Origin of the sequence: Bacillus sp. BS98 (assembly GCF_008432245.1) — a bacterium.
Taxonomy (GTDB): domain Bacteria; phylum Bacillota; class Bacilli; order Bacillales; family Bacillaceae_G; genus Bacillus_A; species Bacillus_A toyonensis.
This window is the reverse complement of record NZ_CP043830.1, coordinates 488,015-537,500: the sequence shown is the minus strand read 5'-3', so window position 1 is coordinate 537,500 and position 49,486 is coordinate 488,015. Positions and strand designations below refer to the sequence as shown.

Here is a 49,486-nt window from a genome sequence, read left to right as displayed (position 1 = left end):
CCAGTGTGGCCGATCACCCTCTCAGGTCGGCTACGCATCGTTGCCTTGGTGAGCCGTTACCTCACCAACTAGCTAATGCGACGCGGGTCCATCCATAAGTGACAGCCGAAGCCGCCTTTCAATTTCGAACCATGCAGTTCAAAATGTTATCCGGTATTAGCCCCGGTTTCCCGGAGTTATCCCAGTCTTATGGGCAGGTTACCCACGTGTTACTCACCCGTCCGCCGCTAACTTCTTGAGAGCAAGCTCTCAATCCATTCGCTCGACTTGCATGTATTAGGCACGCCGCCAGCGTTCATCCTGAGCCAGGATCAAACTCTCCAATAAAGTTAGTTTGTCTAGCATCTAAAAATAAAAATTGACGTTTCACGTTGTTTGTTTCGTTCAGTTTTCAAAGAACTACTTGGTCGCTCATTTGCGACTTCCTTATATTAACATCTTCGTTATTCGATGTCAACTAAGTTTTTCAATTTCTTTTTTGTCATTTTCTGCGTTTCCGCATCAGCGACGTTTATTAATATATCACGCAGTATATATAGGGTCAATACTTTTTATAAAAAAATTTCACATCCCGTTAAGGAGTTAAAAAACCTTTGATAACCCTTATTATTTCCGTTCGTTCTTCATTCCTCCTTATTTCATATCTTATCGCTTTAACATAATCTCTAGCGAATGAAAATTCTAAATTTTGTGTTATATTATTATTATAGGAGTGTGGTGAGAATGAGCATTAAATATTCAAACAAAATCAATAAGATTCGGACCTTTGCACTAAGTTTAGTATTTATCGGCCTCTTCATTGCATACTTAGGTGTCTTTTTCCGCGACAACATTATTATTATGACAACATTTATGATGGTTGGTTTTTTAGCTGTTATCGCTAGTACTGTCGTTTACTTTTGGATTGGTATGTTATCTACAAAGACTATACAAATCATTTGTCCAAGCTGCGATAAACCAACAAAAATGCTCGGTCGCGTCGACGCATGTATGCATTGCAATCAACCTTTAACACTTGATCGAAATCTAGAAGGAAAAGAATTTGATGAGAAATATAATAAGAAGAGCTATAAATTATAGGGATATAGGGTACAGTTCTATTTACAAAGCTAAAGAAGTTTCAACTCATTAAAAAGTCGATTTCTTAACCAAGAAATCGACTTTTTAATTTTTCCTTATTAAACTAAAGTTCCCGTTAGTTTAATAAGGAAAAAGGCTATTAGAAAAACGATGCCTTTCATATCGCTTACTGTCTTCTTCTAAAATTTATTATGTCTATTTTTTCGATATTACAGTAAACATCCCCGTCATGTTGGGTGAGTAATCTTTAAAATTATATTTTTCATAGAATGACGTTTTACCTTCTGATGCAAACAAACCAACAAACGCTTTATCCGGTGCAGTCTGATTTAAGTATTCAACTAAAGCACTCATTATTTTCTTTCCAATACCATTCTTTTGATAATCTGGATGAACCACTATATCTTGAATATAGAAATAGATAGCCCCATCACCAACAATTCTCCCCATACCCACAATTCGATTATTATCATTGACTGTGACGCAGTAAATAGAATTTTGAAGTGATGTTTCCACCACTTCAAAATTCATATAATTAGTCCACCCGACAGAGTCACATAAATACTTGTATTCTTCCAATGTTGGAATGTTATTTTTAATCTCATATGTTTTCAAAGCGCATCCCCCAAGATGTTATTTTCACTACATAAAATCTATTCGACGCAGTTTTATCTAACCCTCTTACTAACTTAACTTGCTCCCATGGCCTTTCCACTTAACACTGTAATTCCAAATAAACATAAGATACCTTTATATAATAAAAAAAGAGGCTGACGTAACCGTCAGCCTCTTTTTTTATTATATATTACGCCTTATGACACTCTGGACAAACGCCATAAATTTCTAAGCGATGACTATTAATAACGAAGCCTGTCGTTTTCGCAGCTTCCTCTTCAAGCTGTTCCAATCCTCCATAAGGAAAATCAACAATCTTACCACATTTTTCACAAATCACATGATAATGTTGACTTGTAACATAATCAAATCTACTTGAAGCGTCTCCATAAGTTAATTCCTTTACAAGTCCAACTTCTTTAAATACACGTAAGTTATTATAAACAGTTGCAACACTCATATTTGGAAACTTACCTTCTAATGCTTTATAAATGTCATCCGCTGTTGGGTGCGTCATAGATTCCACAAGGTACTCTAAAATAGCATGACGCTGTGGAGTAATGCGTACACCCGTATTTTTCAGCATTTCTAGCGCTTCTTTTAATTCTTCTTTGACCACCGTCATGCACCCCGATTCTATACGGATTATTATTTTATAATTCTTATAAAGAGTGTACTCCTTTTCTTATAAATCGTCAATATTTCTACTATAAGTATGTGGTTTATTTTTGTATATAGCCTTATTCTTATGTATCTTTCCCCAGTTTCTATACATTTACATAGAAAAAAGTGCGACATAATCGCACTTGGAATACTATCATCTGAGGAGGTATGCCCTACACTTCCACTTTATGTAAGACGATAAAATATGTATAGACACTTGCCTTACTTCTATATATTTTACCTCCACTATAGGTTTACTTTATATAAGAAAGAACGTCCTCGGTATGCCCTTTTACTTTTACCTTACGCCACTCTTTTACAAGTTCACCGTCTTTATTAATAAGAAATGTCGAGCGTTCGATTCCCATATACTCTTTCCCGAAGTTCTTTTTCAATTTCCAAACATCGTACAATTCTGCCACTTTATGATCTTCATCTACTAAAAGTGTAAATGGAAGTTCATGCTTCTCAATGAATTTCAAATGTCTATTCGCTGAGTCAGGGCTTACACCAAGGATAACCGTATCCTTCTCTTGAAATAATCCATATGCATCACGAAAATCGCATGCTTCTGTTGTACACCCTGGAGTCATATCTTTCGGATAAAAATATAGAACTACATTTTTCCCGCGAAAGTCAGCTAAGCGAACTTGTTCTCCGTTACTTCCTTCTAACGTGAATTCCGGTGCCATTTCTCCTACTGTAATCATTATTATCACTCCTTATTGTTTCTTTTACTATATCAAATGCGATCTTATTTTTCATTGTCTATTACAGACCTCATCACAAAAGCAAACGGTAATGTATATCCAATTAGTGCTTCTCCGATTGCAATCCATCTCCCTATTCCAATCGGAGCTATATCACCATATCCAACGGACAATAAAGTGACTGCACTAAAATATAAACAAATTTCAACAAGCTGAAAAGAATGAGCGGTCAACCTTTCACCATCTTCTTTCAAAACTGTAAAACCCATTTCCTCTAATACAACATAACTTAATCCAAATGCAATCAGTACTGTTGTATAAATTAAAAATAACGAGGCTAAATTATATAACGAAAAGAAACGTTTTGAATCTGAATACGAACTCCATAATAATTGGACACTTCTTAAAATAGCTACTGCTGCAGTTAATAGAATAAATCCCCATAACATGTCCTCCACCTCATTTTATATGTATGAGATGGGCGGCTGATTTATCCCTTTGAAACGAACAAGCTTCTATAATTAATTCCCCGCACCACGATATCGTTTTACCCCTTGATTCCAGAGAGTAATTGCAATAGTAAAGCAAATGACACCAACAATTGGCGTTGCAAATGCATAGCTATTCCACTCTGTTTTTCTTAAGAAGTACGCCGCTGGGTATACTCCAACAAATGCAAATGGTAAAACAAACGTTAAAATGAAACGAATTACACGGTTATAAATATTAACAGGATAGCGGCCGTAATTACCTATGTTATACATAAGCGGCATAATGGAACTTTTCGCATCCGACCAAAAACCAAGGCTCGCAAGCGTAACAAATATCCCGCCGTACACAAGCGCTCCTCCTCCTACCATCAGTAAGAATAGGAAGAAATCATACCAGTAAAAGGATAAATTTAGTTCTACTGCTGCGTATCCCATTACAATAATTCCTGTAACCGCTCCAATTAAAGATTCAAGTTCCATTCTTTCTAATATAATTTGAAATAAGCTATGAATTGGTCTCGTCAATACACGATCCATTTCACCTTTAATAATGTAACGATCATTAAAGTCCCATATGTTAAAGAATGCTGAAAAAATGGCAAACGGTACTAAAAAGAAACCATAAATAAAGATGACTTCTTCTCGGCTCCATCCTTTTAATGCTTGTGTATGCCCAAATACTACGAGAATAAAGATTAAATTAACCGCTTGTAGTGATAAATCCGAAAGTAATCCGACGATAAAATCGCCTCGATACTCTAATTTAGTTTTTATATATTGGCTTGCGTATTGCAAAAATAATTTTATATATAGCATCCTATCATCCCCCTTGTACAATTAGACGTTTTCTCGCCGTTTTCCACATGAGTACAATTGGAATAATAAGTATAATTGCCCAAATTACTTGAAATAACAAAGCTTCATATAACTCACTTCCCTGTATACCTTCAGAGAAAATCATACTCGGAATATAACTAATTGCTTGAAACGGTAAAAACACCATTGCTTTTTGGGCCCATAATGGATAAAAACTAATCGGTAATAATAAACCAGAAAATAAATCAATCACAACACGTTTTGCATACATAATTCCACTATTATTAAATAAGAAGAATGTAAGCATTCCCGTCATTAAGTTTATTTGTGTATTAATGATAAAGCTAAATATTAACGATAAGAAGAAATATAACCACGTTTGAAAATTCGTTGTAATTTGTAATGAAAATAACAAAGTAACGATGACCATACCTGGGATTGAAAAGAACGCAAAACGAAATATCCCTTCGCCAAGACCTTGCATAACTTTCATTCCTAAATAGTTATATGGACGAATTAGTTCTACCGCCACACGCCCTTCTTGAATCTCCATCGCAATTTCTCTATCGATATTATTGAAATAAAAAGCACGTGCCATCCATGCGATCGCAATATACGTAGTCATTTGCGAAATAGATAAACTTTCAATATTCTCTTTCCCGCTATAAATCGCTTGCCATAAAAAATAATACGCACCGATATTAATCGTATAAATTAAAATCCCGCTGTAATAATTTGTACGATAAGCAAGCATCATTAAAAAGCGAATGCGAATCATTTCAATATACTTACCCATGCTTAATACCTTCTTCATAAATGTTACGAATTATTTCCTCTGTAGACACTTCGTTAATTTTTAAATCTTTAATTTGAAAAGCTTGTACTACTTTAGAAATAAGCATTGAAATAATAATTTCTTCGTTCGGTATTTTTGCAACCCACGCATTTTCCTCTTTCGCTTTTGACCAAACGACTTGACTATCTGGCATAACCATCGATAACATCTGATAAGAAACTGGAGCGACAAATTGAAAATGGATTTCCTTCTCTGCTCCCCACTGTGTGCGAAGGTTATTTAAAGAACCGTCATACATAATATTTCCTTCATCCAGCATGATAACGCGCTCACATAAAGCTTCAATGTCAGTAATATCATGTGTTGTTAATAAAATTGTTGTTTTATAACGTTCATTCATCTCTTTTAAGAATTCACGTATTTTCAATTTCACAAGAACATCTAGCCCTATTGTTGGCTCATCTAAAAATAGTAACGGTGGATTATGAATTAATGCTGCCGCTAATTCACAGCGCATCCTTTGGCCAAGAGATAACTTTCGGACAGGCTTATCTAATAAAGGACCAATATCTAACGTTTCGATTACGTGCTCCATATGTTCCTTATACTGAGTGTCTGAAACACCGTACACTTTCTTCAATAAACGAAACGATTCTTGTACCGCAATATCCCACCAAAGCTGAGAGCGCTGACCAAAAACAACACCAATTGTTCTCACAAATTCTTCTCTTTGTTTATGTGGATTCATTCCGTTCACCGTGATTTGCCCTGAAGTCGGAGTCAAAATCCCTGTAAGCATTTTAATCGTCGTTGATTTACCAGCACCATTCTCACCAATATAACCAACCATTTCACCTTGCTTCACAGTAAAAGACACATCATTTACTGCTGGTACTATTTTATAATTACGATTTAATAAATCGCGAAATGCACCCTTTAATCCCGGACGACTTGAATAGGCTGTAAACTCTTTACGTAACCCTTGTACCTCAATTACCGATTTCATAATCGGACCCCCTTCCTAAATGTCACAACGAATAGTTTACCCAACTGCTCCTTCTATCACAAACAATACGTCTTTTCTAAAAACATGTTAGAATAATACATAGATTTTTGTAAGGAGATGAATTGTAGTGAATTTCACGAAATCAGAAGCATTACATAAAGAAGCTTTAGAACATATCGTTGGTGGTGTTAATAGTCCTTCTCGTTCTTTCAAAGCAGTTGGAGGCGGTTCTCCCGTTGCAATGGAACGTGGAAAAGGTGCTTATTTCTGGGATGTAGATGGAAATAAATATATCGATTATTTAGCAGCATACGGTCCTATTATTACTGGACATGCTCACCCCCATATAACAAAAGCAATTACAACAGCTGCTGAAAATGGTGTACTATACGGAACGCCAACAGCACTAGAAGTAAAATTTGCAAAAATGTTAAAAGAGGCAATGCCTGCATTAGATAAAGTCCGCTTCGTAAACTCTGGTACAGAATCCGTTATGACAACCATTCGTGTTGCCCGCGCTTACACTGGTCGCACAAAAATTATGAAATTTGCTGGTTGTTACCACGGTCATTCCGATTTAGTACTTGTAGCAGCTGGTTCTGGCCCTTCTACTCTTGGAACTCCTGATTCAGCTGGTGTGCCACAAAGTATTGCACAAGAGGTTATTACCGTTCCCTTTAATAATGTAGAAACTTTAAAAGAAGCGTTAGATAAATGGGGACATGAAGTAGCAGCTATCCTTGTAGAGCCAATCGTTGGAAACTTCGGTATTGTAGAGCCTAAACCTGGATTCCTTGAGAAAGTAAATGAGCTTGTCCATGAAGCTGGTGCATTAGTAATTTATGATGAAGTTATTACTGCTTTCCGCTTTATGTACGGTGGTGCTCAAGACTTACTTGGCGTAACACCAGACTTAACTGCACTTGGTAAAGTTATCGGCGGCGGACTTCCAATTGGCGCTTACGGTGGTAAGAAAGAAATTATGGAACAAGTTGCCCCGCTTGGACCTGCATATCAAGCTGGTACAATGGCAGGAAATCCTGCTTCTATGGCATCTGGTATCGCTTGTCTAGAAGTTCTTCAACAAGAAGGCGTATACGAGAAATTAGATGAACTTGGCGCAATGCTTGAAAAAGGAATTTTAGAGCAAGCTACAAAACATAATATCGATATTACAGTAAACCGCCTAAAGGGTGCATTAACTGTATACTTCACGACAAATACAATTGAAGATTACGATGCAGCCAAAAATACAGATGGTGAAATGTTCGGTAGATTCTTCAAACTTATGCTCCAAGAAGGTATTAATTTAGCACCATCTAAATATGAAGCATGGTTCTTAACGACAGAACATACACAAGAAGATATCGAATATACAATCGAAGCTGTTGGAAGAGCATTTGCTGCTTTAGCAGACAATAAATAATACTGTCATTACAAGGAAAAAAGAAAGGTTACCTTTCTTTTTTCCTTTTTTCTATTTCATAAATCCCGCATTAATAGTATAATTATTCATAATTATCTGTTTTATATTCTTTTAGATCGTTATTATCTCTGTGTACAAGGTGATTTATACCTTAAATAGTAAGATTATTCAATCTTTTAAAAGAGGGGGGATTGACGGATGCTCAATAAAAAAAATACATGGACACCGTCTTTATTTCGAGATTATAAAAATGCAGAACATGATGCGTGTGGAATCGTTTCCGTTATGGAAAAAAGAAAAATTCCTACAAAAGAAAATATCGACCTTTGTATACAATCACTAATCAAAATGAACCATAGAGCTGGTTTCATCAATGGCGAAGGCGATGGTATTGGAATCCATATTGATGTACCAAAAGTACTTTGGAACGAAAAATTGAAAAGTAGCGGATATAATCCAACGATTGTGGATCATCCCCACTTTATCGTTGGACATTTTTTTCTAAACAAAAAAGAAAATATTGTTGACTTAAAAAATTACATTCGTACGCAATTAAACAATGAAAACTTTACTATTATTTTCGAAAGTGATGATGTAATAAATTCCGATGCACTCGGTCCACTTGGTAAACAGGAAGAACCTTTATTTTGGCAAGTTGCCCTTATCTCTGAAAATGAAGTTAAAAGTATTGAGCAAACATTATTTGCTGTAACGATAAAAATAGAGGAAAACGAAGCGATTCACGTTGCTTCATTAAGTCGTGATCATGTTGTATATAAAGTTCTAGGTGCTGGAGATACACTTGTTGCCTATTACAACGATTTACAACACCCACTTATCGCTTCAACTATGACATTAGGACATAATCGCTATTCTACTAATACATTATCTAATTTTTTTCGTGTACAACCATTTAGCATTCTCGGACATAATGGTGAAATTAATACAATTGCCAAATTACGTGATCAAGCCGAAATGATTCATGTACCACTAACGGCAGGGGGAAGTGACTCCCAAGATTTAAACCGCACCTTAGAGACTCTTCTTGTTCAATATAACTACAGCTTATTTGAAGCGATGGATATACTATTCCCACCAATTATTAATGAAATAAAACTATACGAAACAAACTTACAAAACTTATACACTTATATAAGAGAAGCTTGGGGACATTTCGCACAAGGACCAGCTGGCATTATTTCACGCTATAAAGATGAAGCTGTATTCAGCGTCGATTCCCTTGGCCTACGACCAGTATGGAAAGTAGAAACAGAAAGCTCTTATATTTTCTCTTCTGAACCTGGAGTTGTATCACCAACCGAATATGTAGAAGAACCGAAACCACTCGCTCCTGGAGAAAAGGTCGGATTAAAATGGAATGAACAAGATGAACTTGTTCTTTATGAATACGACAAATACCAAATTGAAGTATATAATCGTTTCCAAAAACGAATCGATGTTAACAATTATCATTTAAACTTATCTATCCCTGAAGCGAAAGAAATCCAAGGATTATGTGATTCTGTTCAAGTTGAAACGAAACAGTACGTTTCTTTCGGGTGGGATCGAGAGCATATTCAGCTCCTTGAACAGATGGCAACAAAAGGAGTTGAGCCAATTCGGTCACTTGGTCATGACTCGCCACTTGCTGCACTCGATACGGATAGACGAAATATTGCTGACTTTATTAAGGAAAGTGTAGCCGTTGTTACAAATCCAGCAATCGATCGCGATCGAGAGGTCGAACACTTCTCCACACGGACGATACTTGGAGAGCGTCCAAGTTTATTAAGCGGCGCTAAACAGCCATTTGTAGTTGAGATGCTTTCACCAATTATTTTAGAAGGAAGTGTTGCACAATCTATCGCAGAGGAATTGCACACAATTACATACGAACAACTTATACAGTTGTTCGTTACACATAGTTCTATCGCTACAATTTCTGCCACCTTCAGTCCGTTAGAAACTTTACAATGCGCATTAAATCGAATTAGTTCCGAAGCGATAGCTGCCGTTAACAATGGTGCTTCCCTACTATTATTAGATGACGCAAAAGCTCATCTAAATGAACAGTTATGGATGGATCCACATTTAGTTACCGCTAAAGTACATCAAGTATTAAGTGAAAATAAATTACGCAGAAACTGTTCTCTCGTTATACGTTCTGGTGCCCTTCGTTCCTTACACGATATCGTCACACTATATGGATTAGGAGCAGACAGTATTAATCCATATTTATTGTTCGCGACCGTAAATGATGGATCAAAAACACCAATTATGAATCTGTATAATGCACTTAATAAAGGACTAGAGAAAGTCATTTCAACAATTGGAATTCATGAGTTACGTGGTTACGGCCGCCTCTATTCCTCTATCGGATTACATGAGGAAATCGCAAATATATTACAAATTACGAATTTCTTCGGTTCAAATGATTTAGCTTTTTCACTTGAATCGCTTGCTAAAGATGCGAAATCGCGGGCAAATGATTATAACAACCCTAAAATTAGAATGCGAAAATCATTTCATATATTCCCACGGATTTGGAAAGCAATTGGTGATGTTGCAAAAGGAAATTCTTATGATGATTACCGCGAAAAGTTAAGTGAATTAGAAGACAATAATCCGATTGCAATCAGACACCTTGTTCAAACGAAACAAACAAAGCATGTCGTTCCGGCTGAAGAAGTGTCTATTAGCATTCAAAATCATGATTTACCGTTTATTATTAGTTCCATGTCATTCGGTTCTCAAAATGAAATTGCCTTTCGTGCATATGCAGAAGCTGCCGATCAGCTAAATATGATTAGTTTGAACGGTGAAGGCGGCGAAATTAAAGATATGATTGGCAAATACCCAAATACACGTGGACAACAAGTTGCATCTGGCCGATTTGGAGTAAACGCTGAACTACTAAATTCATCAAATTTAATTGAAATAAAAATCGGTCAAGGCGCAAAACCTGGCGAAGGCGGACATTTACCAGGTTCTAAAGTAACCGCAAAAATTGCTGAGGCACGTAACGCTACAATTGGATCAGATTTAATTTCGCCTTCTAACAACCATGATATTTATTCGATTGAAGATTTAGCTCAAATGATTACAGAAATTAAAACGGCTAATCAACTTGCAAAAGTAGCCGTAAAAGTCCCTGTCGTTCCTAACATTGGAACAATTGCTGTCGGTATCGCTAAAGCTGGCGCTGATTTTATTAACATTAGCGGATTTGACGGCGGAACAGGGGCTGCACGTATTCATGCATTACAACATGTAGGTCTTCCAGTAGAAATCGGTGTTAAAGCTGCTCACAACGCTCTACTAGAAGCAGGTATGAGACATAAAGTAGAAATTTGGGCAGATGGTGGTATTCGAAGTGTAAATGATGCCTTAAAAATCATGCTTCTTGGAGCAAACCGTATTGGGTTTGGTACATTATCAATGATTGCCATCGGCTGTACAACTTGCCGTGGTTGTCATCTAGATACTTGCCACGTTGGAATTGCAACACAAATTGAATCTGAAGCACAAGCGAAAGAACATGGATTACGCCGCTTCGTCCCGCGCGAATTAGAAAGCGCAGTTGCTGGCCTATTAAATTTATTCACCACTTTCGGTTTAGAATTAAAACGGTTAACAGGGCAACTCGGTTATACAAATTTACAAGAAATTGTCGGGCGTTCCGATTTATTAGAACAAGTTCGAAGTCAAGATTTGTTAGAGTTATGTAATTTACTACAAACGATAGAAAATTCAACTGTTACAACAAGAGTATCTGTGGAAGAAAAACAATTTGAAACAGTGCATTCTCCTCACTCAAAAGAATTAGTAGGAGTTGGCGTAGAGCAACGAGTCATGGGCGGTTTAGAATCTTGTTATCGCGTTCGTAGTAAATTATATGAAGATACAAAGCTTGAACCACTTACATTAAAGTATACAAATGGCTCTGTTCCTGGAAATGGATTAGGCGCTTACAATAGTGAAAACTTATTTATACACGTAAATGGCGGCGCACAAGATGGCATTGGCAAAACTTCATTTGGCGGTGGCATTTATATAACGAAAGCAAAAGGTAAAAATGGAACATATTATAATGGGTCTGTCGGAAAAGGATTTGGATATGGTGCACAAAAAGGTGCATTATACGTGCAAGGTAACGCCGACGCTCGTGCTGGTATTCGCCTTTCTGGAGCAGACATGATAATTGGAGGGAGAATGACAAAACCACTCCGTGAAAAAGAGCAAGGAAATATAGGATCATACTCGAATATTAAAGGTTTCGCTTTTGAATATATGACAAATGGGCGGGCTCTTGTTTTAGGAGATCCTGGTCCATGGATCTGTGCTGGTATGACTGGTGGTGTTGTTTATTTACGTCATGATTCAAACTTAGGTTTAACAGAAAAAGCCTTAAAAAGAAGAATCGCAAAAGGTGCAAATGTTACATTACAATCAATTAGTAAAAATGGTGTGCAAGATGTAACTGAACTATTGCTAGATTATATTCGTGTATTAAATGAGCATGAGCAATATGAGGAAGTTGCTTTGTTAACCCCGTTACTAGATGATATGCAGCAGCAATTTTTTGAAATTATCCCGAAAAAGGAGCAGGCTGATCCATCTATCTCAACTGAGTGATATATACCATTTTTATTTTCAATAAAAAATTGACGAAGTATACTTCTCATAGTAATCTATAGTAACAATTTGAAACCTGCTGAAATTCAGCAGGTTTTTTTACTAAAAATTAATGTTTAAAAAGAATTAGGAAAAAATTATAAAGTGAAACTTTAATCAATGGTGGTTTTGTTTATCCCCCACTGATTATGAGCCCACACCAATCGGGCATTTACGGGCAGCCCGACTCCCACCTAACTCCTTTGCTCTAGCCGAACTTTGAGGTAGGAGTTCTACTGCCCGCAAATAGCGGGATAAATGAATCTTAATTTCTTTTTTTATATCACTAAAATATCACTTGCTAACATATTGTAATGAATGTATAGTATCATGTTGTACATTCATTATGACAAGAGAAAGGATCTTATTAAGGGTATGAAACTTGGTGCTCGCATTTTAAAAACGGGTATTGCCATCACATTAGCTTTATTTGCTTGTATTTTACTTCACTTACCGAGTCCGGTATTTGCGGGAATCTCAGCTATATTCGCTGTTCAACCGTCTGTATATCGTTCATATTTAACTGCACTTGAACAAATTCAAGCAAACGTAATTGGTGCGGTATTCGCTATCGTATTTGCTACTGCTTTTGGACATAATCCTTTTATTATTGGATTAACATGTATATTAGTAATTGCTCTTACATTACAATTACGATTAGAAAACACAATATCAATTGCTTTAGTAACAGTTATCGCCATTATGGAGTATCAAGGCGAAGATTTCTTTAGTTTTGCCTTACTTCGCTTTGCGACGATTATGATCGGAATTATTGCGGCTTCAGTTGTAAATTTAGTGTTTATGCCGCCAAAATACGAAACAAAGCTTTATCATCGTATCGTTGATAATACAGAGGAAATTGTGAAATGGATTCGAATGAATAGCAGGCAAGCTTCTGACTTTACAACGTTAAAAACTGATATTGATCGTATGAAAGAAAAAATGATCAAACTAAACCATTACTATTTGCTGTATAAAGAAGAAAGAAGCTACACGAAAAAAGTACAGTTCGCAAAAATTCGTAAGCTCGTTTTATTCAGACAAATGTTAGCGACGACAAGCCGTGCTTTAAGTACGTTAAAATCATTACATCGCACTGAAAATGAACTGCGCTATATGCCAGAAGAATTTCAGGAATCTATTCAAAACGAACTTGACTCATTAACGCATTATCATGAACAAGTTTTATTAAAATTTATTGGTAAAGCAAAGAAACAACAATCCGTTGAGATGCTTGATGAAGTTGAAACAGGTAAACAAGAATTAATTGATATCTTTATGGAGTATCAAAACAAAGATGATGAGGAAGCATATAAAACATGGTTACATCTATTCCCTCTTATTTCTTCAATTATTAATTATAGTGAAGAAGTAGAGCATTTAGATTTACTTGTGGATAGCTTCTACACATACCATAAACCAGAAACAGAACTCCAAATCGACGATAAAAAAGAAGACGAATAAAAAACAGCTCCTTTTACGCTAAAGGAGCTGTTTCTGTTATATTTTGAAGTTGATATAAATTGTAATAGAATCCCCTTTTTTTCATTAACTCTTCATGAGAACCTGTTTCTTTAATTTCACCATCTTCAATGTAAATAATTGTATCAACATGCGTAATCGTTGCTAATCGATGTGCAATTATAATCGTCGTCCGATCAGCAGCTAACGTTTGAAGTGCCTCTTGAATATACCGTTCGTTTTCTAAATCTAAAGCAGAAGTTGCTTCATCTAATATAAGTAACGATGGATTCTTTAGAAATACTCGCGCAATTGCTACACGTTGCCTTTGCCCACCAGATAACTTCACACCACGTTCTCCAACAACAGTATTGTAACCATCTGGTAACTCTATAATAAAATCATGAATTTGCGCGGCTTTGGCTGCTGCAATCACTTCTGTCTCTTTAGCTTTCGGATTTCCATATAAAATATTAGCTCCGATTGTATCGCTAAATAATAAATTATCTTGCAGTACAATTCCAATATGGCTACGTAAATTTCTCATATCATACTTTCTTACATCTATCCCATCTACATAAACTGACCCTTCCGAAACATCATAGAAACGCGGAATTAAACTAGCAAGAGATGACTTTCCTCCCCCACTCGCTCCTACAAGTGCTACCTTCTCTCCTGGCCGCATAGTTAATGACAAGTTATGTAATATCTCTTTTTCATCTGCATTATAACGAAAAGACACATTATCAAATACAATTTCTCCATTTAATTTTTTCGCTTGTACCGCATTTGGCACATTAACAATATCGTACTTTTCATCTAACAGTTCAAACACTCGATCCATCGAGGCGAAAGATTGCGTTAATGTTGTAGATGAATTAACAAGGCGGCGAAGCGGACTATATAAACTATCCATATAACCAACAAAAGCTACCATAGTCCCTAGCGTTAACTGACCTTGAATTACTTCATATGCTGCAAAACCAATGACAAGTAACGGGCCTAAATCAGTTAAAGTATTTACTGCCGAAAATGTTCTCGCCGTCCAACTTGTATGCGTTAATGCTTTCGTTAAAAATTCATTATTTCTTTTTTCAAACTGCTTACCCTCATACTCTTCTAATGCAAAGCTACGCGTCACTTGCATTCCTTGAATACGTTCATGTAAATAACCTTGCATAGTTGCTAACGCTTGTGAACGTTCTTTCGTCAATTTTCGAAGACGTCCGAAAAAATATTTCACCGCAACAACATAAATAGGTAAAATCAATAAAGCAACAAACGTTAACTTTATGTTCATAGAAAACATAACAATAATAGCAATCGCAATTGTCGCAGTATCTAGCCAAACATTCATTAAACCGGTAATTACAAAATCCTTCGTTTGCTCTACATCATGGATTACACGTGAAATAAGCTCTCCTGTTTTTGTATTCGAATAATAACGCAAGCTCAATTTTTGCAAGTGACCAAAAATATGTTTCCGCAAATCATATAGTATTGTATTCGCGATACGTTGCGCGAAATATTGACGATAATATTCAATCGGTGGCCTTAATACTGCAAAAATAAAAAAGGCTATCCCAATCGCCGTTATTAATTGGGACGTTTTATCTTGAAGTGAACCCCCACCTTGGATTACATCGTCGATAATATACTTTAATAACCATGGCATAATAAGCGGGATACCGAACTTAACTAGACCGATAACAATTGTAATAGCAATAAGCCATCTATATGGTTTAACAAATTTTAAATATCTTTTTATACCTTGCACATAATCCCCCCTCTAATAGGACAAACCTGCCGGGAAATCCCCTGCAGGTTTGTTTTAATTTCTGTACATTAAATATCTCTCATACCACATATCTACGAAATCTGGTGCAAATGGACCTTTTCTTTGATGAATCCACTGCGTTAAATGTGCTACATTTCGCTTTAAAATTGTATCAATAACAGGTGGATATTGCATGATTTGACTATGCTTTTCATACTCATCTTCATCTAACAGTGTATATGTCATATCTGGATACACTTTAATATCTAAATCATAATCAATATACTTTAATGCTTCTGAATCATATGCAAAAGGAGAACTTAAATTACAATAATAATATACGCCCTCTTCTCTTAGCATCCCAATCACATTAAACCAATAGTTTGCATGAAAATAACAAATTGCAGGTTCCCGAGTAACCCATGTTCGGCCATCTGATTCTGTAACTATTGTTCGATCATTCGCTCCAATTACAAGACTCTGTGTCCCTTTTAAAATCGTTGTCTCTTCCCACATTCTATGAATGGAGCCATTATGTTTATAACTATGTATTTGTACTTTTTCTCCTTCTTTGGGAAATGCCATATATGCTCCCTTCTTTCAACTGCAAATGCCCTTCTTAAATTAAATCAACTATCCTTTGAACTGCATTCACTTTTTTTCTATTATAACTTTTTTGTCGAAATTTTAAAACTAAAGCGACAAGACTCTATTTTTTACACTGCATGTTTATTGTTGAATACCATATCCCTACTGAGGCTTTTCCTGACTCATTTATAAATAAGGAAATAATAACAGAAAAAGCCCTTCCTTATTTTCATGTTAAGAAGGACTTTTCATCTGAAGGTAAGAACATATCTTATCCTAAATTTGAAATCATTTTTTCAGTTTCAAAAGATTTAATCACACTATTCGTTTGCTTTTCGAATTTTTCATGTAATAGTTTCAATGCTATTTCTGTTCTATATATTTCTTGGCGAATAAAATGTAAGTCTTTTTTATCGCACGTATCCTTTTCACTCACTTCAATTTGCTGATACTTCTCTAAGTGTGATTGCAATTTTAACAGCTCATCCATCGTTTCCAATTGCTCTCCTACCAACTTATCAAAATCCTTCATTACTTACCCCCTTTTAGATTTATTCATTAGTTATTATTCCTAATTACATATTTCTAATCTTTAACTTCCTTCTCCTTTGACTACATTTGTTGACTTATTAGAAGTTATGTCGTTCACTTTCTTTTCATTACAATGACCCGCACACAAAGAAAACACTTCTCTCGAATTGGAGAAGTGTTTTTCTTTCATTACTCGTTTGAACTAGAAGATTGTGATTGTTTTGCAGCTGATTTTGCATTTTGTTTTTTCACAGCATGCACATCTGTTTCAGTTGCAAATTCTGTACCATAACTAGCGTTTGCACTTTGTGCACCAGAAGCTTGTGCTTTCTTTGCTTCTGATTGTGCGTTTGCTTGTTTTACTGCTTGTACATTTGTTTCAGTCGCAAACTCTGTACCATAACTAGCATTTGTACTTTGAATGCTAGCACCAGAAGTTGCCTTGTTATAACCTTGTTGTTTTTTACTCATCTTTCTCACCTCCACAATCAATAATGTAACCAATTCAACCAGAAACTATCCGTAATTTTCTGTTGAAAAATTTCCGCATATATCTCTTAATACTCATTCAAACTATAGGGTACGGAGGTGGAAATATGTATATAGGACGCGATATGACTGAACTAACGATGATTTCAAAAAATGAATGGAAAGAAGATGAATTAGCTTATTTTCATCATTCATTACAACAGATTTTGCCCTATTTAAACGCAGAAGGTCAAAGTATTTATAAAGAAATTGTAGTAGAAATTGAATCAAGAGGTGGCTTACAAGAAGGTGATGCCAGTTGGACTCATGGGACAAAAATTTCTTACGATTAAAAAAGTGTTCCCAATCTAGGGAACACTTTTTTTGTTTATTGCATTGTAATTTTCTCAACACAACTCTCATAAATCGTACGATGCGATTTAGAGAAAGGTAACTGCTCAAATGCTTCTTTCGATACAAACTTTAATGTATCTGTTTCAACAATATCACCAGTTACTTTTCCGTAAAATACGAATATATCCCAGGTGCGATGCGTAAACGTATGTTGCACATTCATTGCGTACTCATCAATAGAAATCGAAAGCTCAAACTTTTCCTTCATATAATCTATAAGCTGTTCTTTCTGACTTCGAATCCCTTCGCCAAGTTCAATATTCGGAAACTCCCACATATTAGCTAATAATCCGCTACTTGGACGTTTATTAATAACGTAACGACCATCTTCAGTTTGAAGTACTCCTGCAACAAGCGGTACCATTGTAGGAGCTTTCGCTTTACTTTTTACTGGTAGTTCTTTTTGAACACCTTCAGCATATCCCCTACAATGCTCACGTACAGGACAAAGTAAGCATGCTGGATTTTTAGGAATACAAATTAGTGCACCTAATTCCATCAAACCTTGATTAAAATAAGATGGATTTTCAGCTGAAATAATTTCCCGCACAATCTCTTCAAACACTTTTCTAGTTTTCGGTTTTGCAATGTCATCCCATACTGATAAAATACGGGATAACACGCGCATAACATTTCCGTCAACTGCTGGCTCTGGTATACCATATGCGATACTTAAAATTGCACCTTTTGTATATGGTCCCACTCCTTTTAATTTTTCAATTTTCTTTACATCACTCGGTACTATCCCGCCATATACTTCTTTTACCTCTTTTACAGCCGTGTGTAAATTTCGTGCTCTAGAATAATACCCTAAACCTTCCCATGCTTTTAATACTTCTTCATCATCAGCATTTGCTAAAGCTTCCAGCGTAGGGAACTTCCCCATAAAATTTGCGTAATATGGTTTTACAGCTTCTACCCTTGTTTGCTGTAACATAATTTCCGAAACCCAAACACGGTATGGATCTTTATTTTTTCGCCACGGTAAGTCGCGTTGCTCTTTTTCAAACCAACCAATTAAATCATTTTGAAACTGCTCTATGTTAAATTTTTCTAATATTTCAAGTGTCAAACTTGATCCCCCTCATTTTTTTGCATATACGTACTATTATAAAGATTTTTAGGAAAAAATTTAAGTAAGATGACATAGGAAATAGAAGGCAAAGGACTTGAGGTATCGAATAAAAAGAGTTACATTAATAAAAAACGGAGGTGGATTTCTATGGACACAGCCACTCACCTTGTTATGGGTGTCACTTTAGGTAGTTTGGCAACATTAGACCCAGCTATAGCGCAAAGTGATATTGGACCACAAGCAGTTATGCTCGCTACAATTGCTGGTTCCAATATTCCTGACATCGATACAGTTTTAAAATTGCGTAATAACGCTAAATATATAAGAAATCATCGCGGGGTTACTCATTCCATTCCTGCAGTAATTCTTTGGTCATTCCTTATAAGCGGCATCTCTTTCGCCTTCTTTTCAGACGCTCCATATCTTCATCTACTACTTTGGTCATTTATAGCTGTCTTTCTTCACGTCTTTGTAGATATTTTCAATGCCTACGGTACACAAGCGTTACGGCCTTTCACAAAAAAATGGGTCGCACTCGGCATAATTAATACGTTTGATACTGTGATTTTCTTTATCCATATACTTGCGATTGCTTGCATGCTCGTAGGTTCCCATAAAGGATATACAGCCTTAGCTGCATATATATTAATGATTGTTTACTATATCGGACGGATTATGATGCATAGAAATATAAGAAGCGTTGTACACAAACGTTTCAAACATGTTGAGAAGATCATCATTTCTCCTTCTTATCGATTTTATCATTATCATTTAGCAGTCGTTACGACTGATTATTACTACGTTGCGAGATGGCATCGTGGTAACATTATGATATACGATAAGTTCGATCGGGTACCGTTCCCAGATAACGCTATTATGAGAGCTGCTAAACAAGATGAAAACATCTCGGCCTTCTTATCTTTCTCTCCTGTATATCGTTGGGATATTTTTGATTATGATAACTATTACGAAATTCGATTCATTGATTTGCGCTATCGAAGTAAAGATTATTATCCATTCGTTGCAATCGTTCAGCTCGATCAAAATTTAAATATTATTAATTCTTATACCGGATGGATTTTCAGCGAAGAAAAACTTCGAAAGAAACTGGAATTGCTTCCACATTAAAAAAAGCGACTTTAGTCGCTTTTTTAATGTTTTAAATGGTCTTCTTGATTAATTAAATGGCTGTATTTCGGATTATTTGTACGCATTTCATGAAGACGCGCTCCATGATTATTAATCCATGTTCTTACTACTTGCTCAGTCATTTCCTCACCTTGATAACGACCTGATTTCGCATAAGTTGTTTGAAAATCTTCCCAAAGTAATTCAACCCACGCACGAGCTTGTCCGTAAGAAAGCTTGTCATTCTTGTCTAATAATTCTTTCGTTAATGCTTCATAAATATCATTCATGTTCTAATCTCCTTTTACCTATTTATCCCTTCATTTCTAAAGGATAGTTTCTTCTATTTTGCACATTCTATAAGTGATACTTCTTAAAGAGGTATCAACTGATGATGAGGAGGGCGTTCGCAATGGGTAAACAAGCCGAATTTTGGTCTGAGTCAAAAAACAACAGCAAAATCGACGGTCAGCCGAAAGCGAAATCACGCTTCGCTTCGAAACGACCTAACGGCACAATTAACACGCACCCACAAGAACGTATGCGTGCTGCAAATCAGCAGGAAGAGTAGTACAGGTACAGCCTAAAAAATTAACTTCCTACACGAGGTGATAAAGATGAGCTACCGTGATCGTTTAGATAGTCGTTCTGAATTATTTAACCATACGTGGACTCGTCCGAAACATGCGAAAGCGCAAGTTAACGGACAGACGCAACAAACCCAGTCTCTCATTATATTGGCCAACGAATGTAAAAAACGCCAATTTTAGAATCTCCTATCTCCTTTAACGCCTACCAAAGATGAAAACCAGAGAGATATTCGCTCTCTGGTTTTTATTTTTCTTGCAACAAGGAAATTGGTATCCCAATCTCTTCATTATCATTTTGCTTATAACCCCAAGCAAATACCCCATTGAAGTACGTAATTTTAAATAATACACCAGGTTCTTCTACTAATTCATATGTCTCACCAATATGGAATTTGTTTATATCAGTCATGTAAGCACGGGCCATGGCCATCTTTCTCATTAATACATCGAATTCATTTACAATTCCAAGTTGCTCAGCCTTTACTGCTTGCTCCTTTAAAGCGCCAATTTCTTCTCTAAGCTCATGCGGTGTCATTTCACTGTAGCGTTTTGGCATATTCATCTTATTATTCCCCTCATCCCTCTTCACTTTTCATTTGTAAAAATATCTCTATTTCATCAATAGAAAATCCTTTTCGATATAACGCTTGTTTCATCTTATTTTCGAATGTCCATCCATCATACTTCTTATATTTCTCATAATATTTATTTCCATGATAGTGTAACGCTTCTTGTTGCTTTTCGTCATCTTTTTCGTCTTTCAATTCTTCCAAACAAATTTGAATCACATCTCTAGAATATCCTTTACGAACAAGCATTTCATCTAACTTTAGCTTCATTTGTAAAAATGAATGCTTTTGATAAGATTTTTTCTTTTTTTCTACAAGAATCAAAGCATTTTCAATTTGCTTCTCCTTTGGATACTCTTGTAAACTATGTGTAATGATTAGATCCTGAACGCCTTTATTTAACAGCTCTCTTTTTATAACAGTTGGACCTTTTCGATTCACATTACTTTGCGTTCGCGTATATAAAATGGCATACTCTTTATCATTAATATATCGGTCATGTAATAATTTCGAAACGACTTCAGAGATGATGGCCTGTCCCACTTCTTTTTTTCGTAAAAAATCTTCTATTTCTTGTTTCGTTCTCATTTGATAGGATAAATAGGAGATTGCTTGTAAATATGCTTTTTGTACCTCTTCATTGAACAAAATATTGCCTAACTCTATTTCATCAATTTCTAAACCTTTTTGTAATCCATGTTTCATTAAGATTACTTGATCCACACTAAATCCGTACTCTTCACCTTGACCTTTATCAATATAAATATTAAATCGCTCTTTCGATCGTTTTTGCACTTCTATTTTTGTAATGACAGCCATACTCTCACCTCTCTATTATTTTAACATAGTCAAGGAACGTTTTTGCTTTTCAAGAATATATATAATGAGGAGGAAATAATTGTGAGAATCGCAATTTCTGGTGGTACCGGCTTTATCGGTAAATACCTTTCTACTTTTTTTATTCAAAAAGGATATAATGTTTACATTCTTACTCGAAACAAAACTACTGAAACTTCCCACCCTAACCTTCAGTATGTACGATGGACACCTGATTTACAAACCTTACCCCTCTCTTCTATTGATGTAGTTATTAATCTAGCTGGAGAGTCTATTAATAGTAGGTGGACAAAGAAACAAAAGGAATCCATTTTAAACAGTCGAATTCAAACAACAAAAGGACTTATTAAACAATTGCAAACACTTGGTACAAAGCCAAATACATTTATTAACGCAAGTGCTATTGGATACTATGGAACGTCTGAAACTGAGTCTTTTACAGAACAGCATGAGATTCCTGGAAATGACTTTTTAGCAAATACAGTATATTCATGGGAACAAGAAGCATCTAAAGCACGTTCTCTTGGAATACGAACAATCTACGCAAGATTCGGAGTCATATTAGGTGCAGACGGAGGTGCTCTTCCAAAGATGCTACTTCCCTATCAATTTTATATCGGAGGCACAATTGGATCTGGAAATCAATGGTTATCATGGATTCATATAGATGATGTCGTTCGCATGATTGATTTCATCATACACAAAGAAGAAATTAATGGTCCTCTTAATATTACAGCCCCGTTACCTATAAGAATGAAGGAATTTGGAGAAACCATGGCAACTATAATGAGAAAACCTCATTGGTTACCTGTCCCTTCATTTATGCTTCACGCTTTATTGGGTGAGATGAGTATACTTGTACTAGAAGGGCAACATGTATTACCTAGTAAAGCAATTGAACATGGGTACCAATACACATTTCCGACAATAGACCATGCATTACAAAATATACTTTCGCATACAATGTAGTACTTCTAAAACACAGTTTTACAAGGGGTTCCCTTTCAAAACTTTCATTTTCTAGGATTCAGAGCATTACTACACAAATAACCTTTCAGTTACTTTTTCTTCAATCACATTAATATTGTAAAGTAACAGAAATGAGGTACCTATGAAAATATTGCTCAAACAAGCCATTGTGTATCCTATTACATCTCCCAAGTTTCAAGGTGATGTACTCGTTATAGGAGAACGAATTGCTGAGGTCAAACCTTCTATTCAGCCTACTCAAGATATGACCGTTATAGATGCGCGAGCTCTTCATCTCTTACCTGGATTTATTGACGTCCATACTCACCTTGGTCTCTATGATGAAGGCACTGGTTGGGCTGGAAATGACGCTAACGAAACCTCTGAAGTTTCAACACCACATATCCGTTCTTTAGACGGAATCCATCCTTTTGATATCGCATTTCAAGACGCTGTACAAAACGGGATCACAACTGTTCACGTTATGCCTGGGAGTCAAAATATTATCGGCGGTACTACTTGTGTAATAAAAACTGCTGGAACTTGTATTGATCACATGATTATTCAAGAACCTGCTGGTTTAAAGATTGCCTTTGGAGAAAACCCTAAAAAGGTTCATAGTAATGGAACGAAAGAGTCCATAACACGCATGGGCATTATGGGGTTACTTCGGGAATCATTCTATGAAGCACAGCACTACGGGCATGAAGCTGATTTTCGAATGCTCCCTATTTTAAAAGCATTACGCCGCGAAATACCGGTACGTATCCACGCTCACCGTGCTGACGATATTAGTTCTGCTTTACGTTTTGCAACAGAATTCAATCTTGATTTACGTATTGAGCATTGTACAGAAGGACACTTTATTGTTGAAGAGCTTTCAAAACACAATTTAAAGGTTTCAGTTGGTCCCACTCTTACACGCCGGTCTAAAATCGAACTAAAAAACAAAACATGGGATACTTACCATATATTATCTAAAAATGGAGTAGAAGTTTCTATAACAACTGATCACCCTTATACACCAATTCAATATTTAAATGTTTGTGCTGCTGTCGCAGTAAGGGAAGGATTAGACGAGAAAACTGCATTGGAAGGAATCACTATATTTCCAGCGAGAAATTTGCGTTTAGAGGATAGAATTGGAAGCATTGAGGTTGGAAAAGACGCTGATCTCGTGTTATGGACACATCATCCTTTCCATTATTTAGCCAAGCCTGTACTAACTATGATTGACGGAAAAATAATTTACAAAAAAAATAAAAAAAACTAGTTTATTTTTTTGACTAGATAAAGTATTATACGATTATAAACTGAATGAAACCATAATCAATTTGTGTCGTGATTATCATTTTCAAATTGATGAATGGGGAAGGCAAATGGTGCGCCACCAGCGTTATAAACTGGTTCTAGTGGGTTCGATTCCCACCCCGAAATTTTTTAAAGATTGATATAAAAATTTCGAGGGTGGGGTGCTTTTTCGTCATGCTACCCTCGTGTGAGGAGGAGTTAGTGTGTTGAAAAAACGCGACTTACACGACAGCCACGTTCTATACGAGTTAATGGTGGATCCAGCTGTCTTCCCTTTTGTGCGTCAAAAGGCTTATTCTTATGAGGAATATTTATTTTTAACGAAACAAACCATTGAAGCCGAAGAGCGTGGAGAGTTAATTTCACGCACAATTTTAGATGAATGGGGTAACCCTATCGGAACAATTACTTTATTTGATGTGCAAGAAAAAGCTGGATTCCTTGGAACATGGCTTGGAAAACCATACCATGGCAAAGGCTATAATAAATTGGCGAAAGATTCATTTTTTAGCGAACTTTTCTATGAGTTAGATATTGAAACCATCTTTATGCGTATTCGCAAAATAAATATTCGTTCTATTAAAGCTGCCGAAAAACTACAATATGTGAATCTAGCAAACGAAACGAGAAAAGCCGTTTATGATGAAATTAACGTAAATGAAGAAGTATATAATCTATATGAAATTCCAAAAGATCAATATACACTTGCAACAATGCGTGATACAACATTCCAAGACGCCCACCACTTAAAAGAAGCGTAATCTAAATTTTTAGAAATAATAATTAATCATTAACCGTTTGGCATATATGTATATCACCCCATGTCTTTGGAAACGATAGATAGTGACTTTAGGACACGAGGTGATTTGTAATGGATAAAAAGAAACGTGACAAAGCGAAAAATACATTATCTAGTACACAAGAAGTTCTATATCAACGAGAATTTCGAAAAGCAGATCGTGCAGCGGGATATCGCTCAAAAAGTATTTAAAGTGAAAATGAATAATTAGAAGTTTTCCCCCCTAATTATTCATTTTCATTACATAATTTTCCCGACTGACAGAAATAACCTAAAAGAGTTCCCTTATACATAAGGGAACTCTTTTGTTGTGGACAACTTTATCCACAACATCGATATGATTGTGAATATTTTTCTAAAAACTTTGATATTTTTATATATTTTCGCACATATCAACTACTGGAATTGTGGATATTTTTCTAAAAATTGTGGACGATGTGGATATAGTTGTTAATATTCCGACTTTACCGTCTAATGAAAGCGCATCCCTTTGTGGATAAAGTGAAGGCTTTTACGGGAAGCTATCTCCCACCTAACTTCCTCGCATTCGCCCAATTTCGAGATGGGAGTCTTACTTCCCTCAAATAGCCGGATAAAGGAATCTTTACAATAAAAGGAACCCTCTTTAAACATATAAAAGAGGGTTACATATTAAGTAAATGATTCTGCAAGAGCAGGTGATTTCATAGGTATATGATTCGGCTCTGCATGATTTTCTTCCAAAATTGTATCCACGATATGACATGCCGGTTCAGGACGATAAATATTTTTCATTGCTTCTTTCATTTGGAGAAGCTTCATATCATCTTGTAATAACGCCTCTGTTTTTGCAAAAACCTCACTGTCATCACGGATTACAACTGCAGCTCCTTTTTTTTCAAAATACAACGCATTTTCATTTTCTTGTCCTGGGACAGGCTTATATAAAATGACAGGTACTTGTAATGCTGCTGCTTCGCTTAATGTAATACCACCTGGCTTCGTAATCATACAAGAAGTAACACGGAATAACTCATCAATGTTTTCAACATAACCAAATACTTTTAAAGCATCCGAATTTTGTTCCTGTAATCCTAATAAATCCTGTTTTAAAGCTTCATTTTTTCCGCAAACGACAACTACTTGTAAATTAGGTACGGCCATAAATGACTGGCATAGTTCTTTTACACTTCCTAGTACCCCATGAGCACCTGCTACAATTAGTAAAATCTTTTTATTCTTACATAACTGATACTTATTATATATAATGTCTTGATTTATCTTTAGCTCAAAACTATTACGAATTGGAATTCCAGTTTCAACAATTTGTTCCGCAGGTACACCAATATCAACCATCACCTTTTTCACGTGATCAGTTGCTACAAAATAACGATCTACTTCACGATGAATCCATATTTTATGCACACAAAAATCCGTCAACACATTATAAACAGGGATTGAAATACCTGTTTGCTTTTTCAACTCAGGTACAGCTATGATTGGAAAGGTATTAATAACGATATCCGGTTTCTCCACTTGTAAAAGTGATTTCAAACGTTTCCTTCCAAAATTTGCGTACCAAGATGCTATTTTTTTATCATAAATTTTTTCTACCCCGTAATAAAACAAACGATATAATTCTTTTCCTATTGTATAACTTTTTAAATATAAATATTTTGTAATGTCAGTTATAAATGGATGTGATTCTCCAAACAAGTCGCATACAATTACATTTTCAATTCCTTTTTGGCGAAATGTTTGTTCTAATGTTTTCGCTACTTGCACATGACCATTACCGTAATGTGCAGTTAAAATTAAAACCTTGGGGTTTTTTATCAAACAAATCCACTCCTAGCTTTTTGTTTCTCCATATTGCATATACGACAATAGGAAAAACATTTTCCTTAAACATTACATACTTGGATTCCAATATTCCCCTGTTAGCTATGTACCTGTCGTGGATATGCAAAGCATATAAGATTGACCCCTTAATCCTATCCGTGCTCATATCTTTACATTATACTTTCCTATAAGAGCTTTCGCAATAACTTACAAATGTTCTCTATTCCATGATACTCACTCTTTTACTTCTTAATTCTTTTTACTATTTTGATTTCCCTTTACAATTATGTAAATTTCTCCACTTATTCCTTACAAAAATATGGATATTCTTTTTTCAGTATACTCTTTTCTATATATATACTCTAGGTTTTATTGTAAAGAAAGCAAAAAGTCTAATCCAATATTTGGATTAGACTGCTTTTAAAATATGTCTCGCTTGTTCTACATTTTTTTCCGTAGGTGGTTCTACATTTGCGAGTGGATATTTATGCCCAAGCGCCTCCCATTTATATACACCAAGCTTATGATATGGTAGCACTTCAACTTTCTGAACATTAGACAGACTTTGAATAAAGCTAGATAATTTTTGCAGATCCTCTTCATTATCAGTAACACCTGGAACTAATACATGTCGTACCCAAATCGGTTTATTCTTATCCGATAAATAACGAGCAAATTGTAAAATATGTTCATTTGATTTCCCTGTTAATTTACGATGTTTCTTTGAATCAATATGTTTCAAATCCAATAAAACTAAATCTGTATAATCCATTAATTTATCCAACTTTTGCTGGAATTCTGGCTCTTCAGAATAACAACCTCCAGAAGAATCAATTGTTGTATGAATTCCAACTTCCTTACATTTCTTAAATAATTCAATTAAGAAATCTAACTGTAATAATGGTTCTCCACCACTAACTGTTATACCGCCTCCAGAAGCTTCAATAAATGGAAGGTAACATGTCACATCCTGCATTACTTCTTCAACTGTTATTTCTTTTCCTTTACCGATCTCCCACGTATCAGCATTATGGCAATATTGACAACGTAATAAACACCCTTGTGTAAATATGACATAACGAATCCCTGGGCCATCAACAGTACCACAAGACTCTACAGAATGTATTCTTCCTTTTACCATGTTACTTCCTCCTTTATTGAAACAGCCTCCCTCCACTACATATTAAAAGCGGAGGGACACTTTTTTCACTTACATGCTTTCATGCATTGTACGGTTAATTACATCAATTTGTTGTTCACGAGTTAATTTAATAAAGTTAACAGCGTAACCAGATACACGAATTGTTAATTGTGGATATTTTTCAGGGTGCTCCATTGCATCCATTAATGTTTCACGATTAAATACGTTAATATTTAAGTGATGTCCTTCTTTTATTGCATAACCATCAAGCATAGATACTAAGTTGCGTACTTGTACATCATCTTCTTTACCAAGTGCTTTTGGAATAATAGAGAATGTATTGGAAATACCATCTTGTGCATCTTCATATGGTAATTTAGCTACAGATAATAGTGATGCTAATGCACCTTTTGTATCACGACCATGCATTGGGTTTGCGCCCGGTGCAAATGGTTCTCCAGTACGACGGCCATCTGGAGTATTACCAGTTTTCTTACCGTATACGACGTTAGATGTAATTGTTAAGATTGACATTGTATGAACAGAATTTCTGTATGTTTTATGCTTACGAAGTTTATTCATAAATGTTTTCACAAGATTTACTGCGATTTCATCTACACGATCATCATTGTTACCATATTTAGGGAAATCACCTTCAATTTCAAAGTCAACTGCAATACCATTTTCATCACGAATTGGTTTTACTTTTCCGTATTTAATTGCACTTAATGAGTCTGCTACTACAGACAATCCTGCGATACCTGTCGCCATTGTACGAAGAACATTTGTATCATGAAGCGCCATTTCAATACGCTCGTAGCTATATTTATCGTGCATATAGTGGATAACGTTTAATGTATTTAAATATAGACCTGCTAACCATTCCATTGTCATATCAAACTTATGCATAACTTCTTCATAATCTAATACTTCAGAAGTAATTTGTGCGTACTCAGGGCCAACTTGAGCTTTAGATTTTTCATCTTTACCGCCGTTAATCGCATATAGTAATGCTTTCGCTAAGTTTGCACGTGCGCCGAAGAACTGCATTTGTTTACCGATTCTCATTGCAGATACACAACAAGCAATACCGTAGTCATCACCGTAGTCAGCACGCATAATGTCATCATTTTCATATTGAATTGCTGATGTTTTAATAGACATTTTTGCACAGTAGTTTTTAAAGTTCTCTGGTAATTGTTTAGACCAAAGAACTGTTAAGTTTGGTTCTGGAGCTGGTCCTAAATTATCTAATGTATGCAAGAAACGGAATGAGTTCTTTGTTACTAATGGACGACCATCTAAAGCCATACCACCGATAGATTCAGTTACCCAAGTTGGGTCACCAGAGAATAATTCATTATAATCAGGTGTTCTTGCGAATTTCACAAGACGTAATTTCATAATGAAGTGATCCACGATTTCTTGTACTTCTTCTTCTGTTAAAGTACCATTTTCTAAATCTCTTTCAATGTAAATATCTAAGAATGTAGAAGTACGTCCAAGACTCATTGCAGCTCCGTTTTGCTCTTTAATCGCTGCAAGATATGCGAAGTATAACCATTGGAAAGCTTCTTGTGTATTTGTTGCTGGTTTAGAAATATCAAAACCATGAGAAGAAGCCATTTGTTTTAATTCTTGAAGTGCACGCATTTGCTCAGATAACTCTTCGCGTAAACGCATCGTCTCTTCGCTCATTACACCACCAGTTAAATTAAAATCAGCTTTTTTCGCTTCAATTAAATGATCTATACCATATAGCGCTACTCGGCGGTAATCACCGATAATACGTCCACGTCCATATGCATCTGGAAGACCAGTAATAACACCTGATTTACGAGCCGCTTTCATTTCTGGTGTATATGCATCAAATACACCTTGATTATGAGTTTTACGCCAGTCTCTGAAAATCTTACTAAGTTCTTTATCCATTTCGTATCCATAAGATTCACAGGCTTGTTCCGCCATACGAATACCACCATATGGTTGTAATGAACGTTTAAATGGCTTATCAGTTTGGAAACCGACTACTTTTTCAATATCTTTATTTAAATATCCTGGTTCATGTGATGTAATAGAAGAAACAATTTTTGTATCCATATCAAGAACGCCACCGTTTTCACGTTCTTTTGTTGTTAAATCCATTACTTGATCCCAAAGTGTTTTCGTTGCTTCAGTTGCTCCCGCTAAGAAAGATTCGTCCCCTTCGAAAACGTTTACATTATTTAAAATGAAATCGCGAACATCAATCTCTGCTTTCCATTTTTCACCTTTAAAGTTTTCCCATGCGTTTTTTACATTTTCTAATATTTGAGTCATCCTAATCTCCTCCATTTTTGATTAGTACAGGAATAAGATTTTTTATATAACAGCTTACACACTTAGAATACTACTTTTTTGCGAAAGTGAACGAAATAGTTGTGACATGTTTGTGAAATATTGAGCAAACTACTGTATGCATAGTGTTAACTTCACTCAAAAGTCTTTATAATTAACCCTTTCTTTAATTGTATTTTTTTGGTATCCTTATATACGAGTCCTATTTTGTAATATAAGAACAATACCCATTGTAGAGCTGTAATACTCTTATCTCCTAATCTGTTATAGTTTTTATAACGGAACAAAAAAGTGTACATATGTTGTACACTTTTTTTGTTACCTATAAAACATCTCTTTTTCTATTTCCATCATAGAATCCACCCCGACTGCCCTTTAATGCAATTAATTGCTCTAATCCTTCCATATGATCACCAATAATTCGAAGTACAGCTGGAGGATGTCCTATTTTTGCAAAATGTTCACTGGGACGAATACGGTTCATTTTATCGACCTCAACACGACTGACACATGCAATTTCGAATCCTGAAAGAACAGCTTTCACTTGCGCTACACAAGGTGACAGTAAAGATCTATATCCTATTGCTTTCAAACACGTCTTACTAAATGCATTAGGTACGGCAATAAGAGAGCCTACTCCTAAATCTTTTCTATCACAAGCTAAATTTAACGCATATTTAAATGCAGTTACGAGATGAAGTGGTACTCTTAAATCTAAATAATGATTTAGATCATTTAATGCGACATCTTGCCCATCTGCAATAGCTTTTGCAAAAGGATATAGCTCACTAGCTGGAATAACAAAATCACCGTCTATAAATAACACAATTTCTCCTTTTGCAAAATAAGTTCCAAGCGAACGCCCCACATCGTTTCCGAGTGCTTCTTTATATATAATTGTTGTTGCTCCTTTTTCTTTTGCAATTGTTGCCGTTTTATCTGACGAACCATTTACAACAACGATGATTTCAAAAGGTTCAATTTTACGAAGCTCCTCTATAACGTTTCCAATTGTTTTCTCTTCATCTTGTACAGGAATAATTACCGATAATTGCTTTCCTTTATACAAATTAGATGTAACGCCCCATCCTTGATAAAAATCTTCAAAATTTAAAGTATGATAGACACTCTCTCTTTTCCGATTTCCATCATAATATCCTCCACGCTCATCGCTGCCTATTATCCGCTCCGCTACAGCTTCTATATGGTCACCTATCATTCGTTTTTCAGCTTGTGCAAGATCTGTGCCATATGCTGCATGCTCGAGTGGCCGAAATTTATTCGGCGTAATAACGTCAATTGCACAATGACGACTAATTTTCCATTTACTTTGCGCTAAGCGTAAATGAGCTACAATAGGATTAACAAAACATTCATATCCAATACTTTGAACGACTTCTTTCGTCAACGCATGAGGTACAGATAATAAAGAATCCATTTTTAATTCTTCGCGCTCTAACATTGCATTTAATATTTGGCGCCATACTGTAACGGAATGTGGTTTTTGTTTTTTAAAAAATAATGCATCCAAATTATTTAAAACGATGTCAGCCTGATCATGTAAAATCGGATTAAGAAATAATTGCAATTTTGAAGTTTGAATAGCGAAATCTCCATCTATAAACAGTAATACATCACCTATCGCATGTTTTGCACCAACTGCGCGGCCAACGTCGTTACCAAGTGACTCTTTATTCTGAATTACTCTACATCCTAAACTCTCAGCAACCCCTTCTGTACCATCATTACAACCATTAGCTACTACAATAATCTCTACTGGATTGAATGGCTTTACCGATTTAATCACGTCTGAAATCGTATCCACTTCATTACATACGGGAATAATAACCGATAATGACTTAGCCATTGTTTTCTTCACGAAACCATTTAATAGTTTCTTTCAATCCTTGTTCCCACGTTATTGTCGCTTGAAATTGAACAAGTTCTCTTAATTTTGTTACGTCTGGTCTTCTATTTGGAATTTCCTCAAAACCATGTGGATATACTTTTTCAAAAGGAACTTGTACAATTTTTGAAGAAGAATTTGTTAGTTTTTTGATTACTTCTGCTACTTCTTTAATATTTTTTTCATTCTCAGAACCTATATTAATAATCTCACCATTTACATTCTCATCCATTGCTCGAATCGTTGCCTCTACTGCATCACTTACGTACGTAAAGCAACGTGTCTGCTTTCCATCGCCATATACGAGAATGTCTTCACCTTGCAAAGCCGCCCGGATAAATCGTGGGATTACCCCTGCATACGGACCATCTTTCGCTCTTGGACCATAAATATTAAAATAACGAACAATCGTTACCGGCAAACCTTCTAATGCGTATCCTAAACATAATGTCTCTTCTAACGTTTTACAAACTGCATAACTCCAGCGTATTTTAGAAGTTGCCCCGTATAATCGATCTCCTTCTTCAGAGAAAGGTGGCTTGCCCTTACCATATACTTCTGAAGTAGACGCAAAGACTACTTTTTTCTTGCCTTTTAATGCTGCTTGTAAAATGTTTCTCGTTCCATCAAAATTTGTTTCAATGAGTTCTATACTTTTTTCCATTGTCGTTTTAACACCTAATATTGCTGCCAAATGGAATACTACCTCGTGTTGATTTACTAATTCATCGATTGCCTTTTTGTCTAAAACACTGATTGGAATAACTGGAATCTCTTTCATTAACTCATTATGATATTTATTTTTCCCTTTATAGAAGTTATCCACAATTGTGACTCCATAACCTCTTTTCACTAATTCTTCAGCTAGATGTGATCCAATAAATCCTGCTCCACCTGTAATTAAACATTTCTTACTCATGCACTCACCTTCTTTATAATTCCACGTGTATCGATTACTCGCTTTATTCTTTTAAAAAGCTCCCAATCGATATTAGAGTGATCAGTTAAAATTAATATACAATCTGCTTGTTTAACCTTTTGTTCATCCAAGGAAACAGATTGATACACCCTATCTCCAATTTCCGCAGAAGAAATATATGGATCATGGTATTCTATCTCGTATCCTTCTTTTATTAGTAATTGAATAATTGGCAATGCTGGTGATTCTCTCAAATCATTTACATCTTTCTTATACGCAATCCCTACAATTAAAACCGTTGCGGGTGATTGCACCATGCCTTTTACCTTTCCGACTATTTTCTCTGGCATTTCTTCATTAATTACATGCGCCGCCTCAATTAATTGACTAATAGCCCCATTTTTCTTTATTCTCCATTGAAAATATAAAGGATCTACAGGAATACAATGTCCTCCTATTCCTGGTCCTGGCCAATACGGAGTAAATCCAAACGGTTTTGTAGATGCAGCTTCAAGCGCCTCATAAAAATTAATATTCAAACTTTCACATAGCATATTTAACTCATTTACTAACGAAATGTTAACTAAGCGCTGAATATTTTCAAATAGCTTACACATCTCCGCTACTTTTGGAGAACTAACAGGAACAACTACATCGAAGATAGTGCTATACAAATCCTGTACCTTTTGTTTACATTGTTCTGTTTGTCCACTAATAACCTTTGGAATCGATTGAACTGAATATTGACTATTTGCCGGATCAATTCTCTCCGGTGAATAACCAATATAATAATCCACTCCTACCTTTTTACCAGTTTGAGAAATAATAGGAATGATAACTTCCTCAAGTGTACCTGGATATGTGGAGCTTTCAAAAATGAAGGTTTGTCCTTTTTGAAGGTTTTGTTGTATATAATGCGAAGCTGAAATGAGAGCACTTAAATCCGGTTCTCTTTGCTCATTAATTGGAGTCGGGACAGTAACAATAACATAATCACTCTTTTGGAACTCAGTAACACCTTTATCTGGTGTATTTACTAGTAAGCTTTTTTTAGTTAATAAACTTTGTAACTCTTTAGAAGAAACATCTGGAATATAACTTTCTCCTTTTATAATCGATTCTATTTTCCTAGTATCTTTATCTAGTCCAAGTACTGTATGTCCTCTTTCTGCGAAATGGACCGCTAAAGGAAGACCAACATACCCTAATCCAATAATAGCTACTTTACTACTAGCATTCATCTGTATTCTTTTCTTCCTTTCTCAATTGTTGAATAATATCTCTATCCCGTTCTCCATCTGTAAAACTCCCGCGTTCGTCTGTATATTGTAATAGATAAGCAATCGCCTCAAGTTGATCACCGAAAATACGGTCAAATGCTGGAATACGTCCATTAACAAATCCATGTTGCTCTGGGCGTACTCGATTTGTTTTTATAACATCTACAAATTGTACTGCTGTAATAGAGAATCCCTCCAAAATAGCTTTCATTTGAGCTAATGGCGGGATAATGAGAGAGTCATATCCAATTTTATCTATTACCTTCTTATGCATAGCATGTGGCACTGCCGTTAGTGAGTTATTCCATAAATCTGGTCGTTTCGCTACTAAATTTACAAAGTATTTTCCCATACTAATTGGATCCGCGGGATGAAACATATCTAATAAACATTGCAAATCATTTAATGCCATATCACTCCCATCTTCAATAGCATGCAAAAAGGGAGTTAGTTTTTTTGCCGGAATAGCAAAATCACCATCAACAAATAAACAAATATCAGCTGTAGCATGCATGGCTCCTATCGCTCGCGCTACATTATGTCCAAGCGCCTCCCCGAATTCAACAACAATAACATTCTCTAGCTGTGCCTGTTTAATAGTCTCGATATCCGCTCCATTCGCAACAACAATAATTTCATCTACTCCTGCTTTTTTCACTTCTTGTATAACAGATTTTATAGTCATCTTTTCTTCTGACACTGGTATAATCGCACTATATTTCGCTTTTTCCTTCTTTAATACAGCTGGTTTATATTTCCCTATAAACTCTCTATCTCTGTTTCCCTCCGAAAAACCACCGCGTTTACCATATATTTCAATTACATATTGCAAAGCACGTAAATGATCACCCATAATACGACTAGTCGCTTTCGGATAAGGAGAACCAGGTGATGTTCCCGTATGCACAGGACGAACCTTATTTGTATGAATTACATCGACCGAAGCCATATCGACAATATCTACTCCTCTAGACATCGCCATCGCTTGAAATAATGCTGGATCTGCTAAATTCCACCACCCAAGTTTCTCAATAACTTCCCTACTCATCGCATGTGGAATTGCGATTAAAGATCCAACAACAAGCTCCTTTTTATTCAAATAGCGATTCAGCATGAATTTTCCAACTGTCGTATAATGTGGTCTCATCTTTAAATAAACCGACCATGTTAAATTATTCACAACAATTTGGTGCCCCTGCCGAATCCCTTTCACGAAACATTGTAACTCTTTACTCTCAATAACGATGTCACCATCTAAAAACAAGACAATTTCACCTTTTGCTTCTCTTGCTCCAATTGCCCGTCCCACATCATTGCCAAGAGAATGTTTATAATAAATCACATGACAATGATGTTGTATTGCTATTTCTTTCGTCCCATCTGTCGATCCATTATCTACTACGATAATTTCATACGGCTTCAGCTTCTCCACTTCTACTAAAACTTGAGATAACGTACTTGCTTCATTATGCGCCGGAATAACAACTGATACTCTCATACTTGTATCACGCTTACCCTTCCAAGCGAACATAGGCAATAATAGGAGTACGCACAATTACATCTTCCGGTGGTCCATAGGAAGGAGAAGTACGAACACTTACTGCCCCGTCTGTCACAGATAAAAGAATGCCTGCAACAATTTCTACAGCTGTCACAACTTGCACTAACTCACCAACATGGTTACGCAGTTCATCAGTAAATAACATATATAACTCTCCTTTCTTACACTTCTTTAATTGATATAATACTTGTAAATGGTAATAAAACTTCAGTTCCTATTCCTTCTTGCAGTATTAAGAAATCGTCGCCAACTGCTACAATAACACCTGTTAACTGCCCAACCGTCACAGTAATTTCGACGTTTTTACCTAAATATTGCTTTGCAATTTCTTTAAACGGTGATGTATTACATTCTTTTAAAATGTTACAAATAATCGATTGAAATTGACTTGATTTAATAAATTCTTCTGTAGCTTGCTTAGAATTTCTTTGAATAAATCTCGCAAAATTTTGCGAAAATAAAAGTCGTTCCACAGCAGGCAGTAACTTGTCATCTAAAAAATAACCTAATTGTCTATTAAACAGTCGGGATAATTTATGCCAATATTTTCTGAACAGACACATACACTTCTCCTCCTATTTATTTTTAAAATATAAAAAATACATTCATACATCTTAATGTATACAAAGCAGGCTTTTTATGTGATAGGTAAGACATACATTTTTCAAAGAAACAAGAATTTTTAACTAAATAAAAAAGATAGACGGTATCCCATCTATCTTTATAAGTATTTTAATTTTTAATTGTAACAATGGCAGCTGTACTGTAATAAACCGCTCGTGGTAATTCTGCCTGTTCACTGATAGAAGCTGTAACAAGAGAACCACCGCTTGCCGAAAAATGCTTAACAGCTTCTAACGGAATACCATCTTCTTTCACATCAATATGCGTGCCATCTCGCCAGTCTATTTTCTGCATTGTTGCTGAAAGGTCCCCAGTCACTTTACCAAATTCTTTACCATCCACCCCTAAAAAGATCCATTCCCATTTTGTTAAACTTAGTACTTGTTTCAACTCCCCAATTTTCTTTCCATCCATATTCGAAAAAATATAGAAGTTGCGTACTCCCATATTCTTTTGAACACGCAACAATCTTTCTCCTGAGTGATTATATAAATAAAATTGTTGCTTATGTAGTCCCTTAAAAAGAAAAGAGAGTACAGCTTGCCATACACTTTGAATAACAAAATCATACTCTTCTTTTAAAAAACCTACTGTATTTCCTTCTAATCCAAAGTACGTTATTACTTGAAATATCCCTACCTCTTTCCGAACAACAAATTTTTGTTGCTCAAGTAATTCAGAAGTCTCTATATTATAATTTTCCTGTTTAAGTATTTTTGATCTTCGTTTTTCTATAAAGCTATATATTAATAATCCAATTGCTGGTAGTAAAATACCTATTAATTGCAGATTGTCTTTCTCTGAAGTGAATAGCATCCCTTTTTTATATTCCATCACTAATCCAATTGCAACGATAATCCATACAATGACAGATACAAAAAAAATACGTTTCGCATTACGTGCGTGATGCTTATGTATACTCATATCCCGTCCCCTTTTCCATTTATCCCGCTATTTGCCGGGCAGTAAGACCCACACTTCAAAATTCGGCGAAAGCAAAGAAGTTAGGTCGGTGATCGACTGTCCGTAAAAGCCCGATTGGTGAAGGCTAATAATCAGTGGGGGATGAAGAAAACCCCCACTGATTAAAGTTTCACTTTATTTCATTATCCCATTGCACATACACTTCCTCAAGAAAAAAAGACTATCCAAAAAAGACAGTCATTTACACTTCAATATTTCGTAACATCGTATAAATATCGTTATTCACTTTACCAAATGATTTAATGTTATTTTGAATGTTAGATAATAAAACAACATATACACTACCATTTTTACTAAAACCATTTAAACAATTCCAACCTGGCATTACACCATGATTTGAATAGCTTCCTGGATCTACATACCAGCCAAATCCGTAATCTTTTTTCACAGCAGTAAACATTTGATTATAACTCTCTTTTGAAATTAATTTTCCAGAGAAGAGTGCTTCATTAAATAAATATAAATCATGTGCGCTCGTATATATATCACCACAACCATATAGTTGTGACATGCTCGGAATATTAGGTGTTGTCATATTGTTATTCACTATTTTATAACCCGTTGATGGGAATCTTGTTTGTTCCAACGCTGTACCAAAACCAGAATGTTTCATACCCGCGGTCGCAAAAATATGCTGTTTTATATATTCTTCGAGCGACTGTCCACTTACCTTCTCAGCAATGTAAGCAAGTATAGAATAGTTTGAATCAGAATACTTCCATTTCTCTCCCGGACTCCCAATACGCTTTTGCTTTCCTATTCGTTTGATCAATTCTTCATGAGAAATATCCTCTGTCCCCTGCTCATACTCTGGAATTCCCGATGTATGTGTTAATAGATGTTTTAACTGTATGCTATTACCTTGAGGAAAGTCTGGAATATACTTTGTAACTGTATCCTCTACTTGTAACTTATTTTGATCTTTTAATTGCATAATAGCAGTCGCTACAAACGCTTTTGAAATAGAACCAATATAAAAGGTCGTCTCTGAATTATTCGGCACTTGATTCTCTTTATTAGCCATGCCGTATCCTTTATTCACAAGAACTTTCCCATTCTTCACAATAACAGCTGTTCCACTAAATCCCATGCTCTGTAAATATTGATCCAATTGAGCATTTTCATTAATTTCTTGAGGTGGTCCCTCAGCAGGCTTCTCCACAGCTTGCGCTTGCTTCACTTGTTCTTCCTGCTCTTTTTGTTTTTGTGCTTCTTGCTTCTTTTTTTCTTCTTCTTTCTTTTTTAGCTCTTCTTGTTTTTTCATTTCTGCTGCCGCTTTTAAAGTTTCCTCTTTCTTATTAAGCGCAACAATTTTTGTATACATGAAATATACAAGTGATAATAGTAAGACGAGAATGATTGTTCTTTTTATGTATACAATCGGCCGACGTGCTTTCCCATTTGCATTATTTTTTTCCTGATCCATGATTGCCTTTTTCCCCTTATTTACCGATAATTTACTTTTAATTTTCACCTATATTTTGGATAATCTATTCTATAACATCACTACTTTATCACGCACTGTACATATAACCAACCTATATGTACAAAAAAGAAAAAGAAAATTTACAAAAGTAAGATTCCCGTTAAATTTTTAACATAAAAAAAGAGGATATCCTCTAAAAACTGATATTATCAGTCTTTTTGGATATCCTCTTATTTAATTATTTATACGTGTTTTTTCATATCATCGGCAACAGATTCAACATTTGTACCTACGATAACTTGTACACTTGTGTTACTTAATTTCATAACACCTTTCGCACCCGCACGTTTTAATGCAGCTTCGTTTACTTGACTAGCATCTTTCACTTGTAAGCGTAGACGTGTTGCACAGTTATCAATAACTGTTAAGTTGTCTTTTCCACCTAAAGCTGCTACGTAAGTTTCACCAATTGAACCTGCAACTGGTGCATCACCCTCTTCAACTAACTCATCGTCATCTTCACGACCAGGAGTTTTCAAGTCAAACTTCTTAATTAAGAAGTAGAATACTACAAAGTAAATTACTGCGTAAATTAAACCGATTCCCGCTAGCAATACTGGTTTCGTTGCAATACCAAAGTTTAAGAAGTAATCAATTGCACCGGCACTAAATGTGAAACCATCGTGAATGCCAAGTGATGTTGTTACGAATAAAGAAATACCTGTTAACACGGCATGAATACCATATAATACTGGTGATAGGAACATGAATGAGAATTCAATCGGTTCTGTAATACCAGTTAAGAATGAAGTCAATGCTAGGCCACCTAACATACCTGTAACCATTTTACGTTTTTCTGGTTTAGCAGCTGCAATCATTGCGAAACATGCTGCTGGTAAACCGAACATCATAACTGGGAAGAAACCAGTCATAAACATACCTGCTGTTTTATCCCCTGCAAGGAAGCGAGCAATATCACCATTTACAACGTTACCTGCTGCATTTGTAAAGTCACCAAATACGAACCAGAAGTATGTGTTCATTACATGGTGTAAGCCAATTGGAATTAATAGACGGTTTAATAAACCAAATAGACCTGAACCAACTGCACCTAAATTAACAATTCCATGAGCCAATGCATCGATGCCATTTTGAATTGCTGGCCAAATTTGTGCGAATAGAATTCCTAATATTAGCATCACAACCGATGTAACAATCGGAACGAAACGTTTTCCAGCAAAGAAACCTAACCATTCTGGAAGTTTAATCTTATGGAATTTATTATAAAGGAATCCTGCTATAACGCCGACAATAATACCACCTAAAACTTTCATATCCACTTTAGTCGATAATTCGGCGGCCTTAGATACTTGTGTCATTGTATCTGCCAGCTTAGATGGATCTATATTTGCGCTATTACCTATTAAATCTTGAACTTTACCTAATTTATCTTGTAATTCTACAGTAGAATATCCCTTACTAAGTGCATCAATACTGTTTTTCATAACCAGATAACCAATTGCACCTGCAAGACCTGCTGCACCACTACCATCAACTGAAAGACCGATTGCAATACCAATTGCAAAAATAAGTGCTAAATTATCAAAAACCGCTGCGCCGGCCTGTGCCATAACAGGAATATCAAATACATCTGGTTGCCCTAAACGAAGCAATAATCCTGCTGCTGGTAGTACGGCAATTGGAAGCATTAGCGCTTTACCAATACGTTGTAAAAACTGCAACATTTTAATTCCCCCTATCAAATTTATGAAATCGTTATCATTATAAGTACGCTTTAGAAAACGCTTTCTATTTACATAACCATAATAACATATAGTTGTATAGATGTGTAGTTTTTATTTCCGAACTTTTTATGGATAAGTTTTCTATTTCCAAACTGTTATATAAAAGGGGAATTCTCCTCTTTTATTACAGAATAATCTAAACTAAAGACCCACTATAGAACATGTAACTTTCGTTTTATCATTCCACTTTTTCATGTTATTATTTATTTCCGAGCATATCGGGAAAAGTAAACTTAGTTAATTCGAAATAGGAGCGGTGGTACTATGCAGTGCATTGAAACAAACAACTTACAACAGTTGTTAGAACAAGTAAAACCATATACGAAAAAAGGAAAACTTGCTACTTATATCCCCGAACTAGGAAATGCAAATCCAGACGATTTAGGGATTGCCATTTTCCATAAAGAAACAGAATATATCCATGCTGGTAACTCACAGACATTATTTACTCTTCAAAGTATTTCCAAAGTAATTACACTTGCACTTGCACTTTTAGATCGCGGTGAAGAATATGTATTTTCTAAAGTTGGAATGGAACCAACTGGTGACCCATTCAATTCTATTATTAAGTTAGAAACGACAAGCCCATCTAAACCTCTTAATCCAATGATTAATGCGGGAGCATTAGCTATCACAAGCATGTTAGCAGGACAAGATAACGAAGAAAAAATGGAGCGTATCCTTCATTTTGTACGGGAAATAACAGATAATCCTACTATTAATTATTCTTCTAAAGTTGCCAATTCAGAATTAGAGACGGCTTACTTAAATCGTTCACTTTGTTACTATATGAAACAAAATGGAATTATCGATTGTGATATTGAGGAACTTATGGATTTATACACTCGTCAATGTGCAGTTGAAGTAAACTGTATTGATTTAGCACGTATTGGTTTAATTTTTGCAATGGACGGATATGATCCATATAAGAAAAAACAAATTATCCCTAAACATATTACGAAAATCTGTAAAACATTTATGGTTACATGCGGTATGTATAACGAATCTGGTGAATTTGCAATTCGTGTTGGTATCCCTGCAAAAAGCGGTGTAGCTGGTGGTATTTTCGGTTGCGTAAAAGGCGAGTTGGGTATCGGCATTTTCGGGCCAGCTTTAGATGCAAACGGAAATAGTATCGCTGGTTTTAAAATTCTTGAACTTCTTTCTGCTCAAGAAGGTTGGAGCATTTTTTAATTGGGCGGTATCCTGCTAATATAGCAGGATTTTTTTACGGAAAATTCATTGTTACTGGTCATCAATATCCTTACAAAAACAGTACTGAAAGTTTCTCTTTATTATGCATATTTGCTCCCCCCTCCTGAATAGTATAGTACAACCTAGCGCTATATGTGGAGGTGTAAAAGATGAAACTAATATTTCAAATGGCGAAACAACCTGTTCTTGAAAAAACAATTGTTCTTTTTATATTGAGTATTGTAGAAAGCTTAAAGCTAAAAGTTGTTTCACTCGACGAAGCTCACCGATACATATTCAATTTAGAAGTACTTGAACTATTAATGGATCGAAACATCGATGATCAAGTACTAGAGCTTATACATTTCGGAATGGGACTCGAAGATATTCATCATGTACTCCCTGAAGAACTTGAGCATAGTATTGAGGAACTAAAATGGCTTTGTATCCAAGTTTTAAGTGAATATAGTATGCACGAGGAATCGGAACAATTAATTGAAGATATACGCTAAAAAGCACCTTTGTAGGTGCTTTTTATGTTTATTAAGAAATAAATATCCGATGTCGATATATGAAATTTATTCAAGTATTTCCGAGGAAATGCTCGAACATTGCCTTTCTATGTTTACAACAACTGATCTATCCCAATAAGAATTAATAATACGCCTGCAATTACCGTCGCCCATTTCCCTAAGTATTCCGCTAAAAATCGTTTTCCTATATATGAAAAGCCACTAATACAAATGAAACTAAACACCCCAGAAATACATGCCGTAAGCCACAGATTCAAATTTGTTACTCCAGCATCAAACCCACCTGCAATATTATTAATAGATAATGCCACCCCTAAAACAAGAGCCTCAGAAAAACTAATTGTTTTCGATCCATCAAAATCTGCTTTTTCTGGATCACGTAAAATCCCCAAAAGTACACTACCATCTTTAGATTCTATGGTGTCCTTTTTACTCAAGAAAGGCTGACATAAAATAAACACTCCGATTATCCCTAAAACAATTGCTCCAATCAGGTTTGCTGTAAACTCTGAAATAAATAATGCGATCCAATTCCCCAAAAAACCAGCTAATAAAGTAAATAAAAAACCAAAAAATGCGATGATAAAATTGTTAAACCACGAAATACGAATTTTACGAATGCCATATGCAATCCCAACACCTGCATTATCTAAATTAGAAGCAATTCCGATTAAAAGAATTGAAAATATACCTGCCGTACTCATAAACAGTCACCCCTTTTTCTCACTTCTCAATGCATATTATGAAAATGTTGAGCAACTGTGCCTGTCTGTTTCATATACTTGTAATAAATGCTCAACATTTTTTCAACAATAAAAAGGGGTGCCTTCACTATGCCTAAAGAAAACCCAAACGATCGTCTTGGTAAATTAATCAAAAAGCTTTTAAAAGAACGTGCCTTATCCATGCGCCAACTAGGAATACTTACAAATATTGATCCAGCAACAATCTCAAGAATTATGAATGGTAAACAACAACCAAAACAAAAACATCTACAAAAATTTGCAGAATGTCTGCAAGTTCCGCCTCAATTGTTATTTGATGAAATGTATCCTAATTCTCCTCACATAAATAAAGAAAAGACGGATATGTATACATCTCTTGATACAATTCAGCAAACTTTACAATCCTCTAACTTATTCGACTTCGATTACACAACAACTCGCGTAAAACAAGAACTTGAAACTTATGAACGCTATGCTCAAACAACAGAAGGTGAAAAACGTATTCATGAAAGTTTTTCAAGCAAGTTAGAACAGATTGATAGTGCAGGCCCTTTCATTGAACAATTAACAGATATGTATCAACAATTTTGTAATGAAACCATTTCAAAAGAAGAACGTGCAATTCTTGGGGGTGCATTACTGTATTTCATTTTATCGACAGACATTATCCCCGACTATCTCTTTCCAATTGGCTATTTAGATGATGCAATTGCTGTTGAATTAGCAAAAGAGAAATTAATTGAACTAAAACGAAAGACATAGAAAAATAAAGTAAAACTTTAATCAGTAGGGGTTTTGTTCATCCCCCACTGATTATTAGCCTTCACCAATCGGGTTTTTATGGGCCGTTGATCTCCCACCTAACTTCTTTGCTTTCCCTGAATTTTGAGGTGGGGGGCTTACTGCCCGGCGAATAGCGGGATAAAAAACTATTTCAGCTGTTGTTTAAGTTCAACTCTGAAATAGTTCACTAAAAAATCGTACAAGTTGCAGACCCGTACGATTTCAATATACAAATCTATTTTTTCGTATGACACCATTCATATATGAACGCCGTTATTACTTTTGTAAATTCAATTAACTGTTCAACTTCAACTTTCTCATTTACAGAATGGGCCTCTTCTAGTGTACCTGGCCCATAAATAATGGCGGGGATATGAAATTCACTAAACCACCCACCATCCGTTACTGTTGCAGACATATCTAAAATTGCATTTTTAGATAAAATAGATTCATGTACCGCACTAAGAGTTTTTACAGCTACATGTTCACTATCTACTTCTAAAGAAGGAAAAATTTCACCACGATCCACAATCATCGACTCTCCGCCCCACTTAAATTGCGGTGGATTTTCACTTAACCATGGATCAGCAGCTGCTACTTTTCTTATATACGCTTCTATTTCTTCTATTATTTGTTCATGCGTTTCGTTTGGATAGAAGTGTACTGTTATCCACAATCGGCACTCATCAGCAATAAACGCTGCATGCCGGCCACCTTCAATAACAGCTGGATTAATTGTTGTTGTTCCCGATGGATAGCCTTCATACGTTTTCATGACTGCCCAGTGGCGCTCCAGTTCTTGTAAGCTTTGCACAATTTTCATCATTTTTTCAATTGCACTCGCTCCAAATAGACGTCCTCCGGCATGAATCATTTGTCTACGTGTTGCATCATGAAACGTTCGCGGGCTTTTCACAGTAATCCATCCAGTAATTACGCCCCCCTGTCCTTGCATATGTAAATTGCTCGTATCCACTACGACTGCAAAATCAGCATCATAACCACGTTTACAACATTGAAGTGTTCCTGCTTCTCCTACTTCTTCTCCAATTACTGATTGAAATATTAGATCACCCGGCAATTCAATTCCCGCTTCTTCTAAAAGCTGAATAGCAAATAAGGATCCAGCTAATCCACCTTTCATATCTGCCGCGCCTCTTCCAACTAACCAGTCGTCTTTTATAAACGGCTCAAACGGATTTGTTTCCCATGCCTCATCTATCGACACTTCAGCTACATCCATATGTCCATTAATAATAAGACTTTTATATGTCCCGCTTTCCGTCCCTTTTTTTACACCAACAACGTTCGGGTCATTCGGATATACATCCCATTTATCAATACTAAAATTTCGTTTTCTTAGAAAATCTGCAACAAATTCTTGTGCTTCATTTGTATTTCTCGCTGGTGGCGCTGGTGTTTCAAAACGAATTAATGTTTTTGTAAGTTCGAGCAATTCCTCTTTCCTTGAATCTATTTGTTTTAACAACTGCGAAATTTCTGGATTCATCGCTAATTCCCCTTTGCATACGTAGTATGTTTCCAGCTTTATTTTCACAAAAAAAGAGACTGTTTACAATTTTACAGTCTCTAAATGACTCACTATTATAAAGTGAAACTATAATCAGTGGGGAGGTTCATCCCCCACTGATTGTTAGCCTTCACCAATCGGGCGTTTACGGGCAGTTTATCTCCAGCCGAATTTTGAAGTGGAGTTTTACTGCCCGTTAATGCGGGGTAAACTTTCTAATTCAGTTGTGTTTGTCTTTTCAATATGTTCTACGCTACTTCTCTTATTTCTGGTAGCGCGATAAAACAGTAAACAAACAATCATAAATGGAATACCACAATATAAAGCCATTCTTTGTTCAGGAATAAAAGCCATGCCAACAATTACTGTTAAATTTAATACTAACGCAAGAAGTGGAACAAATGGATACAATGGTGTTTTAAATTTCAAATCCTTAATATCTCCGCCCTGCTTTACGTATGTCCTTCTAGCTAATAAGTTAGATAAAGCAATCGATGCCCAAACTAATATTGCTCCGAACCCTGCAATTGAAAGAAGCCATAAATAAACTGTATCTTCCGCATAAATACCTGATAATAATGAGAGGCATCCTACAATCGTGCTTACAATCAACGCATAAATAGGAACACCGTTTTTAGATAACTTACCAAAAATCGGGCTAATCATTCCTTGATTAGACATAGACCATAGCATACGGGAAGTTGCATATAATCCTGAATTCGCAACCGATAATACCGCTGTAATAATAACAAAATTTATAATATCAGCCGCATAAGGAATACCAATTTTATCAAATACGACTACAAATGGACTTTCTATTACGCCTGCTTGCTGCCAAGGAAATAGTCCTGCAAGAATAAAAATAGATAGTACAAAGAAAACGAGTATGCGCCAAACTGTATTATTAATTGCCTTCGGGATCGTTTTCTCTGGATTTTCACTCTCACCAGCTGCAATTCCAACTAGTTCTGTTCCTTGGAAAGCAAAATTAACTGCAATCATTGTAATTAAAATTGCTGATAATCCATTTGGAAACAACCCTCCATAATCAGTAAAACTAGAAAACATCGGTGCTGGTTCGTTTCCTTTCATATCTAGAAAACCGAACATCGCTGCCCCGCCCAAAATAATAAATGCAATGATTGTAATTACTTTAATACTTGCAAACCAAAATTCAACTTCCGCAAAACTTCTTGAAGATAACGCATTAATAGCAAAGAGCAGTACTGCGAACACTACACACCAAATCCATGACGGTACATCGGGAAACCAGCGTTTCATCAAAATACTAACTGCAATTAATTCAATGCCTATCGTAGCAGACCAGTTTAGCCACGACATCCAGCCGACTACATAACCCGCTGCAGGCGAAATGTGCTTTGTTGCATACGTTTGATAAGATCCTGCATCAGGCATTGCAACCGCTAACTCTCCTAGACAGAGCATCGTTAAATACATAACAAACCCGCCAACAAGATACGCTATAATCGCTCCTCCAGGTCCAGCTTCATGAATTGTATAACCAGATCCTAAAAAAAGACCCGTACCAATAACCCCTCCGAGTGCAATCATAAATATGTGCCGACTTTTCAATTCCCTTTTTAATCCTTGGCTTTGATCCATCACATAAATCCCCCCTTTTCATTTTTTAAAACCCATTAATTGTAAGCGCTTTTAAAACTCTTCATCGTAAAATTAATTATTAAAAAGTGCAAAATACATATCACTTATATTAATCACTACCTGTTATTAAAAGGTCATCCCTTACTGTTATTAATAGTTTTTGATCAGCGATAGCTTGTCCTTCTACCACTTCTAAAGATTCGATATAACCACTGATGCCTACCTTAATTTCTACTTTCTGTTTATCTATCGTTTCAATTAACGCTAATTTCTCCCACTCATATACGTAAGAACTTTCAGTAACAAATAATTTCTCTACTTTCCCGTAACAAGGACTATACACGCCTTCTATAACCGTCTTCACTTAATAAATTCCTCCTCTTAATTAATTTGCACTGAAATGTCGCATACCCTATGAAAAGTTCTAATTCATCCACTCCTTTCATTTAAAGATTTCAATTATTATTTATGCAAGATACGTACCAACCTCAATATCTATATAAAAATTAAGATTTCGTACAAAAAAATCTACATAACCGCAAAATTTTTCTATCATTTAAAAAGTTTTGAAAGAAAATAGCAAAAAAATTTTGCGATTTTATGAGAATTTTAATAAAATTATAAAAAGTCAGTCTTCATAGGGTGAAACGAGGAGAAGATGATACATGCATACAGAAGAAATTAATTTTAAACAAATTATTGAAATGAATGCGCTATATGAAGCTTTACTCAATGAACTCGATATCGGGATTCATATTATTAATGAGGAAAGTAAAACGATTATCTATAACCGCAAAATGATGGAAATTGAATCAATGAACCGCTTAGATGTGCTATATAAAAGTCCCTTAGAGGTATTTGCATTTGAAGAAAATAAAAATAGTACTCTTATAGAGGCATTAAAATTTGGAAAAACAAAAAAAAATATAAAACAAACGTATTTTAACAATAAAGGACAAGAAATTACGACGATTAACGATACTTTCCCTATAATAGAAAATGGAAAAATTAAAGGTGCTATTGAAATTTCAAAAGAGATTAGTCACTTAAAGCAACCAATAAAAATGAGCCCTTCTCGAAAACAAAATACTAAATTCACCTTTGACCACATAATTGGTGATTCTGGAGCTATTCAATCAATCATTGCAGAAGGAAAGAGGGTAATTCGTACATCCTCATCTATACTTCTTGTAGGAGAAACAGGGACTGGCAAAGAACTATTTGCACAAAGTATACATAATGAAAGTCAGCGTTCAACAAAACCGTTTATTTCACAAAATTGTGCAGCTATACCTGATACCCTAATGGAAAGCTTATTATTTGGTACGAATCGAGGTGCCTTTACAGGAGCAATAGATAAATCTGGTTTATTTGAAGAAGCAAATGGTGGGACTTTGTTGTTAGATGAAATCAACTCATTAAGCCCAACGCTTCAAGCTAAGTTACTACGGGCTATACAAGAAAAAACAATACGAAGAATCGGAGGCGCACAAGAAAAAGAAATTGATGTTCGTATTATAGCAACTATTAATGAAGACCCTCTTGAAGCTATTGCACACAATCGGTTAAGAGAAGATTTATATTACCGATTAAGCGTCGTTACTTTATGTCTTCCACCTTTACGGGAACGAAAAGAAGATATTCCAGCTCTTGTTCAGCACTTTATCGAAAAGTACAATATTCAATTCGGGCTCAGCGTAACGGATGTAGATGTACATGTAAGAGAATTCTTTTATGTATACGATTGGCCCGGAAACGTACGAGAATTGGAACATATAATTGAAGGTTCAATGAACTTAATAGAAGATGAAAATATCATTACAGCGTTTCATATACCCACTCACTTTCGCGAACGAATAAAAAAAGAATTCAATATGCAACCTTCACTAACTAATTACAATGCTGATACACCTAAAACTTTAAAGCACACGATAGAAGAAATAGAAAAAAACTACATCACTCAAATTCTTAAAGAGAATAATGGTAATATCTCACAAGCAGCAAAATTTTTAGGATTGAGTAGACAAAACTTACAATATCGAATTAAAAAACTTCATTTACAAATATGAAATGAACCTTTCTCCAATCGTAGAAAAATTGGTAAAATGTGTTAAACTAAACATATAACATGCTAGAAAGGGGCGATATATATGAGTAATGATAAAAAATTAAAGTTAATACAATACTTATACTTTTTCCCTACTATTCTCTGTATGATGTTATTCATTAATGCCGATGTAAGCAGCTCTCCTTATGCAAAGCTATTAGGAACAATTTTCGGCTCCTTTGCAGCTATTATGCTTGCTGCTTTTTGGAATTTGAAAATACGTATGAAGAAAGAGAAATCTTCTTAACAGCAAAACATAAAAAAATCGAGCCTACACAGCTCGATTTTTTACTGATTAAAACTCAACACTCTCCAAATACAAACCACTTGCCTCAGCAAGACAATTGATTTGATTGCGCTGTTTTTCCTCTAAAATGTTCGGAATTGCTTCA

49 protein-coding genes, 1 rRNA gene and 2 pseudogenes (2 of these 52 cut by a window edge) are annotated in these 49,486 nt (G+C 35.5%); 17 read left to right on the top strand and 35 right to left on the bottom strand.

Annotated features, from left to right (window positions below; all coding sequences use genetic code 11):
* Positions 1 to 327, bottom strand: a 16S ribosomal RNA gene (locus F0362_RS02770) (it extends 1,225 nt beyond the left edge of the window).
* Positions 328 to 723: 396 nt separating this feature from the next.
* Here F0362_RS02770 and F0362_RS02765 point away from each other — a divergent pair.
* Positions 724 to 1,080, top strand: a complete 357-nt coding sequence (locus F0362_RS02765; protein WP_000025051.1) for a YgzB family protein — start codon at positions 724 to 726, stop codon at positions 1,078 to 1,080.
* Positions 1,081 to 1,275: 195 nt separating this feature from the next.
* Here F0362_RS02765 and F0362_RS02760 read toward each other — a convergent pair whose 3' ends face one another.
* The 7 genes from F0362_RS02760 to F0362_RS02730 all read right to left on the bottom strand — a co-directional run bounded on the left by F0362_RS02760 (position 1,276) and on the right by F0362_RS02730 (position 6,177).
* Positions 1,276 to 1,695: a GNAT family N-acetyltransferase gene (locus F0362_RS02760; protein ID WP_000860626.1), complete on the bottom strand. Its 420-nt coding sequence runs from the start codon at positions 1,693 to 1,695 to the stop codon at positions 1,276 to 1,278.
* Positions 1,696 to 1,885: 190 nt separating this feature from the next.
* Entirely contained in the window at positions 1,886 to 2,314 is a 429-nt protein-coding gene (gene perR / locus F0362_RS02755; RefSeq protein ID WP_000237831.1) for a peroxide-responsive transcriptional repressor PerR, read from the bottom strand.
* Positions 2,315 to 2,612: 298 nt separating this feature from the next.
* Positions 2,613 to 3,068 carry a thioredoxin-dependent thiol peroxidase gene (bcp, locus tag F0362_RS02750; RefSeq protein ID WP_000633719.1) on the bottom strand — a complete coding sequence of 152 codons (456 nt, stop codon included), beginning with the start codon at positions 3,066 to 3,068 and terminating at the stop codon, positions 2,613 to 2,615.
* Positions 3,069 to 3,112: 44 nt separating this feature from the next.
* Complete coding sequence (locus F0362_RS02745; protein ID WP_000964361.1) at positions 3,113 to 3,517, bottom strand: potassium channel family protein; 405 nt, start codon at positions 3,515 to 3,517, stop codon at positions 3,113 to 3,115.
* A 72-nt stretch (positions 3,518 to 3,589) separates the two neighbouring features.
* Positions 3,590 to 4,375 carry an ABC transporter permease gene (locus F0362_RS02740; protein WP_000965746.1) on the bottom strand — a complete coding sequence of 262 codons (786 nt, stop codon included), beginning with the start codon at positions 4,373 to 4,375 and terminating at the stop codon, positions 3,590 to 3,592.
* A gap of 4 nt (positions 4,376 to 4,379) precedes the next feature.
* Positions 4,380 to 5,171 (bottom strand): ABC transporter permease, encoded by a 792-nt coding sequence (locus tag F0362_RS02735; RefSeq protein ID WP_000521521.1) that lies wholly within the window; start codon positions 5,169 to 5,171, stop codon positions 4,380 to 4,382.
* Positions 5,164 to 6,177, bottom strand: a complete 1,014-nt coding sequence (locus F0362_RS02730) for an ABC transporter ATP-binding protein (protein WP_000843664.1) — start codon at positions 6,175 to 6,177, stop codon at positions 5,164 to 5,166. Before F0362_RS02730 ends, F0362_RS02735 begins: the two co-directional genes overlap by 8 nt.
* Positions 6,178 to 6,304: 127 nt before the next feature.
* Between F0362_RS02730 and hemL the strand changes: the two genes are divergently transcribed.
* From hemL to F0362_RS02715, 3 genes are all read left to right on the top strand, one after another.
* Positions 6,305 to 7,603: a glutamate-1-semialdehyde-2,1-aminomutase gene (gene hemL, locus F0362_RS02725; protein ID WP_001011872.1), complete on the top strand. Its 1,299-nt coding sequence runs from the start codon at positions 6,305 to 6,307 to the stop codon at positions 7,601 to 7,603.
* A 198-nt stretch (positions 7,604 to 7,801) separates the two neighbouring features.
* Positions 7,802 to 12,238 carry a glutamate synthase-related protein gene (locus F0362_RS02720; protein WP_149889634.1) on the top strand — a complete coding sequence of 1,479 codons (4,437 nt, stop codon included), beginning with the start codon at positions 7,802 to 7,804 and terminating at the stop codon, positions 12,236 to 12,238.
* Positions 12,239 to 12,652: 414 nt separating this feature from the next.
* Entirely contained in the window at positions 12,653 to 13,741 is a 1,089-nt protein-coding gene (locus tag F0362_RS02715) for an aromatic acid exporter family protein (RefSeq protein ID WP_000765783.1), read from the top strand.
* 13 nt (positions 13,742 to 13,754) lie between these two features.
* On the opposite strand, the gene F0362_RS02710 is transcribed toward F0362_RS02715, so the two are convergent.
* From F0362_RS02710 to F0362_RS02695, 4 genes are all read right to left on the bottom strand, one after another.
* Complete coding sequence (locus F0362_RS02710; protein ID WP_001161588.1) at positions 13,755 to 15,515, bottom strand: ABC transporter ATP-binding protein; 1,761 nt, start codon at positions 15,513 to 15,515, stop codon at positions 13,755 to 13,757.
* Positions 15,516 to 15,569: 54 nt separating this feature from the next.
* On the bottom strand, positions 15,570 to 16,100 hold the full coding sequence (locus tag F0362_RS02705) for a nucleoside tri-diphosphate phosphatase (RefSeq protein WP_000885402.1): 531 nt from the start codon (positions 16,098 to 16,100) through the stop codon (positions 15,570 to 15,572).
* Between the two features lie 274 nt (positions 16,101 to 16,374).
* On the bottom strand, positions 16,375 to 16,635 hold the full coding sequence (locus F0362_RS02700) for a YgaB family protein (protein ID WP_000651154.1): 261 nt from the start codon (positions 16,633 to 16,635) through the stop codon (positions 16,375 to 16,377).
* A 188-nt stretch (positions 16,636 to 16,823) separates the two neighbouring features.
* Positions 16,824 to 17,105: a gamma-type small acid-soluble spore protein gene (locus F0362_RS02695; RefSeq protein ID WP_000039034.1), complete on the bottom strand. Its 282-nt coding sequence runs from the start codon at positions 17,103 to 17,105 to the stop codon at positions 16,824 to 16,826.
* A 125-nt stretch (positions 17,106 to 17,230) separates the two neighbouring features.
* Here F0362_RS02695 and F0362_RS02690 point away from each other — a divergent pair, with 125 nt between their 5' ends.
* Entirely contained in the window at positions 17,231 to 17,455 is a 225-nt protein-coding gene (locus F0362_RS02690; protein ID WP_000275433.1) for a hypothetical protein, read from the top strand.
* 35 nt (positions 17,456 to 17,490) lie between these two features.
* Here the strand turns inward: F0362_RS02690 and mutY are convergent, their stop codons facing one another.
* Positions 17,491 to 18,588 carry an A/G-specific adenine glycosylase gene (gene mutY / locus F0362_RS02685; RefSeq protein ID WP_000171373.1) on the bottom strand — a complete coding sequence of 366 codons (1,098 nt, stop codon included), beginning with the start codon at positions 18,586 to 18,588 and terminating at the stop codon, positions 17,491 to 17,493.
* A 150-nt stretch (positions 18,589 to 18,738) separates the two neighbouring features.
* Between mutY and F0362_RS02680 the strand changes: the two genes are divergently transcribed.
* On the top strand, positions 18,739 to 19,719 hold the full coding sequence (locus tag F0362_RS02680) for a metal-dependent hydrolase (RefSeq protein WP_000379139.1): 981 nt from the start codon (positions 18,739 to 18,741) through the stop codon (positions 19,717 to 19,719).
* 23 nt (positions 19,720 to 19,742) lie between these two features.
* Here the strand turns inward: F0362_RS02680 and F0362_RS02675 are convergent, their stop codons facing one another.
* Positions 19,743 to 20,009 carry a YfhJ family protein gene (locus F0362_RS02675; RefSeq protein ID WP_000998161.1) on the bottom strand — a complete coding sequence of 89 codons (267 nt, stop codon included), beginning with the start codon at positions 20,007 to 20,009 and terminating at the stop codon, positions 19,743 to 19,745.
* Between the two features lie 122 nt (positions 20,010 to 20,131).
* Here F0362_RS02675 and F0362_RS02670 point away from each other — a divergent pair, with 122 nt between their 5' ends.
* Both F0362_RS02670 and F0362_RS02665 read left to right on the top strand, forming a co-directional pair.
* Positions 20,132 to 20,290: a small, acid-soluble spore protein K gene (locus tag F0362_RS02670; RefSeq protein ID WP_000517891.1), complete on the top strand. Its 159-nt coding sequence runs from the start codon at positions 20,132 to 20,134 to the stop codon at positions 20,288 to 20,290.
* 46 nt (positions 20,291 to 20,336) lie between these two features.
* A complete protein-coding gene (locus F0362_RS02665) occupies positions 20,337 to 20,489 on the top strand; it encodes a YpzG family protein (RefSeq protein WP_000122093.1) in 153 nt (50 codons plus the stop codon).
* A gap of 64 nt (positions 20,490 to 20,553) precedes the next feature.
* Here F0362_RS02665 and F0362_RS02660 read toward each other — a convergent pair whose 3' ends face one another.
* Both F0362_RS02660 and recX read right to left on the bottom strand, forming a co-directional pair.
* On the bottom strand, positions 20,554 to 20,871 hold the full coding sequence (locus tag F0362_RS02660) for a YfhH family protein (RefSeq protein ID WP_001057020.1): 318 nt from the start codon (positions 20,869 to 20,871) through the stop codon (positions 20,554 to 20,556).
* Between the two features lie 13 nt (positions 20,872 to 20,884).
* Positions 20,885 to 21,697 carry a recombination regulator RecX gene (gene recX / locus F0362_RS02655; protein ID WP_000268509.1) on the bottom strand — a complete coding sequence of 271 codons (813 nt, stop codon included), beginning with the start codon at positions 21,695 to 21,697 and terminating at the stop codon, positions 20,885 to 20,887.
* Positions 21,698 to 21,778: 81 nt separating this feature from the next.
* On the opposite strand from recX, the gene F0362_RS02650 reads away from it, so the two are divergent.
* From F0362_RS02650 to F0362_RS02635, 4 genes are all read left to right on the top strand, one after another.
* A complete protein-coding gene (locus F0362_RS02650) occupies positions 21,779 to 22,684 on the top strand; it encodes a TIGR01777 family oxidoreductase (protein ID WP_149889633.1) in 906 nt (301 codons plus the stop codon).
* Between the two features lie 142 nt (positions 22,685 to 22,826).
* A complete protein-coding gene (locus F0362_RS02645; RefSeq protein WP_000698290.1) occupies positions 22,827 to 23,957 on the top strand; it encodes an amidohydrolase in 1,131 nt (376 codons plus the stop codon).
* A gap of 241 nt (positions 23,958 to 24,198) precedes the next feature.
* Complete coding sequence (locus tag F0362_RS02640) at positions 24,199 to 24,756, top strand: GNAT family N-acetyltransferase (RefSeq protein ID WP_000914740.1); 558 nt, start codon at positions 24,199 to 24,201, stop codon at positions 24,754 to 24,756.
* A gap of 110 nt (positions 24,757 to 24,866) precedes the next feature.
* Positions 24,867 to 24,986 carry a YfhE family protein gene (locus F0362_RS02635; RefSeq protein WP_000358484.1) on the top strand — a complete coding sequence of 40 codons (120 nt, stop codon included), beginning with the start codon at positions 24,867 to 24,869 and terminating at the stop codon, positions 24,984 to 24,986.
* Between the two features lie 459 nt (positions 24,987 to 25,445).
* On the opposite strand, the gene F0362_RS02630 is transcribed toward F0362_RS02635, so the two are convergent.
* From F0362_RS02630 to F0362_RS31335, 14 genes and pseudogenes are all read right to left on the bottom strand, one after another.
* Complete coding sequence (locus F0362_RS02630; protein WP_000594698.1) at positions 25,446 to 26,612, bottom strand: diglucosyl diacylglycerol synthase; 1,167 nt, start codon at positions 26,610 to 26,612, stop codon at positions 25,446 to 25,448.
* Between the two features lie 412 nt (positions 26,613 to 27,024).
* Positions 27,025 to 27,756 (bottom strand): pyruvate formate-lyase-activating protein, encoded by a 732-nt coding sequence (gene pflA / locus F0362_RS02625; protein ID WP_000238486.1) that lies wholly within the window; start codon positions 27,754 to 27,756, stop codon positions 27,025 to 27,027.
* 69 nt (positions 27,757 to 27,825) lie between these two features.
* Positions 27,826 to 30,075, bottom strand: coding sequence for a formate C-acetyltransferase (pflB, locus tag F0362_RS02620; protein WP_000192130.1), 2,250 nt, complete (start codon positions 30,073 to 30,075; stop codon positions 27,826 to 27,828).
* A 152-nt stretch (positions 30,076 to 30,227) separates the two neighbouring features.
* Positions 30,228 to 30,447 (bottom strand): annotated as a pseudogene (locus F0362_RS30780) (hypothetical protein).
* Entirely contained in the window at positions 30,416 to 31,960 is a 1,545-nt protein-coding gene (locus F0362_RS02610) for a glycosyltransferase family 2 protein (RefSeq protein ID WP_149889632.1), read from the bottom strand. Before F0362_RS02610 ends, F0362_RS30780 begins: the two are co-directional and overlap by 32 nt.
* Positions 31,953 to 32,918: an NAD-dependent epimerase/dehydratase family protein gene (locus F0362_RS02605; protein WP_000037048.1), complete on the bottom strand. Its 966-nt coding sequence runs from the start codon at positions 32,916 to 32,918 to the stop codon at positions 31,953 to 31,955. The genes F0362_RS02610 and F0362_RS02605 overlap by 8 nt, the downstream gene beginning before the upstream one ends.
* Complete coding sequence (locus tag F0362_RS02600) at positions 32,915 to 34,159, bottom strand: nucleotide sugar dehydrogenase (RefSeq protein ID WP_000994258.1); 1,245 nt, start codon at positions 34,157 to 34,159, stop codon at positions 32,915 to 32,917. Before F0362_RS02600 ends, F0362_RS02605 begins: the two co-directional genes overlap by 4 nt.
* Positions 34,149 to 35,696 carry a glycosyltransferase family 2 protein gene (locus tag F0362_RS02595; protein WP_033659339.1) on the bottom strand — a complete coding sequence of 516 codons (1,548 nt, stop codon included), beginning with the start codon at positions 35,694 to 35,696 and terminating at the stop codon, positions 34,149 to 34,151. The genes F0362_RS02600 and F0362_RS02595 overlap by 11 nt, the downstream gene beginning before the upstream one ends.
* 13 nt (positions 35,697 to 35,709) lie before the next feature.
* On the bottom strand, positions 35,710 to 35,904 hold the full coding sequence (locus F0362_RS02590; protein ID WP_000899471.1) for a hypothetical protein: 195 nt from the start codon (positions 35,902 to 35,904) through the stop codon (positions 35,710 to 35,712).
* Between the two features lie 16 nt (positions 35,905 to 35,920).
* A complete protein-coding gene (locus tag F0362_RS02585; protein ID WP_000335537.1) occupies positions 35,921 to 36,322 on the bottom strand; it encodes an LSm family protein in 402 nt (133 codons plus the stop codon).
* A gap of 169 nt (positions 36,323 to 36,491) precedes the next feature.
* Positions 36,492 to 37,307, bottom strand: a complete 816-nt coding sequence (locus F0362_RS02580; protein WP_149889631.1) for a sugar ABC transporter ATP-binding protein — start codon at positions 37,305 to 37,307, stop codon at positions 36,492 to 36,494.
* Positions 37,308 to 37,548: 241 nt separating this feature from the next.
* Positions 37,549 to 38,793: a serine hydrolase domain-containing protein gene (locus F0362_RS02575; RefSeq protein ID WP_000371825.1), complete on the bottom strand. Its 1,245-nt coding sequence runs from the start codon at positions 38,791 to 38,793 to the stop codon at positions 37,549 to 37,551.
* Between the two features lie 242 nt (positions 38,794 to 39,035).
* Positions 39,036 to 40,538: an N-acetylglucosamine-specific PTS transporter subunit IIBC gene (gene nagE, locus F0362_RS02570; protein WP_000938904.1), complete on the bottom strand. Its 1,503-nt coding sequence runs from the start codon at positions 40,536 to 40,538 to the stop codon at positions 39,036 to 39,038.
* A 141-nt stretch (positions 40,539 to 40,679) separates the two neighbouring features.
* Positions 40,680 to 40,793 (bottom strand): annotated as a pseudogene (locus tag F0362_RS31335) (transcriptional regulator).
* Positions 40,794 to 40,862: 69 nt separating this feature from the next.
* Between F0362_RS31335 and glsA the strand changes: the two are divergent.
* Both glsA and F0362_RS02555 read left to right on the top strand, forming a co-directional pair.
* A complete protein-coding gene (glsA, locus tag F0362_RS02560) occupies positions 40,863 to 41,792 on the top strand; it encodes a glutaminase A (protein WP_001149857.1) in 930 nt (309 codons plus the stop codon).
* A gap of 170 nt (positions 41,793 to 41,962) precedes the next feature.
* Positions 41,963 to 42,304, top strand: coding sequence for a DUF3969 family protein (locus tag F0362_RS02555; RefSeq protein ID WP_000766598.1), 342 nt, complete (start codon positions 41,963 to 41,965; stop codon positions 42,302 to 42,304).
* A 113-nt stretch (positions 42,305 to 42,417) separates the two neighbouring features.
* Here F0362_RS02555 and ytaF read toward each other — a convergent pair whose 3' ends face one another.
* A complete protein-coding gene (ytaF, locus tag F0362_RS02550) occupies positions 42,418 to 43,029 on the bottom strand; it encodes a sporulation membrane protein YtaF (protein WP_000100716.1) in 612 nt (203 codons plus the stop codon).
* A gap of 129 nt (positions 43,030 to 43,158) precedes the next feature.
* On the opposite strand from ytaF, the gene F0362_RS02545 reads away from it, so the two are divergent.
* Entirely contained in the window at positions 43,159 to 43,812 is a 654-nt protein-coding gene (locus F0362_RS02545; RefSeq protein WP_001123713.1) for a DUF1232 domain-containing protein, read from the top strand.
* A 256-nt stretch (positions 43,813 to 44,068) separates the two neighbouring features.
* Here the strand turns inward: F0362_RS02545 and F0362_RS02540 are convergent, their stop codons facing one another.
* The 3 genes from F0362_RS02540 to F0362_RS02530 all read right to left on the bottom strand — a co-directional run bounded on the left by F0362_RS02540 (position 44,069) and on the right by F0362_RS02530 (position 47,351).
* Entirely contained in the window at positions 44,069 to 45,391 is a 1,323-nt protein-coding gene (locus F0362_RS02540) for an acetylornithine deacetylase (RefSeq protein ID WP_002037899.1), read from the bottom strand.
* Positions 45,392 to 45,550: 159 nt separating this feature from the next.
* Complete coding sequence (locus tag F0362_RS02535; protein ID WP_000969264.1) at positions 45,551 to 46,990, bottom strand: amino acid permease; 1,440 nt, start codon at positions 46,988 to 46,990, stop codon at positions 45,551 to 45,553.
* 106 nt (positions 46,991 to 47,096) lie between these two features.
* Entirely contained in the window at positions 47,097 to 47,351 is a 255-nt protein-coding gene (locus F0362_RS02530; protein ID WP_000859494.1) for a biotin/lipoyl attachment domain-containing protein, read from the bottom strand.
* A gap of 301 nt (positions 47,352 to 47,652) precedes the next feature.
* Between F0362_RS02530 and F0362_RS02525 the strand changes: the two genes are divergently transcribed.
* Entirely contained in the window at positions 47,653 to 49,056 is a 1,404-nt protein-coding gene (locus F0362_RS02525) for a sigma-54 interaction domain-containing protein (RefSeq protein ID WP_000556687.1), read from the top strand.
* Between the two features lie 81 nt (positions 49,057 to 49,137).
* On the top strand, positions 49,138 to 49,341 hold the full coding sequence (locus F0362_RS02520) for a hypothetical protein (RefSeq protein ID WP_000063850.1): 204 nt from the start codon (positions 49,138 to 49,140) through the stop codon (positions 49,339 to 49,341).
* A 48-nt stretch (positions 49,342 to 49,389) separates the two neighbouring features.
* On the opposite strand, the gene truA is transcribed toward F0362_RS02520, so the two are convergent.
* Positions 49,390 to 49,486, bottom strand: partial view of a tRNA pseudouridine(38-40) synthase TruA gene (gene truA / locus F0362_RS02515; RefSeq protein WP_000553129.1) — the end only. It continues 641 nt past the right edge of the window; the window shows 97 of its 738 coding nt (coding positions 642-738); the start codon falls outside the window, past its right edge; its stop codon occupies positions 49,390 to 49,392.

Excerpts from the sequence above, each read along its gene's own strand:
- F0362_RS02765 (WP_000025051.1), top strand. The coding sequence starts at position 724 with ATGAGCATTAAATATTCAAACAAAATCAATAAGATTCGGACCTTTGCA.
- bcp (WP_000633719.1), bottom strand. The coding sequence starts at position 3,068 with ATGATTACAGTAGGAGAAATGGCACCGGAATTCACGTTAGAAGGAAGT.
- F0362_RS02745 (WP_000964361.1), bottom strand. The coding sequence starts at position 3,517 with ATGTTATGGGGATTTATTCTATTAACTGCAGCAGTAGCTATTTTAAGA.
- F0362_RS02740 (WP_000965746.1), bottom strand. The coding sequence starts at position 4,375 with ATGCTATATATAAAATTATTTTTGCAATACGCAAGCCAATATATAAAA.
- F0362_RS02735 (WP_000521521.1), bottom strand. The coding sequence starts at position 5,171 with ATGGGTAAGTATATTGAAATGATTCGCATTCGCTTTTTAATGATGCTT.
- F0362_RS02730 (WP_000843664.1), bottom strand. The coding sequence starts at position 6,177 with ATGAAATCGGTAATTGAGGTACAAGGGTTACGTAAAGAGTTTACAGCC.
- F0362_RS02720 (WP_149889634.1), top strand. The coding sequence starts at position 7,802 with ATGCTCAATAAAAAAAATACATGGACACCGTCTTTATTTCGAGATTAT.
- F0362_RS02715 (WP_000765783.1), top strand. The coding sequence starts at position 12,653 with ATGAAACTTGGTGCTCGCATTTTAAAAACGGGTATTGCCATCACATTA.
- F0362_RS02705 (WP_000885402.1), bottom strand. The coding sequence starts at position 16,100 with ATGGCATTTCCCAAAGAAGGAGAAAAAGTACAAATACATAGTTATAAA.
- F0362_RS02700 (WP_000651154.1), bottom strand. The coding sequence starts at position 16,635 with ATGAAGGATTTTGATAAGTTGGTAGGAGAGCAATTGGAAACGATGGAT.
- F0362_RS02695 (WP_000039034.1), bottom strand. The coding sequence starts at position 17,105 with ATGAGTAAAAAACAACAAGGTTATAACAAGGCAACTTCTGGTGCTAGC.
- F0362_RS02690 (WP_000275433.1), top strand. The coding sequence starts at position 17,231 with ATGTATATAGGACGCGATATGACTGAACTAACGATGATTTCAAAAAAT.
- F0362_RS02680 (WP_000379139.1), top strand. The coding sequence starts at position 18,739 with ATGGACACAGCCACTCACCTTGTTATGGGTGTCACTTTAGGTAGTTTG.
- F0362_RS02675 (WP_000998161.1), bottom strand. The coding sequence starts at position 20,009 with ATGAATGATATTTATGAAGCATTAACGAAAGAATTATTAGACAAGAAT.
- F0362_RS02670 (WP_000517891.1), top strand. The coding sequence starts at position 20,132 with ATGGGTAAACAAGCCGAATTTTGGTCTGAGTCAAAAAACAACAGCAAA.
- F0362_RS02665 (WP_000122093.1), top strand. The coding sequence starts at position 20,337 with ATGAGCTACCGTGATCGTTTAGATAGTCGTTCTGAATTATTTAACCAT.
- F0362_RS02660 (WP_001057020.1), bottom strand. The coding sequence starts at position 20,871 with ATGAATATGCCAAAACGCTACAGTGAAATGACACCGCATGAGCTTAGA.
- recX (WP_000268509.1), bottom strand. The coding sequence starts at position 21,697 with ATGGCTGTCATTACAAAAATAGAAGTGCAAAAACGATCGAAAGAGCGA.
- F0362_RS02645 (WP_000698290.1), top strand. The coding sequence starts at position 22,827 with ATGAAAATATTGCTCAAACAAGCCATTGTGTATCCTATTACATCTCCC.
- F0362_RS02635 (WP_000358484.1), top strand. The coding sequence starts at position 24,867 with ATGGATAAAAAGAAACGTGACAAAGCGAAAAATACATTATCTAGTACA.
- pflA (WP_000238486.1), bottom strand. The coding sequence starts at position 27,756 with ATGGTAAAAGGAAGAATACATTCTGTAGAGTCTTGTGGTACTGTTGAT.
- pflB (WP_000192130.1), bottom strand. The coding sequence starts at position 30,075 with ATGACTCAAATATTAGAAAATGTAAAAAACGCATGGGAAAACTTTAAA.
- F0362_RS02610 (WP_149889632.1), bottom strand. The coding sequence starts at position 31,960 with ATGGCTAAGTCATTATCGGTTATTATTCCCGTATGTAATGAAGTGGAT.
- F0362_RS02605 (WP_000037048.1), bottom strand. The coding sequence starts at position 32,918 with ATGAGTAAGAAATGTTTAATTACAGGTGGAGCAGGATTTATTGGATCA.
- F0362_RS02600 (WP_000994258.1), bottom strand. The coding sequence starts at position 34,159 with ATGAATGCTAGTAGTAAAGTAGCTATTATTGGATTAGGGTATGTTGGT.
- F0362_RS02595 (WP_033659339.1), bottom strand. The coding sequence starts at position 35,696 with ATGAGAGTATCAGTTGTTATTCCGGCGCATAATGAAGCAAGTACGTTA.
- F0362_RS02590 (WP_000899471.1), bottom strand. The coding sequence starts at position 35,904 with ATGTTATTTACTGATGAACTGCGTAACCATGTTGGTGAGTTAGTGCAA.
- F0362_RS02585 (WP_000335537.1), bottom strand. The coding sequence starts at position 36,322 with ATGTGTCTGTTCAGAAAATATTGGCATAAATTATCCCGACTGTTTAAT.
- F0362_RS02580 (WP_149889631.1), bottom strand. The coding sequence starts at position 37,307 with ATGAGTATACATAAGCATCACGCACGTAATGCGAAACGTATTTTTTTT.
- F0362_RS02575 (WP_000371825.1), bottom strand. The coding sequence starts at position 38,793 with ATGGATCAGGAAAAAAATAATGCAAATGGGAAAGCACGTCGGCCGATT.
- nagE (WP_000938904.1), bottom strand. The coding sequence starts at position 40,538 with ATGTTGCAGTTTTTACAACGTATTGGTAAAGCGCTAATGCTTCCAATT.
- glsA (WP_001149857.1), top strand. The coding sequence starts at position 40,863 with ATGCAGTGCATTGAAACAAACAACTTACAACAGTTGTTAGAACAAGTA.
- F0362_RS02555 (WP_000766598.1), top strand. The coding sequence starts at position 41,963 with ATGAAACTAATATTTCAAATGGCGAAACAACCTGTTCTTGAAAAAACA.
- ytaF (WP_000100716.1), bottom strand. The coding sequence starts at position 43,029 with ATGAGTACGGCAGGTATATTTTCAATTCTTTTAATCGGAATTGCTTCT.
- F0362_RS02545 (WP_001123713.1), top strand. The coding sequence starts at position 43,159 with ATGCCTAAAGAAAACCCAAACGATCGTCTTGGTAAATTAATCAAAAAG.
- F0362_RS02525 (WP_000556687.1), top strand. The coding sequence starts at position 47,653 with ATGCATACAGAAGAAATTAATTTTAAACAAATTATTGAAATGAATGCG.
- F0362_RS02520 (WP_000063850.1), top strand. The coding sequence starts at position 49,138 with ATGAGTAATGATAAAAAATTAAAGTTAATACAATACTTATACTTTTTC.